At 67.5% G+C, this 56,620-nt stretch carries 54 protein-coding genes (2 of these 54 cut by a window edge); 29 read left to right on the forward strand and 25 right to left on the reverse strand.

What is annotated here, in order from left to right; translation table 11 throughout:
* A protein-coding gene (locus OU996_RS17985; RefSeq protein ID WP_267582963.1) for a leucyl aminopeptidase crosses the window boundary here: on the reverse strand, positions 1-1,090 show its 5' portion. Its footprint begins 419 nt before the window's first position; only the first 1,090 of its 1,509 coding nucleotides appear in the window; its start codon is at positions 1,088-1,090; the stop codon falls past the left edge of the window.
* Positions 1,091-1,316: 226 nt separating this feature from the next.
* On the opposite strand from OU996_RS17985, the gene lptF reads away from it, so the two are divergent.
* The 6 genes from lptF (at position 1,317) to rsmA (ending at position 9,158) form a co-directional block, all read left to right on the forward strand.
* Positions 1,317-2,474, forward strand: a complete 1,158-nt coding sequence (gene lptF / locus OU996_RS17990) for an LPS export ABC transporter permease LptF (protein WP_267582964.1) — start codon at positions 1,317-1,319, stop codon at positions 2,472-2,474.
* A gap of 40 nt (positions 2,475-2,514) precedes the next feature.
* Positions 2,515-3,600 (forward strand): LPS export ABC transporter permease LptG, encoded by a 1,086-nt coding sequence (gene lptG, locus OU996_RS17995; protein ID WP_267582965.1) that lies wholly within the window; start codon positions 2,515-2,517, stop codon positions 3,598-3,600.
* Positions 3,597-6,074: an LPS-assembly protein LptD gene (locus tag OU996_RS18000; protein WP_267582966.1), complete on the forward strand. Its 2,478-nt coding sequence runs from the start codon at positions 3,597-3,599 to the stop codon at positions 6,072-6,074. Before lptG ends, OU996_RS18000 begins: the two co-directional genes overlap by 4 nt.
* Before the next feature lie 141 nt (positions 6,075-6,215).
* On the forward strand, positions 6,216-7,229 hold the full coding sequence (locus tag OU996_RS18005) for a peptidylprolyl isomerase (RefSeq protein ID WP_267582967.1): 1,014 nt from the start codon (positions 6,216-6,218) through the stop codon (positions 7,227-7,229).
* A gap of 4 nt (positions 7,230-7,233) precedes the next feature.
* Positions 7,234-8,286, forward strand: a complete 1,053-nt coding sequence (gene pdxA, locus OU996_RS18010; protein WP_267582968.1) for a 4-hydroxythreonine-4-phosphate dehydrogenase PdxA — start codon at positions 7,234-7,236, stop codon at positions 8,284-8,286.
* Positions 8,283-9,158 carry a 16S rRNA (adenine(1518)-N(6)/adenine(1519)-N(6))-dimethyltransferase RsmA gene (gene rsmA / locus OU996_RS18015; RefSeq protein ID WP_267582969.1) on the forward strand — a complete coding sequence of 292 codons (876 nt, stop codon included), beginning with the start codon at positions 8,283-8,285 and terminating at the stop codon, positions 9,156-9,158. Before pdxA ends, rsmA begins: the two co-directional genes overlap by 4 nt.
* Before the next feature lie 145 nt (positions 9,159-9,303).
* On the opposite strand, the gene gmk is transcribed toward rsmA, so the two are convergent.
* The 7 genes from gmk to fabD all read right to left on the reverse strand — a co-directional run bounded on the left by gmk (position 9,304) and on the right by fabD (position 15,804).
* The gene (gmk, locus tag OU996_RS18020) at positions 9,304-9,957 is read right to left on the reverse strand and encodes a guanylate kinase (RefSeq protein WP_267582970.1); all 654 of its coding nucleotides are present in this window, start codon (positions 9,955-9,957) and stop codon (positions 9,304-9,306) included.
* A gap of 5 nt (positions 9,958-9,962) precedes the next feature.
* Positions 9,963-10,850 carry a YicC/YloC family endoribonuclease gene (locus tag OU996_RS18025; protein ID WP_267582971.1) on the reverse strand — a complete coding sequence of 296 codons (888 nt, stop codon included), beginning with the start codon at positions 10,848-10,850 and terminating at the stop codon, positions 9,963-9,965.
* Between the two features lie 105 nt (positions 10,851-10,955).
* Positions 10,956-12,158, reverse strand: coding sequence for an endolytic transglycosylase MltG (mltG, locus tag OU996_RS18030; protein ID WP_267582972.1), 1,203 nt, complete (start codon positions 12,156-12,158; stop codon positions 10,956-10,958).
* 124 nt (positions 12,159-12,282) lie between these two features.
* A complete protein-coding gene (fabF, locus tag OU996_RS18035) occupies positions 12,283-13,545 on the reverse strand; it encodes a beta-ketoacyl-ACP synthase II (protein WP_267582973.1) in 1,263 nt (420 codons plus the stop codon).
* A gap of 72 nt (positions 13,546-13,617) precedes the next feature.
* The gene (locus tag OU996_RS18040) at positions 13,618-13,854 is read right to left on the reverse strand and encodes an acyl carrier protein (protein ID WP_203191689.1); all 237 of its coding nucleotides are present in this window, start codon (positions 13,852-13,854) and stop codon (positions 13,618-13,620) included.
* 231 nt (positions 13,855-14,085) lie between these two features.
* A complete protein-coding gene (fabG, locus tag OU996_RS18045; protein ID WP_267582974.1) occupies positions 14,086-14,823 on the reverse strand; it encodes a 3-oxoacyl-[acyl-carrier-protein] reductase in 738 nt (245 codons plus the stop codon).
* Positions 14,824-14,853: 30 nt separating this feature from the next.
* Positions 14,854-15,804, reverse strand: a complete 951-nt coding sequence (gene fabD / locus OU996_RS18050; protein WP_267582975.1) for an ACP S-malonyltransferase — start codon at positions 15,802-15,804, stop codon at positions 14,854-14,856.
* A gap of 147 nt (positions 15,805-15,951) precedes the next feature.
* On the opposite strand from fabD, the gene OU996_RS18055 reads away from it, so the two are divergent.
* The 8 genes from OU996_RS18055 (at position 15,952) to alr (ending at position 23,851) form a co-directional block, all read left to right on the forward strand.
* Entirely contained in the window at positions 15,952-16,809 is an 858-nt protein-coding gene (locus OU996_RS18055; protein ID WP_267582976.1) for a GGDEF domain-containing protein, read from the forward strand.
* A 285-nt stretch (positions 16,810-17,094) separates the two neighbouring features.
* The gene (rpsF, locus tag OU996_RS18060) at positions 17,095-17,580 is read left to right on the forward strand and encodes a 30S ribosomal protein S6 (protein WP_267582977.1); all 486 of its coding nucleotides are present in this window, start codon (positions 17,095-17,097) and stop codon (positions 17,578-17,580) included.
* Complete coding sequence (gene rpsR / locus OU996_RS18065; protein ID WP_018390316.1) at positions 17,580-17,849, forward strand: 30S ribosomal protein S18; 270 nt, start codon at positions 17,580-17,582, stop codon at positions 17,847-17,849. The genes rpsF and rpsR overlap by 1 nt, the downstream gene beginning before the upstream one ends.
* A gap of 152 nt (positions 17,850-18,001) precedes the next feature.
* Complete coding sequence (locus tag OU996_RS18070) at positions 18,002-18,958, forward strand: DUF2232 domain-containing protein (protein WP_267582978.1); 957 nt, start codon at positions 18,002-18,004, stop codon at positions 18,956-18,958.
* Between the two features lie 53 nt (positions 18,959-19,011).
* Positions 19,012-19,578 (forward strand): 50S ribosomal protein L9, encoded by a 567-nt coding sequence (gene rplI, locus OU996_RS18075; RefSeq protein ID WP_267582979.1) that lies wholly within the window; start codon positions 19,012-19,014, stop codon positions 19,576-19,578.
* A gap of 219 nt (positions 19,579-19,797) precedes the next feature.
* Complete coding sequence (locus OU996_RS18080) at positions 19,798-21,057, forward strand: SAM-dependent methyltransferase (RefSeq protein ID WP_267582980.1); 1,260 nt, start codon at positions 19,798-19,800, stop codon at positions 21,055-21,057.
* A 165-nt stretch (positions 21,058-21,222) separates the two neighbouring features.
* Positions 21,223-22,707: a replicative DNA helicase gene (locus OU996_RS18085; RefSeq protein ID WP_267582981.1), complete on the forward strand. Its 1,485-nt coding sequence runs from the start codon at positions 21,223-21,225 to the stop codon at positions 22,705-22,707.
* Positions 22,708-22,735: 28 nt separating this feature from the next.
* A complete protein-coding gene (gene alr / locus OU996_RS18090; RefSeq protein WP_267582982.1) occupies positions 22,736-23,851 on the forward strand; it encodes an alanine racemase in 1,116 nt (371 codons plus the stop codon).
* Here the strand turns inward: alr and OU996_RS18095 are convergent.
* Positions 23,833-24,216, reverse strand: a complete 384-nt coding sequence (locus OU996_RS18095) for a hypothetical protein (protein ID WP_267582983.1) — start codon at positions 24,214-24,216, stop codon at positions 23,833-23,835. The two genes, alr and OU996_RS18095, sit on opposite strands and share 19 nt — an antisense overlap.
* A gap of 346 nt (positions 24,217-24,562) precedes the next feature.
* Between OU996_RS18095 and radA the strand changes: the two genes are divergently transcribed.
* The 5 genes from radA to OU996_RS18120 all read left to right on the forward strand — a co-directional run bounded on the left by radA (position 24,563) and on the right by OU996_RS18120 (position 29,553).
* Positions 24,563-26,053, forward strand: a complete 1,491-nt coding sequence (gene radA, locus OU996_RS18100) for a DNA repair protein RadA (RefSeq protein ID WP_267582984.1) — start codon at positions 24,563-24,565, stop codon at positions 26,051-26,053.
* Positions 26,054-26,161: 108 nt separating this feature from the next.
* The gene (locus tag OU996_RS18105) at positions 26,162-26,743 is read left to right on the forward strand and encodes a CvpA family protein (RefSeq protein WP_267582985.1); all 582 of its coding nucleotides are present in this window, start codon (positions 26,162-26,164) and stop codon (positions 26,741-26,743) included.
* Between the two features lie 104 nt (positions 26,744-26,847).
* A complete protein-coding gene (gene purF / locus OU996_RS18110; RefSeq protein ID WP_267582986.1) occupies positions 26,848-28,347 on the forward strand; it encodes an amidophosphoribosyltransferase in 1,500 nt (499 codons plus the stop codon).
* A 14-nt stretch (positions 28,348-28,361) separates the two neighbouring features.
* Positions 28,362-28,778: a VOC family protein gene (locus OU996_RS18115; protein WP_267582987.1), complete on the forward strand. Its 417-nt coding sequence runs from the start codon at positions 28,362-28,364 to the stop codon at positions 28,776-28,778.
* Between the two features lie 16 nt (positions 28,779-28,794).
* The gene (locus OU996_RS18120; protein ID WP_267582988.1) at positions 28,795-29,553 is read left to right on the forward strand and encodes an SDR family NAD(P)-dependent oxidoreductase; all 759 of its coding nucleotides are present in this window, start codon (positions 28,795-28,797) and stop codon (positions 29,551-29,553) included.
* Here OU996_RS18120 and OU996_RS18125 read toward each other — a convergent pair.
* A complete protein-coding gene (locus OU996_RS18125; RefSeq protein WP_267582989.1) occupies positions 29,528-30,466 on the reverse strand; it encodes a DMT family transporter in 939 nt (312 codons plus the stop codon). The two genes, OU996_RS18120 and OU996_RS18125, sit on opposite strands and share 26 nt — an antisense overlap.
* 384 nt (positions 30,467-30,850) lie before the next feature.
* On the opposite strand from OU996_RS18125, the gene OU996_RS18130 reads away from it, so the two are divergent.
* Positions 30,851-32,008, forward strand: a complete 1,158-nt coding sequence (locus tag OU996_RS18130) for a glycosyltransferase (protein WP_267582990.1) — start codon at positions 30,851-30,853, stop codon at positions 32,006-32,008.
* Here the strand turns inward: OU996_RS18130 and der are convergent.
* From der to OU996_RS18155, 5 genes are all read right to left on the reverse strand, one after another.
* Positions 31,990-33,351, reverse strand: a complete 1,362-nt coding sequence (gene der, locus OU996_RS18135) for a ribosome biogenesis GTPase Der (RefSeq protein ID WP_267582991.1) — start codon at positions 33,349-33,351, stop codon at positions 31,990-31,992. The genes OU996_RS18130 and der overlap by 19 nt on opposite strands.
* Positions 33,352-33,372: 21 nt before the next feature.
* Positions 33,373-33,648, reverse strand: coding sequence for a hypothetical protein (locus tag OU996_RS18140; RefSeq protein WP_267582992.1), 276 nt, complete (start codon positions 33,646-33,648; stop codon positions 33,373-33,375).
* A gap of 10 nt (positions 33,649-33,658) precedes the next feature.
* The gene (locus tag OU996_RS18145; protein WP_267582993.1) at positions 33,659-34,357 is read right to left on the reverse strand and encodes a tetratricopeptide repeat protein; all 699 of its coding nucleotides are present in this window, start codon (positions 34,355-34,357) and stop codon (positions 33,659-33,661) included.
* A 154-nt stretch (positions 34,358-34,511) separates the two neighbouring features.
* Entirely contained in the window at positions 34,512-35,333 is an 822-nt protein-coding gene (gene panB, locus OU996_RS18150; RefSeq protein WP_267582994.1) for a 3-methyl-2-oxobutanoate hydroxymethyltransferase, read from the reverse strand.
* A gap of 34 nt (positions 35,334-35,367) precedes the next feature.
* Entirely contained in the window at positions 35,368-35,937 is a 570-nt protein-coding gene (locus tag OU996_RS18155) for an NnrU family protein (protein ID WP_267582995.1), read from the reverse strand.
* A gap of 290 nt (positions 35,938-36,227) precedes the next feature.
* On the opposite strand from OU996_RS18155, the gene OU996_RS18160 reads away from it, so the two are divergent.
* Entirely contained in the window at positions 36,228-36,617 is a 390-nt protein-coding gene (locus OU996_RS18160; RefSeq protein WP_267585747.1) for a L,D-transpeptidase, read from the forward strand.
* A gap of 85 nt (positions 36,618-36,702) precedes the next feature.
* On the forward strand, positions 36,703-37,854 hold the full coding sequence (locus OU996_RS18165; protein WP_267582996.1) for a sensor domain-containing diguanylate cyclase: 1,152 nt from the start codon (positions 36,703-36,705) through the stop codon (positions 37,852-37,854).
* Positions 37,855-37,866: 12 nt separating this feature from the next.
* Here the strand turns inward: OU996_RS18165 and OU996_RS18170 are convergent, their stop codons facing one another.
* The 5 genes from OU996_RS18170 to OU996_RS18190 are packed head-to-tail and all read right to left on the reverse strand — an operon-like array spanning position 37,867 to position 41,697.
* Complete coding sequence (locus tag OU996_RS18170; RefSeq protein WP_267582997.1) at positions 37,867-39,474, reverse strand: peptide chain release factor 3; 1,608 nt, start codon at positions 39,472-39,474, stop codon at positions 37,867-37,869.
* Positions 39,475-39,533: 59 nt separating this feature from the next.
* Positions 39,534-39,881, reverse strand: coding sequence for an ArsC family reductase (locus tag OU996_RS18175; RefSeq protein ID WP_267582998.1), 348 nt, complete (start codon positions 39,879-39,881; stop codon positions 39,534-39,536).
* A gap of 18 nt (positions 39,882-39,899) precedes the next feature.
* Positions 39,900-40,706, reverse strand: coding sequence for an FAD binding domain-containing protein (locus OU996_RS18180; RefSeq protein WP_267582999.1), 807 nt, complete (start codon positions 40,704-40,706; stop codon positions 39,900-39,902).
* 6 nt (positions 40,707-40,712) lie between these two features.
* Entirely contained in the window at positions 40,713-41,201 is a 489-nt protein-coding gene (locus OU996_RS18185) for a (2Fe-2S)-binding protein (RefSeq protein WP_267583000.1), read from the reverse strand.
* Between the two features lie 31 nt (positions 41,202-41,232).
* Positions 41,233-41,697: an SRPBCC family protein gene (locus tag OU996_RS18190; protein WP_267583001.1), complete on the reverse strand. Its 465-nt coding sequence runs from the start codon at positions 41,695-41,697 to the stop codon at positions 41,233-41,235.
* A 510-nt stretch (positions 41,698-42,207) separates the two neighbouring features.
* On the opposite strand from OU996_RS18190, the gene OU996_RS18195 reads away from it, so the two are divergent.
* From OU996_RS18195 to OU996_RS18210, 4 genes are all read left to right on the forward strand, one after another.
* On the forward strand, positions 42,208-43,701 hold the full coding sequence (locus OU996_RS18195) for a pyridoxal-phosphate dependent enzyme (RefSeq protein ID WP_267583002.1): 1,494 nt from the start codon (positions 42,208-42,210) through the stop codon (positions 43,699-43,701).
* Complete coding sequence (locus OU996_RS18200; RefSeq protein WP_267583003.1) at positions 43,676-44,704, forward strand: CoA transferase subunit A; 1,029 nt, start codon at positions 43,676-43,678, stop codon at positions 44,702-44,704. The genes OU996_RS18195 and OU996_RS18200 overlap by 26 nt, the downstream gene beginning before the upstream one ends.
* Positions 44,694-45,497: a CoA-transferase subunit beta gene (locus OU996_RS18205; protein WP_267583004.1), complete on the forward strand. Its 804-nt coding sequence runs from the start codon at positions 44,694-44,696 to the stop codon at positions 45,495-45,497. The genes OU996_RS18200 and OU996_RS18205 overlap by 11 nt, the downstream gene beginning before the upstream one ends.
* Positions 45,498-45,632: 135 nt before the next feature.
* Positions 45,633-46,580: an LLM class flavin-dependent oxidoreductase gene (locus tag OU996_RS18210; RefSeq protein ID WP_267583005.1), complete on the forward strand. Its 948-nt coding sequence runs from the start codon at positions 45,633-45,635 to the stop codon at positions 46,578-46,580.
* 117 nt (positions 46,581-46,697) lie between these two features.
* Here the strand turns inward: OU996_RS18210 and cofH are convergent, their stop codons facing one another.
* Both cofH and OU996_RS18220 read right to left on the reverse strand, forming a co-directional pair.
* Positions 46,698-49,127 carry a 5-amino-6-(D-ribitylamino)uracil--L-tyrosine 4-hydroxyphenyl transferase CofH gene (gene cofH, locus OU996_RS18215; RefSeq protein ID WP_267583006.1) on the reverse strand — a complete coding sequence of 810 codons (2,430 nt, stop codon included), beginning with the start codon at positions 49,125-49,127 and terminating at the stop codon, positions 46,698-46,700.
* A 4-nt stretch (positions 49,128-49,131) separates the two neighbouring features.
* Complete coding sequence (locus OU996_RS18220; RefSeq protein ID WP_267583007.1) at positions 49,132-49,908, reverse strand: LamB/YcsF family protein; 777 nt, start codon at positions 49,906-49,908, stop codon at positions 49,132-49,134.
* A 112-nt stretch (positions 49,909-50,020) separates the two neighbouring features.
* On the opposite strand from OU996_RS18220, the gene pxpB reads away from it, so the two are divergent.
* From pxpB to OU996_RS18235, 3 genes are all read left to right on the forward strand, one after another.
* The gene (pxpB, locus tag OU996_RS18225) at positions 50,021-50,812 is read left to right on the forward strand and encodes a 5-oxoprolinase subunit PxpB (RefSeq protein ID WP_267583008.1); all 792 of its coding nucleotides are present in this window, start codon (positions 50,021-50,023) and stop codon (positions 50,810-50,812) included.
* Positions 50,809-51,846, forward strand: a complete 1,038-nt coding sequence (locus OU996_RS18230) for a biotin-dependent carboxyltransferase family protein (protein ID WP_267583009.1) — start codon at positions 50,809-50,811, stop codon at positions 51,844-51,846. Before pxpB ends, OU996_RS18230 begins: the two co-directional genes overlap by 4 nt.
* A 61-nt stretch (positions 51,847-51,907) precedes the next feature.
* Complete coding sequence (locus OU996_RS18235; RefSeq protein WP_267583010.1) at positions 51,908-52,705, forward strand: GntR family transcriptional regulator; 798 nt, start codon at positions 51,908-51,910, stop codon at positions 52,703-52,705.
* A 79-nt stretch (positions 52,706-52,784) separates the two neighbouring features.
* Here the strand turns inward: OU996_RS18235 and OU996_RS18240 are convergent, their stop codons facing one another.
* The 3 genes in view from OU996_RS18240 to OU996_RS18250 are tightly spaced (each overlapping or abutting the next) and all read right to left on the reverse strand, a layout consistent with a single transcriptional unit that may run on beyond the window.
* The gene (locus tag OU996_RS18240) at positions 52,785-53,990 is read right to left on the reverse strand and encodes a xanthine dehydrogenase family Fe-S subunit (RefSeq protein ID WP_267583011.1); all 1,206 of its coding nucleotides are present in this window, start codon (positions 53,988-53,990) and stop codon (positions 52,785-52,787) included.
* Positions 53,987-54,865, reverse strand: a complete 879-nt coding sequence (locus tag OU996_RS18245) for an FAD binding domain-containing protein (RefSeq protein WP_267583012.1) — start codon at positions 54,863-54,865, stop codon at positions 53,987-53,989. The genes OU996_RS18240 and OU996_RS18245 overlap by 4 nt, the downstream gene beginning before the upstream one ends.
* Positions 54,862-56,620 carry the 3' portion of a xanthine dehydrogenase family protein molybdopterin-binding subunit gene (locus OU996_RS18250; RefSeq protein WP_267585748.1) on the reverse strand. The gene runs 545 nt beyond the window's last position, so only the last 1,759 of its 2,304 coding nucleotides appear in the window; its start codon lies beyond the right edge, outside the window — the gene reads right to left on this strand; its stop codon occupies positions 54,862-54,864. Before OU996_RS18250 ends, OU996_RS18245 begins: the two co-directional genes overlap by 4 nt.

Consider the following 56,620-nt stretch of genomic DNA (forward strand, 5'->3'; position numbering starts at 1 on the left):
CGTACCAGAGCACATCGCCCAGCACGAGCCGGCCTTCCGCATCGGTGTTGATGATCTCGATGGTCTGGCCGGACATGGAGGTGACGATGTCACCCGGGCGCTGGGCGTTGCCGTCCGGCATGTTCTCCACGAGGCCGATCAGGCCCACTGCGTTGACCTTCGCCTTGCGGCTGGCCAGCGCGTGCATGAGGCCGACCACCGTGGCCGCGCCGCCCATGTCGCCCTTCATATCTTCCATGCCGGCGGCCTGCTTGATGGAGATGCCGCCCGTGTCGAACACCACGCCCTTGCCGACGAAGGCGAGCGGGGCCGAATCGTTCTTGGCGCCATTCCAGCGCATCACCACGACACGGCTCTCCTGCGAGGAGCCCTGGCCGACGCCGAGAAGCGCGCCCATGCCGAGCTTCTTCAGATCCTTCTCGCCGAGCACCTCGACGTCCACGCCGACCTTGGCGAGGTCGCCCGCGCGCTTGGCGAATTCGGTGGGGGTGAGGACGTTGGCCGGCTCGTTGACCAGGTCGCGGGCGATGATGACGCCCTCGCCCACGCCCTCGCGCTTCTTGAAGGCGCGCTTCGCCGCCGCATCGCACTCTATATAAAGAGTGACGCGCGGCTTCGCGGCGGCGTCATCGGACTTCTTCTTCGTCTTGTAGTGATCGAAGGAATAGGCGCGCAGCTTCATGCCGAGCGCGAACTCAGCCACCGCCTCGGGCGAGACTGGCCCGCCGGACAGCGCGAACACGATGCCGACCTCCTTGGCCGAGGCCGACAGGCGCCCCAGCGTGGCGCCGCCGAGCTTCAGCCAGTCGAGCGGCTTCAGCTCTTCCGGCTTGCCGACGCCGACGACGATCAGCCGGGTGGCCTCACTGCCGGCGGGGGCGAGAAGGTCGAGCGCCTTGCCGGACTTGGCGGTGAACCGCTCCGCCTGCGCGGCCCGCGTCACCGTGTCGGCGGCGGCGCCGAGTAGCGCGGAGACCTCCGGTGCGAGTACCAGCCCACCCGCTTCGCCGCCCTCCGCCGCAAGCACGACCACCACGCCCTCGAGCGCGGCCGGGATCTTGGCAAAACTGAATTTCACGGTATCGGACATCGGGGGCACCTTGGCTTGGATCGCACGCAGGCCTTCTGTTTAGCCGAATGTGCGTCCGCCGACGAGGCCCGCGCGACCGCATGGTGAACCGCCCCACCGGGCCGCTGCGTCACCCCGCTCACAAAGCCGCCCCATTTGCACGGCGCCGCGCGGGCGCTTATTGATGAGCCGCTGACGGTCGCCGGGGCGGCGGACGTTACGACGTTGCAACGGGAATCGCCGCTCGATGACTCGACTTGACCGTTACGTGTTCCGCGCGGCCGCCACGGCCTTCATCGGAACGCTGGTCGTCCTAGCCGGCATGATCTGGGTGACGCAGGCGCTGCGCGAACTCGACATCATGACCACGCAGGGCCAGACCATCCTGGCGTTCGTGTTCATCACCAGCCTGGCCTTGCCCGCGCTCATTCTCGGCCTCGCGCCGGCCGCGCTGTTCATCGGCGTCTCGCACACGCTCTTCCGCATGAACACCGATTCGGAAATCGTGGTGGCGAGCTCCGCCGGCATCTCGACGGCGCGCTTCCTGCGCCCTCTGATTGTCCTTGCCCTTATCGTCGCCGCGCTGTGCACCGCGCTGTCCATGGAGCTGGTGCCGGCCGCGCTACGGCAGTTCCGTTACGAGATCAGCCGCGTGCGGGCCGACGTGGTCGCCTTCATCGCCCAGCCCGGCCGTTTCACGCCACTGGCGGACGGCATGGTGTTCAATGTGCGCGAGCGCAATTCGAGCGGCGTGCTCGGCGGCATCTTCATCAACGATGCGCGCAACCCGAACGAGGTCAGCACCTATCTGGCCGATCGCGGCCAGGTGGTGGACAGCCCCGAGGGCACCTTCCTGATTCTCGAGGACGGCGCGATCCACCGCCGCACCACCGGCAAGCCGGACAGCAATGTGGTGGAATTCCAGCGCTACGCCTTCGACCTGTCGCCCTTCACCAGCGGGGCCGACAACACGATGTACCGTGCGCCGGAGCGCTCCTTCCGCGAATTGCTGAGCCCGGACCCGAACGACCCCGCCTATCAGCGCGATCCCGGCCGCTTCACCGAGGAAATCCACCGCCGCCTGTCGCTGCCGCTCTATGTGCTCGCCTTCTTCGGCATCGCGTGCGCCGCGCTCGCCGAGCCGCGGACGACACGCGAGGGGCGCGGGCTGGCGCTGGCGGGAACGGCGCCCTTCGTGATCGTGCTGCAGGTGACGAGCTTCGGGCTCATCAATCAGGTGCGCAACAACCCGGACCTCGTGCCCTTCGTGTATCTCGTGCCCGTGGTCTTCATCATCGGCTCCATCCTGTCGCTGAGCGGGCGCTTCAAGCCGCGCATGCCGCGCGCCGTGAGCCTGTATTTCGACCGCATGGCGCAGCGCGTCGTGCGCGCGACCGTGAACTGAGCGCGCCGATGATGATCGCGAATGAATGGGAAGGCGCCCCGTGATCGGCCGCACCCTCGGATTCTATTTCGGCCGCCGGTTCATGAGCTCCGTGCTCGGAATCTTCGTGAGCTGCGTCGTCCTCATCATGATGGTCGACTTCCTGGAGATGTCGCGCCGGGTGGGCGAGCGCGATGTGGATTCGCTCACCCTGCTGGTGCTCATCCTCTACCGGGCGCCCTTCTTCACCGAGCAGCTGTTGCCCTTCGCGGTGCTGTTCGGCGCCATCGGCACCTTCCTCACGCTATCCCGGCGGCTGGAGCTGGTGGTGGCGCGCGCGGCCGGCATCTCGGCCTGGCAGTTCCTCTTCCCGGCCTGCCTGCTGGCGGTGCTGCTGGGGGTGTTTTCCACAACCGTCTACAATCCAATGTCCGCCGAATTCAAAGAACGGGCGAACAAGATCGAGGCGGAGATTTTCAACCGTCAGACCGGCCTGTTCGCCTCGACCGGCGGCGGGTTCTGGATTCGCCAGCAGAGCGTCGACGGGCAGGCCATTATCCAGGCCGGCGCCAAGGTCGATGGCGGGCGGCAGCTCTCCGGCGTTAACGTTTTCTTGTTTGGTCCGGATGGCAAGCTGCAGGAGCGCATCGAAGCGCGCAACGCCACCCTCGAAGACGGAGCCTGGCGACTGAGCGAAGCCCGGGTCTTAACCCCCGGTCTAGGTTTACAGTCGTACGATACGTACATGGTCGCCACGAATCTCACGCCGAATCAGATCGAGGAAACGCTGCAGAGCGATACCGTCCCGTTCTGGAACCTGCCCGGCGCGATCGAGGCCGCACGCCGTGTCGGTTTCGGTGTGGAACGCTATCGGCTGCAGTATCAGGCGCTGCTCGCGCGGCCCATGCTGCTGCTGGCGATGGTGCTGATCGCGGCCTCCGTGAGCCTGCGCGTGTTCCGGTTCGGCGGGATCGGCCAGACGATTCTCGGTGGCGTGGCCGCCGGCTTTCTGCTTTATGTGTTCACCAAGCTCGCCGAGGATCTCGGGGAGGCTGGGATCGTGCATCCCATTATTGCAGCGTGGTTTCCAGCGGTCGTTGGGGCATTGATGGGCGTACTCATCCTGCTTCACCGGGAGGACGGATGAAGGTCGGCAACCCCTTGGCCGGCCAGGCGGACACGGTGGTCTCGCGGCATAAGCGCCGTCTGGTCACCTCCGCTTGTTGGCTGTTCTTCACGGTAGTCATTGGCTCGCTGGGCGTCGTTGCCTCGGCGCCGGATGCGTTCGCGCAGGCGCAGACCAACGCCAACTCGGCCGCCCGTGAAATGCTGGCCCAGCGCCAGCCTACCGACCCCGACGCCAAGATGCTCGTGACCGCCGATGAGCTGGTCTACGACTACAATCGCAATGAGGTCATCGCGGACGGCAACGTCCAGATCTATTACGACGGTGCCGTACTCGAGGCGAAGCGGGTGGTCTATGACCGCACTGGCCAGCGCCTGCGTGCGGAAGGCGGCGTGCGCCTCAAGGACAAGGACGGCAAGATCATCTCGGCCGAAAGCCTCGACCTGTCCCAGCAGTTCACCGACGGCTTCGTCAATTCGCTGCGGATCGACACGCCGGACAACATGCATTTTGCCGCCGCGCGGGCCGACCGCACGGGGGGCGACACCACGGTCATGACCAGCGGCGCCTACACGCCCTGCGAACCGTGCAAGACCGATCCGACCAAGCCGCCCATGTGGCAGATCAAGGCCGCCCGGATCATCCATAAGGAAAAGGAACAGACGATCTATTTCGAGAGCGCCCGCCTCGAATTCCTCGGCGTTCCGATTGCCTGGGTGCCCTATATGTCGGCGCCCGATCCGACGGTGAAGCGCAAGTCCGGTTTCCTGATCCCGCAGTTCATCAACACCAGCGAGATCGGCTACGGCGTCACGATTCCCTATTTCTGGAACATCGCGCCCAATATGGACGTGACGTTCTCGCCGATGTTCCTCACCAAGCAGGGCGTGCTGCTCGACGGCACCTTCCGGCATCGGCTTGAGACCGGCATCTACAGCATCCGCGCGGCGGGCATTGAGCAGGAAGACAAGGACGCCTTCCTCGGCGAGCCCGGCTATCGCGACCAGCGCGGCATGATCGAGACCCACGGCCGTTTCAATATCAACGAGCAGTGGTACTGGGGCTGGGATGGCTGGTTGACCTCCGACAAGACCTTCATGGAGGACTACAACCTCATCAATGACTCCAAGAAGGAAGTGACGTCGCAGCTCTACATCGTCGGCCAGGGCGACCGCAGCTATTTCGACGCGCGGCTGCAGTACTTCACCGGCCTGACATCCTATGACATCCAGGACCAGCAGCCGACGGTTGCGGTGATCGACTACAGCAAGACGCTGGACAAGTCGGTTTTCGGCGGCGAGTTCAGCTACGACTTCAACATGATCAGCCTGACGCGGAACGAGATCGATATCCGCGCGACCTCCTCGGAATATGCGGCGACGAATGTCACGCAGGGGCCGATCAACGAGTGCGACCTGTCGACGATGAGCGCGGACCCGGCAGTCCAGCGTGAGAACTGCCTGATGCGCGGCATGGCCGGCAGCTACACCCGCGTGTCGGGCGTGGCGAACTGGCGCCGCACCTTCATCGACACGGCCGGCCAGTCCTGGACGCCGTTCATGAATGTCCAGCTCGATGCCGCCCAGGTCGACCCGGAGCCGCAGGACTATCCCTGGCTGTCCTCCGACAGCGAGTCGCTGGTGCGCGCCATGCCGGCGGTGGGTCTGGAATACCGCTACCCGTTCATCGCCGTGCAGAACTGGGGCACGCAGACGCTGGAGCCGATCGCCCAGCTCATCGTGCGCCCCAACGAAACCGACATCGGCAAGTTCCCGAACGAAGACGCGCAGAGCCTGATCTTCGACGACACCAACCTGTTCGAGATCAACAAGTACTCGGGCTATGACCGGGTCGAGGGCGGCACCCGCGCCAATGTGGGCCTGCAGTACACCGCCAACATCCGCGGCGCCGGCCAGGTGAACGCGCTGTTCGGCCAGTCCTACCAGCTCGCCGGCCAGAACTCGTACGCCTATTACGATATGGCCAATACGGGCGCGGATTCGGGCCTGGAGGACGACGTCTCCGATTATGTCGCCCGCCTCTATTGGGCGCCGAACAAGAACTTCGCCCTGATCAATCGCTTCCGCTTCGACAATGACGATTGGGGCGTCGAGCGCTACGAGCTGGAAGGTCGCGCGACCATCAACAAACTCACGGTGTCGGCGACCTACGGCCTCTACGCCGCGCAGCCGGATCTCGGCTACTATGAGGAGCGTCAGGGCGTGCTCGGCACCGGCCAGCTCAAGCTCAACGAGAACTGGAGCCTGCTGGCAGCGTCGCGGTACAATCTGCATGAGAACGAGATCGACTACTCGCTCTTCGGTGTCTCCTATGCGGATGACTGCTTCGGTCTGACCCTGTCCTACAAGTCGGACTACACCGAGAGCGGCAACCGCGAGCGGGTGGACACGGTCCTGCTGACCATCAGCCTGCGCACGCTGGGCCAGGCGGGCTTCTCCTCCCAGGTTGGCTCCACCATGACCTCGGGTGAGTGAGAGCGTACAGCCGACGGTTCGGATCCGTGAACGTGGCGTCGTATTGACGCCACAACCGCTGGTCAGAAGAACCATACGGCCTTTGGCGACGCCGATGGCGGGTGCGGATCCTCGGATCAGCGAGAGGGGTATGAGGCGGACATGACCATGCGGAGCGTGCACAGCACCTCGAAGCGCGGAAACGGCGCGGGGAGCGGCAAGAGGCGCGGCAACGGGCGCGGCGCGGCGTTGCGCCTTCTCGCCCCCTTCCTGCTGTCGACCGCCCTTGGTTTCACCGCCCTGTCGCTGGCCCCGGCACCGGCCGCCGCCCAGCAGGTTCTGGTGCTGGTGCAGGGCCAGCCGATCACCAGCTTCGACGTCGGCCAGCGCATCAAGCTCGCCCAGCTCACCGAGCGCACCAACCTCAGCCAGAAGCAGGCGTTGGAAGACCTCATCGACGAGAAGCTGAAGATCGCCACCGCCCAGCGCTACGGCATCACCGCCGACACGGATGATGTGAACAAGCTGTTCAGCCAGATGGCGAGCCGCAGCGGGCGCAATGCCGAACAGCTCACCGACGCCCTCGCCTCATCCGGCCTCAGCGCCCAGACGCTGAAGGACAAGATGCGCGCCGACTATGTCTGGAACAGCTATGTGCGCGGGCGCTTCTCCTCTGTCACCACGGTGCGCGATTCCGACGTGTTCGCGGCGCTGGAGACGAAGGGCGAGGATCTGACCAAGGCCCAGCGCACCACCGAATACACCGTCCGGCAGATCGTGCTGGTCGTCTCGCGCACCGCGCCCGATGCCAGCCGCGCCCAGCGCATGGCGGAGGCCAATGCGCTGCGCAAGCGGTTCACCAATTGCGAAACCGGCGTCGTCGATGCCCGTGCGTTGAAGGAGACCGTGGTGCGCGATCCCGTCATCCGCACCTCCGCCGACATGAGCGCGCCGCTGCGCAAGGTGATGGACGAGATTCCAGTCGGCCAGACCACGGCGCCCGAGGTCACCCGCGCCGGCATCGAGATGGTCGCCATCTGCGCGCGCCGCGAGATCGTCGGCGAAAGCGCGCAGAAGCGCGAGGTCAAGCAGGAGCTGCAGACCAAGCAGTTCGACGCGCTCTCCCGCCGCCTGCTGGACGAGGCCCGCAAGCAGGCGATGATCCAGTACCGCTGACACCATGCCCGAGCGCCCCGCGCCCTCCCCCGCCCTCGCGCTGACGCTCGGCGAACCTGCCGGTATCGGACCCGACATCGCCCTGCTCGCCTGGGAACACCGGGCGGCGCTGGAGCTGCCGGCCTTTTTCGTCACCGGCGATCCCGCCTGCCTGCGCGCATGCGCGGACCGGCTCGGCGTGCCCGTCGTCATTCAACCTTGCACGCCGGAAGAGGCATCCCGCCTCTTTGCCGATGTGCTGCCGGTGGTGCCCGCCGGCCCCGTCGTCACCGCGCAGCCCGGCGCGCCGGATGCGACAAGCGGCCCGGCCGCCAAGGCGGCGATCGACGCGGCGGTGCGGCTGGTGCAGGCCGGCCGGGCGAGCGCCATCGTCACCAATCCCATCGCCAAATCGGTGCTCTACAGTGCCGGCTTCGCCTTTCCCGGCCATACCGAATATCTCGCGCACCTCGCCGGCGATGCCACGCTGCGGCCGGTGATGATGATCTGGTCGCCGGAACTGGCCGTCATCCCCGCCACCATCCACATTCCGGTCGCCGAAATCGCCTCCCGGCTGACGACGGAACTGCTGGTGGAGACCGGCCGCATCGCCGCGCGCGACCTGGAGCGCCGCTTCGGCATCGCCCGCCCGCGCCTCGCCTTTTGCGGGCTCAACCCGCATGCCGGCGAGCACGGCACGATCGGACGGGAGGATGAGGAGATCACCCGGCCGGCCGTCGCGGCTCTGCGGGTGGAGGGGATCGACGCGCGCGGCCCCTTCCCGGCCGACACGCTGTTCCACGCCAAGGCCCGCGCGGGCTATGACGTGGTGATCGGCGCCTATCACGATCAGGTTTTGGCGCCGGTGAAGACGCTGGCTTTCGACCGCGCGGTGAATGTGACGCTCGGCCTGCCGTTCATCCGCACCTCGCCGGACCATGGCACGGCCTTCGACATCGCCGGCACCGGGACAGCCGATCCGTCGAGCCTCATCGAGGCACTGCGCCTTGCCCGCCGGCTCGCCGATGTCGACCGCGCGGCCCTGGCCGCCGCCTCTGTCGAGCGCGTGCCGGCATGAGCGGGATCGACAATCTTCCGCCGCTGCGCGAGGTCATCCGCGAGCATGGCCTCTCGGCGCTGAAGTCGCTCGGCCAGAACTTCCTGCTCGACCTCAACCTCACCTCGAAGATCGCCCGCACCGCCGGCCGGCTCGACGGGGTGACGGTGATCGAGGTCGGACCCGGCCCAGGTGGGCTCACCCGCGCCATTCTCGCCCTCGGCCCGCAGAAGGTCGTTGCCATCGAGCGCGATTCCCGCTGCATCGCCGCGCTCACCGAAGTCGCCGCGCACTATCCCGGCAAGCTGGAGGTGGTGGAGGGCGACGCGCTGGAGGCCGACTACCGCGCTTTGGTGCCCGAGGGCGGGCGCGCCGTCATCATTGCCAACCTGCCCTATAATGTCGCGACGCCGCTGCTGATCGGCTGGCTCTCCGGGCCGTGGCCGGCCTGGTATGAGAGCCTGACGCTGATGTTCCAGCGCGAGGTGGCCGAGCGCATCGTCGCCGCGCCGGGCACCAATCATTATGGCCGTCTCGCCATCCTCACCGGCTGGCGGGCGACGGCGCGCATCGCCTTCGATGTGCCGGCCTCCGCCTTCGTACCGGCGCCCAAGGTCACGTCCTCGGTCGTTCACATCATCCCGCGCCCGGCGCCGCTCGCCTGCGATCTGAAGGCGCTGGAGCGGGTGACGGAGGCGGCCTTCGGCCAGCGCCGCAAGATGCTGCGCCAGTCGCTCAAGAGCCTCGGCGTCGACACCATGGCGCTGCTGGAAGCCGCCGGCCTGCCGCCCACCGAGCGCGCCGAGCAGATCCCGGTCGAGGGCTTCGTCGCGCTGGCCAATGCCTGGGTGGCGATGCGGGCAAATACGGGCCGCGACGGACAGACCTCTTAGGCCGTCATCCCGGACGGCCGCAGGCCGATCCGGGATCGTATCATGTTGCGGCGACCGGCCCGCGACCCCGGCTCTCCGCTACGCGGAGCCTGCCCTTGGCCTTGCCGACGGCAAGACCCGAGGGGCCGGGGGGGACGCCATGGCTTCAGTCCGTCAGCGTCGCCAGTTCCGAGTCCAGCCGCTCGATCACCGGCGCGAGGCCGACCTGACGCTCACGGCGCAGGCGCTCGGCCAGCAGGATGTTGCGCAGATTGGCGAAGGTGCTGTTCAGGTCTTCATTGACCAGCACGTAATTGTAGTCCTGCCAGTGCGCGATCTCGGTGCGGGCGTTCTTCAGCCGCTTCTCGATCACGCCGGAGGCATCCTCCGCCCGACGCTCCAGCCGCATCTTCAGCTCATGCGCCGAGGGCGGCAGGATGAACACGCCGACAATATCCTCGGGCATCCGGACGTAGAGCTGCTCGGCGCCTTGATAGTCGATGTCGAACAGCACATCGCGCCCGGCCGCCAGCGCCGCTTCCACCGGCTCGCGCGGCGTGCCGTAGAAATTGCCGTGAACCTCGGCATGTTCTAGCAGGTCGCCGGCATCGCGCATCTTCTCGAAGCGGTCGCGGGTGAGGAAGTGATAATGCACCCCCTCCACCTCGCTCGGCCGGCGCTCGCGCGTGGTGACGGAGACCGAGAGATAGATGTCCGGGTTCTGCTCCAGCAGGAGCCGGGCCAGCGTCGACTTGCCCGCGCCCGAGGGCGAGGACAGGATCAGCATGAGGCCCCGGCGGGCAACGTTGGAATGCTTCATGCGCCTCACTCGATGTTCTGAACCTGCTCGCGGAACTGCTCCACCACGCCCTTCAGCTCGAGGCCGATGGCGGTCAGCGACACATCGTTCGCCTTGGAGCAGAGCGTGTTGGTCTCGCGGTTGAATTCCTGGGCGAGGAAGTCGAGCTTGCGCCCGACCGCGCCGCCCTCTGTCAACATGGCGCGGGCGGCGGCGACATGGGCGACCAGTCGGTCGAGTTCCTCGCGCACATCCACCTTCGCCGCCAGCATCAGGGCTTCCTGATGCAGCCGATCGGGGTCGAAATTGGCGCCGGTGTCCAGCAGCGTGCGGATCTGCTCCGCGAGCTTGGCGCGGATCGCCTCCGGCCGGCGCGCGGGATTAGCCTCCGCGGCGGCGGTCAGACGCTCGATGCCGTCGAGCCGCTCATTGAGAACCAGCGCGAGCGCCGCGCCTTCCTTGGCGCGCATGGCGACCAGTTCGGATATGGCGCGCTCGAAGCCGTCCGTCACCGCCGCCTCGACGGCGCCGCGCTCGGCCTCGCTGTCCTGCGTCTCGCTCACCTCCAGCACGCCCTTGAGCGACAGCAGGCTTTCCAGCCGCACCGGCGGAGCGTCGAGATCGCGCGCGACGGTGGCGACGGAGGCGGCAACCGCCCGCAGCAGCGGCTCATTGACGGTGACGCTCACCGCCGAATCGGCGCGGGTCATGGAGAGGGTGGCGTTGACGTTGCCGCGGGCGAGGGCGCGCGAGGCGATCTGCTTCAGCGGGATATCCAGCCCGTCCCATCCGGTGGGCAGGCGCAGGCGCACATCCAGCCCCTTGCCGTTCACCGACTTCACTTCCCAGGTCCAGTGCCATGCGCCGGCCTGTCCCTGGGTGCGGGCAAAGCCCGTCATGCTGGCAAGCGCCATGCTGTCTCCCCTGCCGCGCACCGCCGCGGCGTGCCGCGCACCAATGCGGCGCGCGGACCATAACGGGGGTGCCCCGGCGCCTCAAGAAGAAGCGCCGCGTACCGGTTAGTTGATATCGGTGGTCGTCCCGGTGTTGCCCTGGGTGCCGGCGGGCTGGCTGGCCGGGTCGATCTTGCGGTCGCGCTCGATCTGCCGCCAGCGCGCAACGTTGCGGTTATGCTGGTCGAGCGTGTCGGCGAAGGCGTGGCCACCCGAGCCATCCGCCACGAAATAGAGCGCCTTGGATCTGGCAGGATTGGCGGTCGCCTCCAGCGAGGCGCGGCCGGGATTGCCGATCGGCCCCGGCGGCAGGGCCGGGATGGTGTAGGTGTTGAACGGCGTCGGCGTGGTGATGTCGGCCCGCGTGATCGGCCGGTCGAGCCGCCCCTTGCCGCGCACCAGCCCGTAGATGATCGTCGGGTCGGATTGCAGCTTCATCTTCTTGTTGAGGCGGTTGATGAACACCGCCGCGACCTCCGGCCGCTCCTGCGCCACGCCCGTCTCCTTCTCGACGATGGAGGCGAGGATGACGAGCTCCTCCGGCGATTTGAGCGGGATGGACGGGTCGCGCTTCTCCCAGATTTCCTTCAGCAGCGCATCCTGCGTGCGGGCCATGCGGCGCAGCACGTCCTCGCGCGAGGTGCCGCGCGTCACCTTGTAGGTGTCCGGCAACAGGCTGCCCTCACGGGGCACCTGGCGGATGGCGCCGGACAGTTCCTGGATCTCCAGCAGGCGCTGCACGATCTGGTCGGAAGTCAGCCCCTCGGGAAGGGTGACGTTGTATTCGATCACCTTGCCGGAAACGATGGTGTCCAGCACCTGCCGGATCGAGGCGCGTCCGGCGAATTCATACTCGCCCGCCTTCAGCTTGCCGGAGGAGCGCGTGCCCACGGCCGCGCCGACGAACACCCATTTGTCGTCGATCACGCCGCGCTTCACCAGAAGATCGGCAATGTCCATCAGGCCTGATTCGCCGGGAATGATGATCGCCGTGTCCTGCGGTAGCGGGCCCGGCGCGTCATAGCGCTTGAGGCCGATCCACAGCGCCCCGCCGCCGAGCAGGATCGCCATCAGCAGCAGGGTGAAGATCGCGCTGCCCGCCACCACCAGCGGATGGCCGGCGCGCTTGGAGGCGCGGTGGTTCTTGACCGGCTTGGCAGCGGGACTGGCGGCCGTCTCCGTGGCCGGCGCGGGCGCCGCCGCGCTCGACGCCGCGGGCGGCGTCTCGGCGGGAACGGGCGGCGGCGGGGGAGGAGTCTGGTCGGTCATCGGGTGCCTCGCCTGGCGTCCGCGGGCGGCGCAACGCACAGGCAGACTACCCTTGAATATGGCGAAAGCGGGAACCCGGCGCGGGGAAAAGCCCAGCTTTTCCCCTGCGTCCGCCCCGCTCCGCTCAGTTCGTGTAGCGCTTGAATACCAGCGACGCGTTGGTGCCGCCGAAGCCGAAGGAGTTCGACAGCGCGTAATCGATGGTGCGCGGACGCGGCGTGTGCGGCACGAGGTCGATGGGCGTCTCGACCGACGGGTTGTCGAGGTTCAGCGTCGCCGGGGCGATCTGGTCGCGGATGGCGAGCAGCGAGAAGATCGCCTCCACCGCGCCGGCCGCGCCGAGCAGATGGCCGATGGCCGACTTGGTCGACGACATCGACACCTTGGCGGCGGCGTTGCCCAGCAGGCGCTGCACCGCGCCGAGTTCGATCGTGTCGGCCATGGTCGAGGTGCCATGGGCGTTGATGTAGTCAAGGTCGCCCGCCGTGATGCCGGCGCGCTTCAGCGCCGCCTGCATGCAGCGATAGGCGCCGTCGCCATCCTCGGAGGGGGCGGTGATGTGGTAAGCGTCGCCGGACATGCCGTAGCCGACGACCTCGCCATAAATCTTCGCGCCGCGCGCCAGAGCGTGCTCCAGCGCCTCGACCACGACGACGCCGGCGCCCTCGCCCATAACAAAGCCGTCGCGGTCCGCGTCATAGGGGCGCGAGGCCTTGGTCGGCGTGTCGTTATAGCTGGTGGAGAGCGCGCGGCAGGCGGCGAAGCCCGCGAGCGCCAGCCGGTTGATCGGCGATTCGGTGCCGCCGGCGACCATCACATCCGCATCGCCAAAGGCGACGAGACGGGCCGCGTCGCCAATGGCGTGCGCGCCGGTCGAGCAGGCGGTGACGACGGCGTGATTCGGACCCTTGAGGCCGTGCGCGATCGACACATAGCCACCCGCGAGATTGATCAGGCGGCCGGGAATGAAGAAGGGGGACACGCGGCGCGGACCACGCTCCTGCAGCAGCAGGCTGGTCTCGGCGATGCCCTGAAGGCCGCCAATGCCGGAGCCGATGAGCACGCCGGAGGCGCACTGGTCCTCATAGGAGGTCGGATGCCAGTCGGCATCGTCCAGCGCCTGCGTGGCGGCGGCCATCGCGTAAACGATGAACTCGTCGACCTTGCGCTGTTCCTTCGGCTCCATCCACTGGTCGGGATTGTAGGTGCCGTCGGAACCATCGCCGCGCGGAATCTGGCACGCGATCTTGGCGGAAATGTCGGAAACATCGAAATTCTCGACGCGACCAGCACCGCTTTCGCCAGCCAGCAGCCGCTGCCAAGTCGCATCCACGCCGCACCCAAGCGGCGTTACCATGCCAAGGCCGGTAACGACGACACGCCTCATCCGATGTCTCCGGATAACGTCACATAAGAAAACGCTGCGACGGGGGAACCGCCGCAGCGTGCCGAACGGGCCTCAGGCCGCGTTCTTTTCCAGGAACTTGATGGCGTCGCCGACCGTCAGGATGGTCTCGGCGGCGTCGTCAGGGATCTCGCAGTTGAAGGCCTCTTCAAAGGCCATGACCAGCTCGACCGTATCGAGGCTGTCCGCGCCGAGATCGTCGATGAAGCTGGCATTCTCGGTGACCTTCTCGGCTTCGACGCCCAGGTGTTCGGCCACAATCTTCTTCACGCGCTCGGCAATATCGCTCATCGGTCCACCCTCGTCCGTATCCGGAGGTTGCTACGTTGTTCCAAATTGGCCCCCGCGTGGGCACGCGGTTTTGGCGGCCTGTTTTCTGCCCCGATTACAGGAAGTGCCCGGACGATCCCGCTGTTTCTCGCGGCGTCCACCCCTGTGAGCCGAGGCGGTCGTTAGCACACTTCATCTGGCAAAACCAGCGCCCAGGAAAGGGGCTGGAAGCGCCGGACGAGGCGCGCTTTGTCAGATCATGGCCATTCCGCCATTCACATGCAGGGTCTGGCCGGTGACATAACCGGCCTCGGCCGACGCCAGATAGACGGCGGCCGCCGCGATGTCCTCCGGCGTGCCGAGGCGCGCCGCCGGAACCGCGGAGAGAATCGCGTCCTTCTGCTTGTCGTTCAGCACATCGGTCATCGGCGTGGCGATGAAGCCCGGCGCGATGCAGTTGACCGTCACGCCGCGCGCCGCCACTTCCTTGGCCAGCGCCTTGGACATGCCGATCATGCCGGCCTTGGCGGCGGCATAGTTGCCCTGCCCGGCATTGCCGGTGACGCCGACGATCGAGGTGATGCCGATGATGCGGCCAGTGCGCCGGCGCATCATGGAGCGGGCCGCCGCGCGGGTCAGGCGGAAGCCGGCGGTGAGGTTCACCTGGATGACGGTGTCCCACATCTCGTCGGTCAGGCGCACGAACAGCCCGTCGCGGGTGATGCCGGCGTTGTTGACGAGAATATCGAGGACGCCCATGGCCTCCTCGGCCTGCGGCACCAGTGCCTCGACCTGCTCGGTGTTGGACAGGTCGCAGGGCAGCACATGGGTGCGCTCGCCGAGCTGGGCGGCCAGCGCCTCCAGCACCTCGCGGCGCGTGCCGGACAGCGCCACGGTGGCGCCGCGCGCGTGCAGCGCGGTGGCGATGGCGCCGCCAATGCCGCCGGTCGCGCCGGTGACGAGAGCGGTCTTTCCGGTCAGATCGAACACGGGGAAACTCCTGGGTTCAGGCCGTTGGGTTCAGGCCACCACCGGCGCGGCGGCGAAGGCCGCCACATCCTCGGGGGTGCCGATATTGGCGGAGGCGACCTCGCGGGCGATGCGCTTGGTGAGGCCGGAGAGCACCTTGCCGGTGCCGACCTCGACAAGCCGCGTCACGCCCGCGCCCGCCATGAAGGCGACGCTTTCGCGCCAGCGCACCGTGCTCGTTACCTGCTTCACCAGCAAAGAGCGAATCTCGGCCGGGTCGGTCACCGGGGCGGCGGTCACGTTGGCGACCAGCGGCACCTTCGGCGCGCGCATCTCGACGCCGGCGAGCGCCCCGGCCATGGCATCGGCCGCCGAGGCGATCAGGCTGCAATGGAACGGCGCGGAGACGGTGAGCAACACGGCGCGGGCCGCGCCCTCACGCTTGGCGATCTCGCAGGCGCGCGCCACGGCGGCGGCATGGCCGGAGACCACGACCTGGCCGGGCGCGTTGTCATTGGCGACATCGCAGACCTCGCCTTGCGCGGCTTCGGCGGCGACGGCGGCCACCTTGTCGAAGTCGAGACCGAGAATCGCCGCCATGGCGCCGGTGCCGACCGGGGTCGCCGCCTGCATGGCGGTGCCGCGCAGGCGCAGCAGCCGGGCGGTATCGGCGATGGAGAAGGTGCCGGCGGCGGCAAGCGCGGAATATTCGCCGAGCGAATGGCCGGCGACGAAGGCGGCGTCACGGGCGAGATCGAGGCCCGCCTCGCTCTCCAGCACCCGCAGCGCGGCGAGCGAGGCCGCCATCAGCGCCGGCTGGGTGTTGGCGGTGAGCGTCAGCGTCTCGATCGGGCCGTCCCACATGATGGCGGAGAGCTTCTCGCCCAGCGCCTCGTCCACTTCCTGGAAGATCACGCGGGCGGCGGCGAAGTTGTCGGCGAGGGCCTTGCCCATACCGACCGCCTGGCTGCCCTGACCGGGGAACACAAAGGCGCTGCTCATATCGTGACGCTGTCCATTCGCTGAGATTGGCCATTCGTTAAGAATGGGCGGGCGCAGGAACACCGCCCCGGCCCGGCTGTCAAGTTTCATGGGGGAAAAGCCCGTCCCCATGCCGGCCAGCTTCGAGCAAGCTGGCGGGTTTAGCCCATGAGCATGCTGGAAGCGTTGATCCTCTTTGGTAGCCTTGTCGCCGTCGCCATCGGGCTGGCCTCGGCGGTGCTCGTCATCTGGCTCGGCCGCGGGGCGCCACGGCGCATCCGCCGGGCCTGGCGCATCCTCGCCACGCTAATGGCCGGCACCTCCATACTCTATGCTTATCTGGCGCTGCATTATTTTCAGGAGCACAGCCGGTTCGAGCATGACGACATCGACATTCTCATGCCGGTGGTCAGCCTCTGCGGCAGCATCACCATGCTGGCGATGATCCTTCTCACGCGGGATTCGCTCGGCGACCCGCTGAAGGTCGCCGACCTCAAGAAGGCCGCCTTCACCGATACGCTGACCGGCCTGCCAAACCGGCGCAGCTTCGACATGGCGATGGCCGAGCGCATCGAGATCGCGCGGCGGCGCGACCAGCCGCTGGCGGTGATGCTGTTCGACATCGACCATTTCAAACGGATCAATGACGCGCATGGCCATGACTGGGGCGACGAGGCGCTGCGTCAGATCGGCAAGGCGCTGAGGCGCGGCCGGCGCGATACCGACATGGCCTTCCGCATTGGCGGCGAGGAGTTCACCGTGATCGCCCCCTCGACCCGCCTCGACCAGGCGGTGCAGGCGGCCGAGCGGCTGCGCCTGCTCGTCGCGGGGCTGCGCGTCTTCAAGGAGGGGAAACTCGTCTCGCTCACCATCAGCGTCGGGGTGGCGGAACTGCACGCGGACGACGATGCCGCCTCCCTGATCCAGCGCGCCGACACCGCGCTCTATGCCGCCAAGCGCGCCGGGCGCAACCGCGTGTGCATGGAAAGCTGCGCCGTGGTGCAGATCCTCGCCGCTCAGGGCTAGACGGGCACCCGTCGCTTCGCACGCATTGCCTTGCCCGCAAGCCCCGCGCGGGCGCCGCTCTTGATTTTGCAGCGATTGCGCGTATAAGCGCGCCACTGTCAGTCCCGGCCGGGGGCTGAACGGACGGCTACGCTTTGGCATTTTGCCGGTGTGGCAGGAATCACCCGATCTCCGCCGTCCCGTGTCCCCGCCTTCGAGATTGTTCGAGCCTTTCCCGAGGCTCGAAGGGCTCGGCGCCGGGATGATGGCCGCAATTGTGCGGAACCTATAGGAAAGGCACGAGACATGGCTCTTTATGAGCATGTGTTCCTCGCGCGCCAGGATGTCACGGCGCAGCAGGTCGAGGAACTCACCGCCCGCTTCAAGGGCGTTATCGAGGCGAATGGTGGTTCGGTCACCAAGACCGAATACTGGGGGGTGAAGACCCTCACCTACCGCGTTCGCAAGAATCGCAAGGCGCACTTCTCGCTGCTCAACATCGACGCCCCGGCTCCGGCCGTTGCCGAGATGGAGCGCCAGATGCGCATCGACGAAGACGTGCTCCGCTTCCTCACCATCCGCGTCGAGACGCTCGAGGAAGGCCAGTCGGTCATGCTGCAGAAGCGCGACCGTGACGACCGCGGCGACCGCGGCTTCGGTGATCGCGGCTTCGGCGGCGATCGTGGCTTTGGTGGCGGCGGCCGCAGCTTCGGTGGCGATCGCGGCGACCGTGGTGATCGCGGCCCGCGCCGCGAGCGTGAAGAGGCTCCGGCCAGCGTGGAGACTGAGTGATGGCATTCGGTGGTACTGGCGGCGCTGCCGCGAACACGTCGGGCGCTCGTCGTCCTTTCTTCCGTCGTCGCAAGACCTGCCCGTTCTCGGGCGCCAATGCGCCGAAGATCGACTACAAGGACGTGCGTCTGCTGCAGCGCTACATTTCCGAGCGCGGCAAGATCGTCCCGTCCCGCATCACGGCGGTGTCCGCCAAGAAGCAGCGTGAGCTGGCCCAGGCCATCAAGCGCGCCCGCTTCCTCGGCCTGCTGCCCTTCGTGATCCGCTGATCGCGTAACGCTTTCCATCCCCGGCTCCGGCCGGGGATGGTCTGCTGCCTTCGGGCAGTCTCATATCCGACAGGTCTTCGGGGTGGTCCCGCGGGCCTTGGCTGGGGTGGACGTGGATCCGCCTCTAACCGCCCAAGCGGGACAGCTCGTCGATGGTTCAGGTTTGGCTTATAGCGTTTGGCGCCGGTGCGGCGTCCGCCCTTCTGGTGGCCAGTGTGTCCACCGGAACCACGCTGGCTTTGCCCCTGTTCTATCTCGCTCCCCTGCCCATCCTCATCGTCGGCCTCGGCTGGTCGCAGATCGCCGCGCTGGTCGCGGGCTCGGCCGCCGCCGTGGCGCTCGGCCTCGGCTTCGGCCTTGAGCTGATGCTGGCCTATGTCGCCGGCGTCGGCCTTCCCGCCTATGTCCTCGCCTATCTCGCGCTGATGGCGCGGCAGGAGACGCCGGACGGGCCGCTGCTGTGGTTCCCGGTCGGGCGGATCGTGCTCGCCGCCGCCGTGCTGGGTTGCCTGGCGGTCGCCGCGCTGATCCCGCTGGTGGCCGGCAGCTTCGAGGACTATCAGGCGGCGCTGCGCTCGCTGTTCCAGACCATGCTGAGCGCCGATCCCGCCACCCCGGCGGATGCCGACACGGCGCGTCTGATCGACCTTCTGGTCACCGTCATGCCGCCGGCGGCCGCGCTGATCACCATGGTCACGCAGATAGTCAATCTGTGGATTGCCGCTCATGTGGCGCGCATGTCCGGGCGGCTGATGCGCCCCTGGCCGGACCTCGCCAGCATCAGCCTGCCGCAGGCGAGCGTCGCCCTGCTCGCCGGCGCGTTCCTCGGCTCGGCCCTCGCCTCCGGCTTCATCGGGCTGGTCTGCGAGTTGCTCGGCGCGACGCTGGTGATGGCGCTCGCCTTTGTCGGCCTCGCCACGCTGCACTGGATCACCCGCGGGGCCGGCGGCCGCACGCTGGTGCTCGGCACGGTGTGGATCGCCGCCCTCGTCCTTGGCTGGCCCTTCGCGCTGCTGGCGCTGCTGGGCGCGGTCGAGACCCTCTTCGGCATTCGGCGTCGCTTTCCGCGCGGTGGGCCCGGCGTACCGCCGGCCGCCAACGAAGCCTGAACGCCCGAACCCTACCGACTTATTCAAATCGAACGATCGAATGGAGAACTGAAATGGAAGTCATTCTGCTGGAGCGCGTGGCCAAGCTTGGCCAGATGGGCGAAGTGGTTCGCGTCAAGGACGGGTTCGCCCGCAACTTCCTGCTGCCCTCGGGCAAGGCGCTGCGCGCGACCAAGGAAAACAAGACCCGCTTCGACTCGATGAAGGCCCAGCTCGAGACCCGCAACCTCGAGCTCAAGAACGAGGCGGTGAAGGTCGGCGAGAAGCTGCGCGGCACCATCGTCGTGCTGGTGCGCCAGGCCGGCGAAACCGGCCAGCTCTACGGCTCGGTCTCGACCCGCGACATCGCCGACGCGCTGACCGCCGCCGGCTTCACCGTCGAGCGCCGCCAGGTCGCGCTGAACCAGCCGATCAAGACCATCGGCATGCACAGCGTGCCCGTGACGCTGCACCCCGAGGTCGAGGTGAACATCAGCGCCAACGTCGCCCGCAGCGCCGAGGAAGCCGAGCGTCAGTCGCGCGGCGAAGACCTCTCGGTCCGTCGCGATGACGACGAGGACGAGTACGAAGACGAGACCCCGGCTGAGGCCGAGGAAGAGGCCGAAGACGAGCAGGCCTGAAGTATTCCCTAGCGGAATACGCCAAATTGCGTAGCCCGGTCGCTTCGGCGGCCGGGCTTTTTTGCATGAGTGCAATCTGCGCGTGTTGCGAGGATGATATTGGTGTGATGCAATGATGGCCATCATCTAGACAAGCCCAATGAATGGGCAGGCAGTTACCGCCCGGATACTGGCCGCAATGGCTGGCCGCCGAAGGACTGCCTGTGGTCGGAGTGGACCATGGAAAGGGTGCTTCTGCAGGTCATCTCCCGCGTCGTGCGGCGCGGCAATCTTACCGTCACCTTCGCCTCCGGCCGTCGCGCCACCTTCGGCGATGGCAGCGGCCCGGCGCTCGCGATGCGCTTCACCTCACCGGAATGGCAGCGCCAGGTGGGTCTCGATCCCGAACTGAAACTCGGCGAGGCCTATATGGAAGGCGGCCTTGTCATCGAACAGGGCGATCTCGCCGAGGTGCTGGCCCTGCTCATGGCGCAGGTCGGCCTCGCGGTGCCCAGCGCCAGCGCAAAGTTCCTGATGAAGCTCCGCTTCCTGTTCCGGCGCCTCGCCCAGTTCAACCCGCGTGAACGCTCGCAGCAGAACGTCGCCCACCATTACGATCTCGACGGCCGGCTGTACTCGCTCTTCCTCGATGCCGACCGGCAATATTCCTGCGCCTATTTCGAGCGGCCGGACCAGTCGCTGGACGATGCGCAGCTCGCCAAGAAGCGCCACATCGCCGCCAAGCTGCTGTTCGACCGGCCGGACCTCACCGCGCTCGACATTGGCTGCGGCTGGGGCGGCATGGGGCTTTATCTGGCGGAGAATGCCGGCGCCCGCGTCACCGGCGTCACCCTCTCGCAGGAACAGCTCGGCGTCGCCCGCAACCGCGCGGTGGAGCGCGGCCTTGCCGGGCGGGCCGAGTTCCGCCTGCAGGATTACCGCGACACGCCGGGGCCGTTCGACCGCATCGTCTCGGTCGGCATGTTCGAGCATGTCGGCGTCGGCCATTACGATGAATATTTCGGCAAGGTGGCGAGCCTCCTCAAGGAGGACGGTGTCGCCCTCATCCACGCCATCGGCCGCTCGGAAGGGCCCGGCATCACCAACCCGTGGATCGCCAAATACATCTTCCCCGGCGGCTACATCCCGGCGCTGTCGGAGGTGCTGCCGGCCATCGAGCGGGCGGGCCTCTATGTCACCGATGTCGAGATCCTGCGCCTGCATTATGCCGAGACGCTGAAGGCCTGGCGCGAGCGCTTCCTCGCCCATCGCGAGGAGGTGGAGCGGCTCTATGATGCGCGCTTCGTGCGCATGTTCGAGTTCTACCTCGCCTCCTCCGAGATGGCGTTCCGCCATCAGGGCATGATGATCTTCCAGTTCCAGCTCGCCAAGCGCGAGGGGGTGGTGCCGATGACGCGCGGCTACATCGCCGAGGCCGAGGCGGCGCTCGCCCGGATGGAGAACCGCCACCGCCCCGGCCTGCGCCTCGCCGGCGAGTGAAGGGTCGGAGCCGGCTACCAGCCCTGCCGGAGCGGAATCGCGTCAAGCGGGATTCCGCTTTCCACAGGCGCTCCACAAGACAAAATAGGACGCACGCGATTCGCCCGGACTCGGTCGCCGGGGTGGCGTTAGCTGTAGCCCAGCCTCTGCACACCCGGATACGCCATGCTCGATTCCTCCGCCCGCCCCCCGGCGGCGCCCGACACGACTTACCGCACAGCGCCTCACAACATCGAGGCCGAGCAGGCGCTGCTGGGCGCCATCCTGGTCAATAACGAAGCCTTCTACCGCGTCTCGGACTTCCTGGAGCCGAAGCACTTCTTCGAGCCGCTGCACGTCACCATCTACGAGACCGCGAGCGCGCTGATCCGCGCCGGCAAGGTCGCCACCCCGGTGACGCTGAAGACCTTCCTGCCGGCGGAGTTCGATGTCGGCGGCATGACCGCCCCGCAATATCTCGCGCGCCTCGCGGCGGAAGCCACCACCATTATCAACGCCGAGGATTACGGGCGCACCATCTACGACCTCTCGGTGCGGCGCGACCTCATCGCCATCGGTGAGGAGATCGTCAACGAGGCCTATGACGCGGACATCGACGCGACGCCGCAGGACCAGATCGAGGACGCGGAAAAGCGCCTCTACGAGCTCGCCGAGACCGGGCGCTACGATGGCGGCTTCCTGCGCTTCAACGACGCGCTGAAGGAAGCCGTCGACATGGCCAGCCGCGCCTTCCAGCGCGAGGGCCATCTGTCGGGCACCGCCTCCGGCCTCGACGACCTCGACCAGATGATGGGCGGCCTCCAGCCCTCCGATCTCATCATCCTCGCCGGCCGCCCGGCCATGGGAAAGACCTCGCTCGCCACCAATATCGCATTCAACGTGGCGGCGGCCTACCGCTCCGAGACGCTGCCGGACGGTTCGATCAAGGCGCTCGATGGCGGCGTGGTCGGCTTCTTCTCGCTGGAAATGTCGGCCGAGCAGCTCGCCACCCGTATTCTGGCCGAGCAGGCCGAGATCGCCTCCTACAAGATCCGCCGCGGCGACATCACCGAGCACGAGTTCGACAAGCTCGCGAGCTGCGCGCAGATGATGCAGACCATCCCGCTCTATATCGACGACACCGGCGGCATCTCCATCGCCCAGCTGCGCGCCCGCGCCCGCCGCCTCAAGCGCCAGCGCGGCCTCGACTTCATGGTGGTGGACTATCTCCAGCTGCTCACCGGCTCGTCCAAGAGCTCGTCGCAGGGCCGCGTGCAGGAAATCACCGAGATCACCACCGGCCTCAAGGCGCTGGCCAAGGAACTGGGCGTGCCGATCATGGCGCTGTCCCAGCTCTCCCGTCAGGTCGAATCGCGCGACGACAAGCGCCCGCAGCTCTCGGACCTGCGTGAATCCGGCTCCATCGAGCAGGACGCCGACGTGGTCATGTTCGTGTTCCGCGAGGAGTATTATCTGAAGGGCAAGGAGCCGAAGGAAGGCACCGAGGAATGGTTCAAGTGGGACCAGGACATGAAGGCGGCGCAGGGCATTGCCGAGGTCATCATCGGCAAGCAGCGTCACGGCCCCACCGGCACCGTCAAGGTCTCCTTCGAGGCGCAGTTCACCCGCTTCTCCAACCTCGCCCAGAACGACCGCCTGCCGGAGCACTGAGCGGCCGGCCCCCAATCGAGTGCCCCGCGTGACCCAGAGCCATATCCCCCTCGCCGAAGCCGGCGGCCTGCTCACCATCGACCTCGGGGCGCTGCGCGCCAACTTCGCCGAGATCGTCCGCCGCGTCGCCCCGGCGGAAGTCGCCGCCGTGGTGAAGGGGGATGGCTACGGCATCGGACTGGTACAGGCGGGAACCGCGCTGTGGCAGGCCGGCGCGCGCCGCTTCTTCGTGGCGCTGCTCAGCGAGGCGCACACGCTGCGCACCGTGCTGCCGGAGGCCGAGATCTTCGTGCTCAACGGCCTGTTCGCCGGCACGGAGGGCGCCTACCGGGACTCGCGCCTCATTCCAGTGCTGGGCAGCCTGCCGGAGATCGCCCGCTGGCAGGGCTTCTGCACGGCGAGCGGCGCGGCCCTGCCGGCCGCCATCCATGTCGACACCGGCATGAACCGGCTCGGCCTCTCCCCCACCGAGGCGATCAACCTCGCGGAGGGACGCGGCGATCTGGGTTTTCCCCTCGCACTGCTGATGAGTCATCTCGCCTGCGCGGATGAGCCCGACCACCCGCTCACCGCCCGCCAGCTCGAGGATTTCCGCGCCGTGCGGGCTCTGTTCCCGGATGTGCCAGCCTCGCTCGCCAATTCCGCCGCCGCCATGGGCGACGCCGCGCTGCATTTCGACCTCGTGCGGCCGGGCATCGTGGTCTATGGCGGGCGCCCGCGCCGGGACATCGCGCCGCTCAAGCCGGTCGTGCGGCTCGACCTGCGCATCGCCCAGCTGCGCCACGTGCATGAAGGCGAGACGGTCGGTTATGGCGGGGCGCAGACCGCGCGGCGGCCGAGCCGCATCGCCATCCTGTCCGCCGGCTATGCCGACGGCCTTCCCCGTCTTGCCGGCGCGTCGGACGAACGGCCCGGCGCTGAGGCCGTGGTGGCCGGACAGCGCTGCCCGTTGATCGGGCGCATCTCGATGGATCTTCTGGCGGTCGACGTAACCGAGGTGCCCGAGGACGCGGTTCAGCCGGGCGACTGGGCGACGCTGATTGGCGAGGGGCTTGGCCTCGGCAATCTCGCCCACCCCTCACAGACCATCGATTATGAAATCCTGACCTCGCTCGGCCGGCGCTTTCACCGACGCTGGACGTAATGCGTCTTCAGCCGCGCCTCGGCCGGGAGCCCCTGGCGAACCTGCGCCCGCACGGCCTGCACGACTTCTTCGCCATTTTCCAGCCAACGCGGCAGGACGACGCCCCGCCCCTGGTCAAACAGCACATCGAGCCGCAGCACATTGTGGTCGACATGGCTGTAGCTCTTGCGGCTGAGAAGACCCGTAACGTCCTTCCACGGAACGAAACGCCCTGACCAAAGGTAAATCCCGCTCGGGTCCACCTTGTAAACGAAGGAGCGATGCCAGAACCACAGCGCTAAGCTACCGATGCCGAACGTCGTCGGCAGCAGTATCAATAACCACACCAGGAAACGGTGGTTTGGGCGGGCGATGATCTGTTCCATATCGGTCCACTATTCAACCCGGCCGGTCGCGTCCATCCCATGTTTCGGGTTTTCGCGGTAATAATGTATGGAAAGCAATTCCCGTACCGCCGCCCTGTCGACGGCGTCGCCACGGCAAGCCTTGGCGGCACAAGCGCGTGAACGCGCATGGCCGTTCTTAACATAATACCATCGCGACGCACCCTCCCTCTATCGTCGCCATGGGGCTTTCGGTTCGGGCGAAGGAACGCGCGCCCTCACATGTGACCCGCCATCGCATTCCCCTTGCCCTGCCTCGCTGACGTCTGCATGACGGTCTGGCATCACGCGATTCGCACAAGACACGCGGGAGACCCGCAGGAGACCCATGGCCAAGCGCGCGGCGAGCTTCATTTGTCAGGTCTGCGGAGCGGTTCACAGTCGCTGGCAGGGCCGCTGCGATTCCTGCGGAGCGTGGAACAGCATCGTGCAGGAGGAGGCCTCCGGCGGCTCGGTGCCCCCGGCCCAGCGCGCCAACCGCAAGGGCCGGCTGATCGCGCTGGAAAGCCTGTCCGGCACATCGGAGGACGCGCCGCGCGTCATCGTCGGCATCAGCGAGATGGACCGGGTGGCGGGCGGCGGGCTGGTGCCGGGCTCGGTACTGCTGATCGGCGGCGATCCCGGCATCGGCAAGTCGACGCTGCTGATCCAGGCCTCCGCCGCGCTCGCCAATGCCGGGCATCGCATCATCTATGTATCCGGCGAAGAGGCAGTGGCGCAGGTGCGCCTGCGCGCCGAGCGGCTGGGCCTTGCCGGCGCGGCGGTCGAGCTTGCCGCCGAGACCAATGTCGAGGACATCGTCGCCACCCTCTCGGAAGGCCGCAAGCCGGCGCTGGTGGTGATCGATTCGATCCAGACCATGTGGACCGACACGGTGGAATCCGCCCCCGGCACGGTCACGCAGGTCCGCTCCTCCGCGCAGATCCTCATCCGCTACGCCAAGCGCATGGGCGCCGCCGTCATTCTGGTTGGCCATGTCACCAAGGACGGCCAGATCGCCGGCCCACGCGTGGTCGAGCACATGGTGGATGCCGTGCTCTCCTTCGAGGGCGACGGCGCCCACCAGTTCCGCATCCTGCGCGCCCAGAAGAACCGCTTCGGGCCGACCGACGAGATCGGCGTGTTCGAGATGACCGGGCTTGGCCTGCGCGAGGTGGCGAACCCCTCCGAACTCTTCCTGTCGAACCGCGACCGTGGCGCGCCGGGCACCGCCGTCTATGCCGGGATGGAAGGCACGCGACCGGTGCTGGTGGAAATCCAGGCGCTGGTCGTGCCCACCAGCCTCGGCACGCCGCGCCGTGCCGTGGTGGGCTGGGATCCCAGCCGGCTTTCCATGGTGCTCGCCGTGCTGGAAGCCCGCTGCGGGGTGAAGCTCGGCGCGCATGACGTGCATCTCAACGTCGCGGGCGGCTTCCGCATCACCGAGCCGGCGGCGGACCTAGCTGTCGCGGCCGCGCTGGTCTCCTCGCTCTCGGGCGCGGTGCTGCCGCCAGACGCGGTGTATTTCGGCGAGGTCAGCCTCACCGGCGCCGTGCGCCCCGTGCCCCACACCCCTGCGCGGCTGAAGGAGGCGGCGAAGCTCGGCTTCAACCGCGCCGTCGCGCCGGAGGGTAAGAAGGAGCGCGAGAAGGGAGCGATGAACGACAAGACGACCGGCGACAAGGCAACCGGTGATAAGGCCGGCCGCGAGAGCGCCGATGCCGGGCTCGCCGTGGAAACCGTCGCCTCGCTCGGCGACATCGTCGCCAGCATCGCCTCCCGCGCCCCGCGCCGGGGCCGTCCGCAGGAGAGCGTGGAACGCGCGAGCGAAGAGGGATGACGGCCCGGCCGCGGCGCGCTATACCTCGCGCGGCTCCAATCGGGGCCCCACGCCTTTGAGATTCGCCGCTCCCCTACCGGGAGCCGCCACGGTCACGGTGCGCTCGTCTTGACGCTGCTCGACATCATCCTCATCGCCGTGATGGTGATTTCCGGCCTTCTGGCCATGGTGCGGGGACTGGTGCGCGAGGTTTTCGCCATCGCCTCCTGGGTCATCGCCGCCGGGGTCACGCTCTACGCCTACCCGCTCGTGCTGCCCTTCGCCAAGCAGTACATCACCAACGACACCTTCGCGATGGCGGCCAGCGTCGGCGGCGTGTTCCTGCTGACGCTGCTGATCGTCTCCATCATCACCGTGCGCATCTCCGACCTGGTGCTCGACAGCCGCATCGGCGCGCTCGACCGCACGCTCGGCTTCCTGTTCGGCCTCGCGCGCGGATTCCTGATAATGGTGGTGGCCTTCCTGTTCTTCAACTGGCTGGTCCAGAACGAACAGGGTCAGCCGCAGTGGATTCGCGACGCGCGCGCCAAGCTGGTCTTGCAAAGTGCGGGTGACTGGCTCATTTCCATACTGCCGGAAGATCCCGAGAGCCTGATACGCGACATTCGTAGCTCGAAGGACGCAGAGCCGACCGAGCCGCCGCCGGAGCCGTTCAACCCGGCCCCCGCGACGACACCGTCGGCGCCATAATTCGACCGCGCCTTCGGGGCACAGCGACCCGGACGACGTGCGTTGCAATTGAGCAGTTGAAAGCGGGCGCAGCCTTGAACTGCGCAGAGCGGAGCAATGGTCACATGGCCAAACTAGCCGTTGACGGTGGGGTGCCGAAACCCGTCGAAGCCAACGATTATTACGACGAGTACGGGGACACGCTGCGCGAGGAGTGCGGCGTGTTCGGCATTTACGGGCACCCCGATGCCGCCGCCATCACCGCCCTCGGCCTGCACGCGCTGCAGCACCGCGGCCAGGAAGCGGCCGGCATAACCACTTATGATGGCCAGCGTTTTCACTCCGAGCGCCGCCTCGGTCTGGTCTCCGACGCCTTCTCCGATGGCGAAGCGATCAAGCGTCTGCCGGGCCATATCGCGGTCGGCCATGTCCGCTACTCCACCACCGGCGAGACCATCCTGCGCAATGTGCAGCCGCTCTTCGCCGAGCTGGACGGCGGCGGCTTCGCCATCGCCCATAACGGCAACCTGACCAACGGCCTGACGCTGCGCCGCCAGATCGTGCGCGACGGCGCCATCTGCCAGTCGACCTCCGACACCGAGGTGATGCTGCACCTCGTCGCCCGCTCGAAGCGCGTGCGCTTCACCGAGCGCTTCGTCGATGCGCTGCGCGCCATCGAGGGCGCCTATGCCTTTGTCGGCCTCACCAACAAGAAGCTGGTGGGCGCCCGCGACCCGCTCGGCATCCGCCCGCTGGTGCTCGGCGAGCTCGACGGCCACCCGATCCTGACCTCCGAGACCTGCGCTCTCGACATAATCGGTGCGCGTCACGTGCGGGACATCGACCCCGGCGAGGTCATCGTTTTCTCCTCCGACAAGGTGGAAACGCTACGCCCCTTCGGCGCCGTGAAGCCCCGCCCCTGCATCTTCGAGTACATCTATTTCGCCCGGCCGGACTCGGTCGTCGGCGGGCGCTCGGTCTATCAGGTGCGCAAGAATATGGGCATGCACCTCGCCTCCGAGGCCCCGGCCGATGCCGACCTCGTGGTGCCGGTGCCGGATTCCGGCGTGCCCGCCGCCATCGGCTACTCGCAGGCCTCGGGCCTGCCCTATGAGCTCGGCATCATCCGCAACCACTATGTCGGCCGCACCTTCATCCAGCCGACCCAGTCGGTCCGCGACCAGGGCGTGCGCATGAAGCACTCGGCGAACCGCGCCGTGGTCGAGGGCAAGCGCATCGTGCTGATCGACGACAGCCTCGTGCGCGGCACGACCTCGGTCAAGATCGTCCGCATGATGCGCGAGGCAGGCGCCCGCGAGGTGCATTTCCGCATCTCCTCCCCGCCCATCACCCACCCGGACTATTACGGCATCGACACACCGGACCGCGACAAGCTGCTCGCCGCGACACATGACCTTGAGGGCATGCGCCGCTATATCGGCGCCGACAGCCTCGCCTTCCTCTCCATCGACGGCATCTACAAGTCGATGGGCTATGAGGGCCGTGACGCGGTGAGCCCGCAATTCACCGATCACTGCTTCACCGGCGAGTACCCGACCCCGCTCACCGATCGCGTCGGCGAGGTGGCCCCGCGCCAGCTCTCGCTGCTCGCCGAAGCGAGCTGACCGGACGGGCGGCCATGGTCGAGCTTTCCGAGTGGCATCGCGGACGGCTGATCGACCATGTCTCGCTCGTGGTCGCCGACTATGATGCGTGCCGCCGCTTCTATGCGGCGGTACTGGCGGTTCTGGGCGTGCCGCTGGTCGAGGGTGACGGCTATTTCTTCGCCGACGAGCTGTTCGTCTCGCCCGGCGAGCCCACCACCGGGCGCGCCCATCTCGCCTTCCAGGCGCGTGACGAAGACATGGTGCGCCGCTTCCACGCCGCGGCGCTCGCCGCCGGCGGGCGCGACAATGGCGCTCCGGGGCCCCGCAGCTACCACCCCGGCTATTATGCCGCCTTCGTGCTCGACCCCGAAGGCAATAACATCGAGGCCGTTACTCACGGTCCGCACCGGCGCTCCGCCCCTTCCGTTGTAATGAGCGACGCTGACTAGCTTTCGAGGAATCGCCATGTCCGACACTTCCGACGCGCGCCCGCTCGCCGGCCGCTACGCTCTCGTCACCGGCGCCACGCGCGGCATTGGCGAAGCGACCGCGCTGGCGCTCGCGACCGCGGGCGCGCATGTCATCGCCATCGGGCGGACCTCGGGCGCGCTGGAAGAACTGGACGACGCCATCGTCAAGGCTGGTTCCACAGCGACCCTGGTGCCGCTGGACATCAAGGACGGCGCGGCCATCGACCGGCTCGGCGGCGCGCTCTATGAGCGTTTCGGCAAGCTCGACATCTTCGTCGGCAATGCCGGCGTACTCGGCCCGATGACCCCCCTCGCCCAGGTCGAGCCCAAGGAATGGGACGACGCGCTGGCGGTGAACCTCACCGCGAACTGGCGCCTCATCCGCTCGCTCGATCCGCTGCTGCGCCTCTCCACCGCCGGCCGGGCCGTGCTGGTGTCCTCCGGTGCCGCCCACAAGGCGCGCGCCTTCTGGGGCACCTATGCCGTCACCAAGGCGGGGCTCGAAGTGCTCGCGCGCACCTGGGCGGCGGAGGTGATGAACATCGCCAATCTCAAGGTGAACCTCATCAATCCGGGCCCGATCCGCACGCGGATGCGGGCCAAGGCGTTCCCCGGCGAGGATCCCGAGACGCTGCCGGCGCCGGAGGAAGTGGCCGAGGCCATCTTGTCACTGTGCCTGCCGAGCTTCGAGGAAACCGGCGCGCTCTACGATTTCCCCACGCGCAGCCTCAAGGCGTTCCCGGTTCCGGCGTGATGATGCGGCGGCGGGCGAAGATCGCCACCGCCACCACGACGCCAACCAGTTGCAGCAGCCCGCCCACCGCCTCGGGGATGGTCGGCAGGCGCTGCTCGAACGCTAGGCCATAGGCGAGGCCGAACACCGTCTCGGCCACGATGAGCTGGGCCGAGAGCGCCATGGGCAGGCGCTCGGAAGCGACCACCCATCCATAGGTGCCGAACCAGGACGTGACCACGCCCATCATCAGCGCCCACAGGAAGAAATGCTGCGTCGCCGGGCTGGCGAGATCGAGAATCGCCGGGCCGCTGGAGACAAAGGGCAGCAGCAGGAAGGCCAGCAGGCCGCAGCCAATGCCCTGCACGCCGGTCCAGCGCAGCGCATCCGGGGCGTCGGGGGCGCGCATGACCACGGCATTGGCCATGCCATAGGCGATCCACATGAACAGGGCGAAGACCGAAAGTGCCACACCGATGAGCAGGCTGCCGACCTCGCCGGAGGGGGCCTCCTGAAGGCTGGCGATATTGACCACGCCAAGACCCGCCGCGATGAGCCCGAGCGGCAGCGCGAGGCGCCCCCAGGGCATCGACCGCTCGCGAAAATTCGCCGTGATCGCCAGCATCACCGGGGCCGTGCCGGTGATGAGCGGCGGCAGCACCGCGCCGGCCAGCAGCACGGCGTAGGAGATGGCGAGGAAATAGCCGAAGGTGCCGACCGCGCCGAGCAGCATGCCCATCAGCAGCATGCGCGGCGACAGGCCGGTGGGGCGGAACTGCGGGATGACCATGAGCCCGGCGCTCACCACCCCGAAGATCAGGTAGCGCACGACGGAGATATCGAGGGCGGTGAAGGGCTGCACCGCGCGCGGCGCGATGAAGGCCAGCCCCCACAGCGCCCCGGTCATGAGGCCCGCAAGAATGCCGATCAGCATGGGAGACGTCCGGAACGACAGCCGCGTCCGGGGACGCGCCCGCAAGAGCACGCCGTCAGCGCGGAATGAACGGGAGAGCGGTGCCGGGCGGCCCCGCGAGGATAGGGCGATTATAGAACCCGCTAGCCCCGGACGCGAAGGAAATTCGTTTCGCGTAGGGAAACAAACACCCGTGCAAATGCGTCCGCGCACCGGCCTGAAGCGGGGCGATCCAGCCGCGCCCCGCCCTCCGCTCCACGCGGGGCGAACCGCCGGGATAGGCACGGCCCGCGCATAAGGCATGCCCGACAGAGGGCGCTGGGCACATCAGGATGAAGCGTTCCGGCAATTCGGGTAAAGCGGGAGCGGTCTCCTGCGTCGCGTCTCCAGGACTGTTCGGTGCCGATGAAGATCCTTCTCGCCAATGCCTATCTCGTCACAATCGGCGGCTCCGAGCGGATCCTGCTGGAAATGGCCGAGCACTTCCGCGCCGGCGGGCACGACGTCACGGTCTTCGCCAGCGTGGCCGGCCCGCCCATCGCCGATCTCTTCCACACCCGGCTCGGCATCGCGATCGTCACCGATCCAGCCGCCATCGCCCCCTTCGCCTATGATCTCGTCTATCTCCAGCACCATGTCGCTGGCCTGTTCGACTACCGGCTCGATGCCGCCTCACGCGCGCGCACGGCGGTCGTGTTCGGCAAGCTCGGCCGGCGCACCTTCATGGAAAGCGGCGGCTGGCTCCACGACCGGATTCTGGCCGACGGCTATCTCGCGAATTCAGAACTGACGGCGGAGCGGCTCGTCGAGGTGGGCGTTACCGCCCCCGTCACCGTGTTCCACAACGCCGCCCCCGCCGCCTATTTCCGCCCGGACTGCACGGCGGGCGCCCGGCTGACGACCATCACCGCCGTCACCAACCACAGCGACCCGGCGCTGATGGGCGCTCTGGATATTCTGGAGCAGGACTACACGGTGCATCGCCTCGGCGCCTCGCAGGGCGGGCAGCGGCTGCTCACGCCCGAGATGGTCGCGGCCAGCGATGTCGTCATCAGCATCGGCAAGACCATTCCTTACGCGCTCGCCGCCCGCGTGCCGGTCTTCGTCTACGATCATTTCGGCGGGCCGGGCTATCTCAGCGCGGCGAACATCGCCCGCGCCGCGCGCTACAATTTCACCGGCCGCTGCTGCGAACGCCGGCTGGATGCCAGCGCGCTGGCGCACGAGATCGTCGAGGGTTACCCGGCCGGGCGGGCCTTCACGCAGACGCTCGGACCCACAGATCTGGATCGCTACCGGCTGGAGCCCTATCTGGACGCGCTGCTGGCGACAGCCGGAGGCGACAATGCCGCCCGCGCGGCACAGCTCGCCGCCGATCCGATGATCGCGCAGGAGCGGCTGCTGGCGACGCATCTGCACGAGCAATATCGCCGCAAGCCGCCGGAGCGTCGCTCCCAACGGCGGCTCCGCAGCGCCCTCACCTGCGCGCGCGGGCTGGTCCGCAGCCTCAAGCGAGCCTGCGTCCGGCCGCTCGCGCGGCTGCTTCATTCCTTCTCGGCGTAGGGATTGTCCTTCTCGCGCAGCGTCAGGCGGATCGGCACGCCCGGCAGGTCGAAGCTGGTGCGCAGATTGTTGACGAGATAGCGCAGATAGCTCTCCGGCAGCGCGTCAGCACGCGAGCAGAACAGCACGAAGCTCGGCGGGCGGGCCTTGGGCTGCGTCATGTAGCGCAGCTTGATGCGCCGGCCGGACACCGCCGGTGGCGGGTGGTCATTGGTCACCTCGCCCAGCCAGCGGTTGAGCGGGTTGGTGGCAACGCGGCGGTTCCACACCAGGTAGGTCTGCTGAATGGCCCGCACCAGACGGTCGAGCCCTTCGCCGGTGAGACCGGAGACCATCACCACCGGGGCGCCCTTCACCTGCGGCAGCCAATGGTCGGCCTCCTCGCGCATCCGCGTGGCCATGCCCGGCTGGTCCTTCACGAGATCGGACTTGGACAGCGCGATCACGACGGCCCGCCCCTCGCGCTCGGCAAGGTCGGCGATGCGCAGATCCTGCTCCTCGAAGGGGTGGGTGGCGTCGATCAGCACCACCACCACCTCGGCGAAACGCGCGGCGCGCAGGCCGTCGGCGACGGAGAGCTTTTCCAGCTTGTCCTCGATACGGGCGCGCTTGCGCATGCCCGCCGTGTCGAACAGCCGAAGGGCGACTCCGTGGTGCTCGACATCCACCGAAATCGAATCGCGGGTGATCCCGGCCTCGGGTCCGGTCAGCAGCCGGTCCTCGCCGAGGATGGCATTGATGAGGGTCGACTTGCCGGCATTGGGGCGGCCGAGAACCGCGACGCGGATCGGCCGGCGGGCGCGCTCCTCTTCGGTCTCATCGGCCTGATCGTCCACCTCATCGTCCTCATCGGCCACATAGACCGAGAGCGCGCGAAGCAGGTCCACCATGCCGTCGCCATGCTCGGCGGAGAGCTCCACGGGATCGCCCAGACCGAGCGAATAGGCCTCCAGCGAGCCCGCCATAGCCCCTTTCGCCTCAGCCTTGTTGGCGACGAGAATGGTGTTCTTGCCGGATTTGCGGGCGAGATCGGCAAAGGTGCGGTCGATCGGCGTGATGCCGGCCTTGGCGTCGATGAGGAACAGCAGCACGTCGGCGTCACTGATCGCCGCCTCGGTCTGCGCCCGCATCCGCCCTTCCAGCGACTCCGCCTTGGCCTCTTCCAGACCCGCCGTGTCGATGACGCGGAAGGAGAGATGGCCGAGCCGCGCATCTCCCTCCCGCCGGTCGCGAGTCACGCCCGGGCGGTCATCGACAAGCGCCAGCCGCTTTCCGACCAACCTGTTGAAAAGCGTGGATTTTCCGACATTCGGCCGGCCGACGATGGCGACGGTAATGGTCATGGAAAGGCGCCTCCAAGCGCCTTACTGCGTCGAAGCGGCCGGCGCGGGCGCCGCCGTCGGCGTGTCGTATTTCGCGGAATTGGCCGGCTGCGGCGGGGGCGCATTGTAGTCGACGCCCGGAACGCCCTCGGGGAACACGGGAGCGCGCGCGCCCGGCAGCGGCTTTTCCTTCTCATTGAAGGGGTTCATCTTGTCGAGCGTCTCGCAGCCGGAAACGGCCAGGGCGAGCCCGAGAACGGGCAGCAGGGCCAACGCGCGACGCAGCCGCGGCCTGCGCGGCGAAACGGGGTTCGTCATCGGGTTCTCCTCACTGAACAGCAGGCGCCGGGGCCGGCGTGCCCGCGGCCGCTGCGGCGGGCGCCACCTGCGTGCTGGCCAGCGTGCGCATCAGCTCGGCGCGGCGGCGAAGGCCGGGCGGGCTCTGGCCGTCATTCAGGATCGCCGTGAAGGTGTCCGTGGCGGCCTTGTAGTCGCCGGCCTTGTACTGAGCGAGGCCGATCAGCTCGCGGGCGGAATGACGGAAGGCGCCATCGGGCGTGTCCAAGGGCTTGACGCGGCTCTCGATTTCGCTGAGCGGCGCGGTATCGACCAAGAGCATGGCGGCGCGCACCTGCGCCACATCCTGCATCAGCCGGCCAACGCCCGCATCGGCCGCGAGCGCGTCGAACTCGGCGATCGCGGCCTTGGTGTCAGTCTTCGACAGCTCGATAGCGGCGCGGAAACGGGACAGCGTGCGGTAGCCGGCGGGGGCGTCCTTCTCGTGCGCGGCGAAGGCGGTCTCGGCCTCGGCGGTCTTGCCCTGAGCGGCAAGCTGCAACGCCGCCTCGAAACGCGCACCGGCCTGCTGCGCCTGCTGAAGGCGATACCACTCATAGCCGCGCCAGCCTGCGACCGCGAGAACGATCAGCACGGCAAGACCGATGAGATAGGCGCCATAGCGGCTCCAGAGCCGCGAAAAACGCTCGCGACGCAGATCCTCGTCGATCTCGTGGAAAATGTCGGCCATGTCGTGTCCGTGGGCAGGTCGTCAGAAGGGCACCGGCGGCAGAGGCTGCGCACCGGTCGCGAAAGGCCGCGTAAACTAGCGATGCGGCCTCAACAAGGCAAATCGCGGCGCGGTGCTACGGTAAAGCCGCGCAAATCCGCGCCGCGCCGGGGCTTCATGCCTTCTTTGGCGCGTAGACATGCTCCGGTCCGGGGAAGCTGCGGGCCCGCACTTCGCTCGCATAGGCCTCCACCGCCGAGCCAATGGCCGGCCCGATATCGGCGAACTTCTTGACGAAGCGCGGCACCCGGTCGGAGAGCCCAAGCATGTCCTCCAGCACGAGAATTTGGCCGTCGCAGGCGACAGAGCCGCCAATGCCAATGGTCGGCGGCGCCACTTCCTGCGTGATCTGCCGCGCCAGCGGCTCGGAGATAGCCTCGAGCACGATGGAAAAGGCGCCCGCCTCGGCAATGGAGCGCGCATCGTCCAGGATCAGCGCCGCGCTCGCCTCATCGCGCCCCAGCGCCTTGAACGAGCCGAGCGTGTTGATCGCCTGCGGGGTGAGGCCGACATGGCCCATCACCGGCACGCCGCGATCGGCGAGGAATCGCACGGTCTCCGCCATGCGACGCCCGCCCTCCAGCTTCACCGCTCCGGCGCCGGTCTCCTTCAGCACGCGCGACGCGGTGGCGAAGGCCTGCTGGGGCGACCCCTCATAGGAGCCGAACGGCAGATCGACGACCACCAGTGCGTGGGACGAGCCGCGCATCACCGCCTGCCCCTGCAGGATCATCATCTCGACGGTGACGGGCACCGTAGTCTCCATGCCGTGCATCACCATGCCCAGCGAATCGCCGACCAGCATGAAGTCGACATGCGGGTCGATGAGCCGGGCCGTGTGAGCGTGATAGGCCGTGAGCGAGACGATGGGCTCGCCGCCCTTCTTGGCGCGAATGTCCGGGGCGGTGAGGCGGCGAGCGGCGGACTGGACCGACATGTCGGAGCGTTTCCTCTTGTTCTTCTAGGGCTTGTCAGCCCATTACCGGCACCCCGATGATGTAGGGGTGGAGCCCGAAGGCGAGGACGGCATAAAGCACGACACCCCCCAGGATCGCAACGAGGTCGCCGCCCCAGCCCGCCGGCGCCACCGGCAGCGGCCGATTGCTGCGCTTGGCCATGATGCGCAGCACGACCGCCCAGGCGAGGATGACCACCGCCAACGTCACCGTCGCGGCATCGCCGTTAGAGATGAGGTGCGCCAGCGCCCAGGTCTTGATCGCCACGAGGAAGGGAAACTTCAGCCACGCCTTGATGTGGCTTGGCACCAGTGCCGCGACGGCGGCGATGCAGGCGATCAGCATGAGCAGAAGCGCGAGGTGGCGCAGCCCCACCGGCGGGTCATAGAGCTGGGTCGGCCCCTCGGCGCGCCACTGGCCGAAGCCATAGGCCATCATCAGCACGGCCGTGGCGGCAAGCACGCCATGCAGCACGCGATAGGTCGTCGTCCCCAGCATCGCGCCCGCGGCCGTCGCCATCTTGCGGCGCGCGGAAACGAGATGGATCGCAACAAACAGGGCGAGGCCGGCGAGCATCAGGATCATGGGGCGCTCCATTGGTGAAAGGCGCCGGAAGCTAGATCGTTTCCAGATCCCGCGCCATCCGACTTACCGCCGCGCAGGGTCGCCACGGACAAGCATTGGGCGCCCTTGGGTAAACCATGTTTGGCGAGCGCGCTCCCCGGCAATCGCAAGCCGTGTCAGACTGCACGCAATGATGGGAGAGGCTGGTGACGCGTACCCTTCTGGTCCTGCTGGCGACGCTGCTGCTGTGTGTTGCGCATGCCTCAAAAGGTAACGCGCAGCAATACGCGCCCCAGGTCGCGCTCACCGCGATGCCCGCGTCAATCTCCCCTACCGCCCCGCGCGAGGTGAAGGCTCACATCGACATCTCCACCCAGACCATGGAAGTGTGGGTCGATGGCTGGCGGCGCTACACGTGGCCGATCTCCTCGGCGCGCAAGGGGTATAGGACGCCCACCGGCAACTTTCAGCCTTACCGTATGCACCGCCGCTACTTCTCCCGGAAGTACGACAACGCGCCGATGCCCTACGCTATCTTCTTCAATGGCGGCTATGCCATTCATGGCACGAGCGACCTGCGCCGGCTCGGCCGACCCGCCTCCCATGGCTGCGTGCGGCTGCATCCGCAGAATGCCGCTACGTTCTTCGCGCTTGTCAGCGAGGTCGGACGGGTTAATACGGACATCGTCATCACGCGCTGACGGTGGCGAGAGCGGCGCGGAACGGTGAGGCTCGCTGCCGGGCCGCGATGGCCGCGCGGGATACGGAAGGCTCAGACCCTCAACGATGCTGCTCGACTACGTCACCCTTCTGGCCGCCGTGGGCATCTCCGCCGCCTGTCTCTCAGGAATGATCTTCATCAGCTGGCTGATGAACCCGAAGGACTCATTCCTGCTCACCTGTGCCGCGGGCGGAGCGCTATGCGGGGCGGGGCTGCTGCTCTATGGCTTCTATGTCGTCAGCCCGCATGAATTGATCGCGGTGCCGGCCTTCGGGACGGTGATGACCGGCCTCGCCGTGCTGGTGGGAGCCGGCTATCGCTTTCGCACCCACCGCTCGCCGCGCCGGCTGGTAATCATCACCGCCGTCCTCGCCAATCTGGTTGCGCTGCCAGCTTTGATGGCAGGCTATACCGGCCTCGGCTTCGTGCCGGTCAATTTCACGGCGGCGGCGCTGCTGTTTTTCATCGCCTGGCAATATGCCGGTGCCCGGAGCCACGCTCCGACCGCCATCAGTGGCCTGTGTGCGCTCTACGCAATCACAGGCGCCTCTTTTGCCCTGTGCGGCCTGATGGTGGCGATCGACGGTCGCCCAACCCTCGCAGCGGCCCCCAATGGCTGGGCCGAGGATCTGTCGCTGTTGGTGATGATCGCCTGCGTGCCCGGCATTGGCGCCGTCACTCTCACGCTCAACCAGACACGGCTCGCGAGCGAACTCCACCGTGCGGCCATGACCGATTCACTCACCGGCCTGATGAATCGCCGCGCCTTGTTTGATGCCCTTTCCGCCGCCCCCGTGGCACAGGAAACCGCGGTGATCGTGTTCGACATCGACCGCTTCAAGAGCATCAACGACACGCATGGCCATGCCGTCGGAGATCGCGTCATCGAGACCTTTGCGCAGGCCATGATGCGCGATGCTCCCACCGGCGCCCTGATGGCGCGGCTGGGCGGGGAGGAGTTCGCGCTAGTGACCTTCGCCGCCTCCGCCGATGAGGCGCTCCGGCTCGCCGAGCAAATCTGCCACGCCTTCACGCGGCGAGCCGCTGGCCTTGGCATGGCGGGGTTCCGTTCGACCGCAAGCGCCGGCTTCGCCTTCGGCGTGGCCCATGGCGCCACCTTCGAGCAGGTGCTCAGCGAGGCCGACAAGGCGCTTTATGCCGCCAAGCGCGGCGGGCGCAACCGGGTGATGTCCGCCGAGCCGCGCCTGTTCGGGTGAACAAAGGCAGCGTCATGCCGCCTTCTTCACGTCCTTCACATCGGTGAACACGATGCCCGGCCAGCGGTCGCCGGTATAGCCGATCATGAAGGCGGAAGGGCTCAGGAACACCAGGTCGCCGTCGAGATCCTCGGCGGTCGAGAGCCGGTTGCCGGCGGCGAACTCGTCCAGGCGCTTGGGATCGGCCGCAGAGACCCAGCGGGCGAGCTGGAACTCGGACATGTCGAAACCGACATCGAGCCCGTATTCTGCCTCCAGACGGTTCTTCAGCACGTCGAGCTGCAGCGGACCGACGACGCCCACAAGGGCGGGCGAGCCATCGGTCGGCCGGAAGACCTGGACGACGCCTTCTTCCGCCATTTCCTGTAGCGCCTGCTTGAGCTTCTTGGCCTTCATGGCGTCCGACAGCTTCACCCGGCGCAGGATTTCCGGCGCGAAGCTCGGCACGCCGACGAAATTGATCTCCTCGCCCTCGGTGAGGGTGTCGCCGATGCGCAGATTGCCGTGGTTGGGAATGCCCACCACGTCCCCGGCATACGCCTCCTCGGCAAGCTGGCGGTCCTGCGCGAAGAAGAACTGCGGCGTGGCGAGACTCATCGGCTTGCCCGTCCGCACGAGCTTGGCCTTCATGCCGCGCTGGAGCTTGCCGGAGCACAGCCGCGCGAAGGCGATGCGGTCCCGGTGGTTCGGGTCCATATTCGCCTGAATCTTGAAGACGAAGGCCGTCATGCGCGGCTCTTCCGCCTCGACGCGGCGCTTGTCGGCGTCCTGCGCGCGCGGCGGCGGGGCGTACTTGCCGAGGCCTTCCAGCAGGTCGCCGACGCCGAAATTGCGCAGCGCCGAGCCGAAATAGACCGGCGTGAGATGGCCCTCGAGAAAGGACTCGAGGTCGAAGGGATTGCAGCCCTCGCGCACCAGACCGAGTTCCTCGGTGAGCGCCGCTTCGTCGAGCGTGACGTTGAGGGCGGCGATCTCGGCCATGCTCATGCTGCGCAGCGGCCCGGTCTTGCCCTCATCGCCGTCCAGCAGGCGCATGCCGCCGGTCGCGACATCCATCGTGCCGACGAAGTCGCGCCCGCGCCCGACCGGCCAGGTCATCGGCGAGGTGTCGAGCGCCAGCGTCTTCTCGATCTCGTCAAGGATCTCGAAGGGATCGCGGCTCTCGCGGTCCATCTTGTTGATGAAGGTGATGATCGGAATGTCGCGCAGGCGGCAGACTTCCAAGAGCTTGCGCGTACGGGCCTCGATACCCTTGGCCGCGTCGATCACCATCACCGCCGCGTCGACGGCGGTCAGCGTGCGGTAGGTGTCCTCCGAGAAGTCCTCATGGCCCGGCGTGTCCAGCAGGTTGAACACATGGCCGGCGAACTCGAAGGTCATCACCGACGTCGCGACCGAGATGCCGCGCTCACGCTCGATCGCCATCCAGTCCGAGCGGGTGGAGCGCCGGTCCTTCTTCGCGCGCACCTGCCCGGCGAGCTGGATCGCGCCCCCGAACAGCAGCAGCTTTTCGGTGAGCGTGGTCTTGCCCGCATCCGGGTGCGAGATGATCGCGAAGGTGCGGCGGCGCGCCACTTCGAGCGCGATCGGCGAGGCGGCGGAATTGGAAAGCGCGTTCATGGGCGGGAAATGGCAGGGAAGCCGCCGCGGATCAAGAGGCGGCAGGAATTCCGCCGCGCTCAGCCGAACTGCTTCGCATAGGTCTCCGGCTTGAATCCGACCAGCAGCGCCCCGTCCGCCTCCAGCACCGGCCGCTTGATCAGCGAGGGCTGGGCCTGCATCAGCGTGAGCGCCTTGGCCTCGTCAATCCCCGCCTTGTCGGCCTCGTCGAGCTTGCGGAACGTTGTGCCGGCGCGGTTCAGCAACGTCTCCCAGCCGACCTTTCCCGCCCAAGCGGCAAGGTGGGCGGCGTCGATGCCGGACGTCTTGTAGTCATGGAAGGCATAGGCAACGCCCTGCGCGTCGAGCCAGGCCCGCGCCTTCTTCATCGTGTCGCAGTTCTTGATGCCGTAGATCGTGACCGCCATGTCGTCCTCCGCCCGCCTTCAGCCCTGGGCGGCGAGCCGCGCCACGGCACGGCGCGTCATAACGCCGGCGAGATGCGCGCGATAGGCGCCGGTGCCATGAATGTCGCTGATCATGGCGTCGCCATCGAGGGTCAGCCCCTCCAAGGCGGCGAGGCTGAACGTCTCCGTCAGCGCCCTCTCAGCCTCCTCCCAGCGGAACACACCCGCTTGACCGGCGCCGGTGATGGCGACACGCACGCCCGCTTCCCCGCGCCAAACAAAGGCGCCGGCCATGGCGTAGCGCGAGGCGGGATTGGGGAATTTCTCATACGCCCCGGCGCCGCCGAGCGGAAAGACGACGCGCAGGATGATTTCGCCCGACTCCAGAGCGGTCTCGAACAAATCGCGGAAGAACGCCGTCGCAGCCAACTCCCGGCGATCCGTCACGATCGTCGCGTCGAGCGCCAGGCACGCCGCGGGGTAGTCGGCGGAGGGGTCATTATTGGCGATGGAGCCGCCGATCGTGCCGCGATTGCGCACCGCCGGATCGCCGATCAGGCCTGCCAGTTCGGCGAGCGGCGGCAATGCCTCGTGGATCAGGGGGGAGGCGTGAACCTGCGCATGCGGGGTCATGGCGCCGATGACCAGCGTATCGCCCTCGCGATGGATGCCGGCGAGCCCGGGCACGGCGCCGAGGTCGACGAGATCGCTCGGGCTCGCCAGGCGCTGCTTCAAGGTCGCGATAAGGGTTTGCCCACCCGCCAGCAGCTTTGCCTCCTCCTGGGCGGCGATGAGCGCCTGGACGGCAGCGAGGTCGGCGGGGCGGTGATAAAGGAAAGGGAACATGCGGGCTCACTCCGCCGCGACAGGAATGGCCGCCATGGCCCGGGCGCCCGCCATGATCGCCAGCACGATATTGTGGTAGCCGGTGCAGCGGCAGATGTTGCCCTCCAGCTCAGCCCGCACCGTCGGCTCGTCCAGTGACGGGCCATGACGGCGGACCATGTCGAGCCCGGCCATGATCATGCCAGGCGTGCAGAAGCCGCATTGCAGGCCGTGATGCTCGCGAAACGCGGCCTGCATGGCATGCAGGTGCTCCGCCGTGCCGATGCCCTCGATGGTGGTGACGATGGCTCCATCCGCCTGCACGGCGAGGATCGCGCAGGACTTCACCGCCTCGCCATCGACATGCACGGTACAGGCGCCGCACTGGCTGGTGTCGCAGCCGACATGGGTGCCGGTCAGCGCCAGCATGTCACGCAGCACCTGAACCAGCAGCGTTCGAGAGTCGACCGTCAGGGTGACGGGCGCGCCGTTGACGGTAAGGGTGATGGTTTGCATCGGCTTGCTCCCGGTCGCCTATGCGAAAAAGTCAGCTTGGCTCGGCCGGCGCCACCGCCGGTGAGAGCGTTTGTGCGAAGGCGCTGAAGAACTCGCCGGCGAGCTTCTTCGACGTGCCCTCGATCAGGCGCGCGCCCAATTGGGCTATCTTGCCGCCCACCTTCGCCTGTGCCTCGTAGTGGAGCACGGTCACCTCGCCCTCTTCCACCAGCCAGACGCGTGCGCCGCCCTTGGCAAAGCCGGCGACACCGCCCTGGCCCTCGCCGTCGATGCGGTACGCCGTAGGTGGATCGAGGTCAGACAGAGTCACCGCGCCGGCAAAGCTGGCCTTCACCGGCCCGACCTTCAGCACGACCTTGGCGGTGAATTCGGTCGCCGACACCTGCAGCAATTCCTGACATCCGGGGATGCACTGGCGCAGCACCTGCGCATCGTTGAGCGCCCGCCACACTTCCGCGCGGGGAGCCTCGATGCGATGCCATCCCGTCAACTCCATGAGACACCCACTTCCCCAAACACCAAATCCTGCACCCGACCATTGGGCGACTTCAACCAGTTCGCGGCGCGCCGCCCTTCCCCGGACAGACGACACGCCCTGCGCCATCACAGCAACCGATGTGCCAACCCGCGCAGTCTGGGGATTCCCGGCCGGAAGCCGGAATCTCCACGGCTTGGCTGCCCGCAGAGAAGGCGCCGGCTGCATAAAATTAGCTCAAGCCTAAGTTCCAATGTGTATTGAGCAAATCGGGATGATTGGTATGGTCAATTAGCACACCATACCTCAAAGGAAAACGGATCACCCTCGACCCTTCGCCTCCCGCATATCGCCTGCCCCACCAAGACGGGCCGCCGGACGCTGCGCCGAAGCGTGGGGTAGAGGGTGACCGATCTCCGCCTACGAATTTAAGTTGATACCTTGGAATGATAATTTGCATCAGTGGTACTATGATTAGTATCATCCTGACCTGTGGCGCGTGACGCCTAACCGGAACTGCGATTGAGCCGCATGAACCCGTTCGAGCTACCCTCTCGCGTCGTCGATGACGGCATCTATGCCCGCACCGTCGCGCATCTGCGCGGCCGCGGCATTGTTCTGCCGCGCTTCTCCGAGCTCGCGGCACCGGAGACCATGTCCCCTACGGCCCGCGAGCACGCGGCGCGGGCGGATCGCGGGGCGCCGGATGGGCGCAATCTTTTCGGGGTGCATTGGTTCAATCAGGCGGACAGTGTGGACGGTGTGTCCGTCCCGTCCTTCCTTGAACTGCCCTCGGCCGTCACCGGCGTCGCCGCCCGCATCGTGGTCATGCAGGGCCGGCATTTTCCGATGATCCGGGCGCACAAGGTGCTGGCGGCCTATGCCTGCCTCGCGCCGCGCCTCGTCTCCGGCATGTTCGACCCGACGCATCACCGCGCCGTGTGGCCTTCCACCGGTAATTATTGCCGGGGCGGCGTCGCCATTTCGCGCATTCTAGGCTGCCATGGCGTTGCCGTGCTGCCGGGCGGGATGAGCGCGGAGCGGTTCAACTGGCTGGAGCAGTGGGTCACCGATCCCGCCGACATCGTGCGTACGCCGGGCACGGAGTCGAATGTGAAGGAGATCTACGACGCTTGCGGCGAGATGGAGAAGGACGAAGGTAATTTCATCCTCAACCAGTTCTCCGAATTCCCCAACTACCTCGCCCATTACGCCATGACCGGCACCGCCGCCGGCCGGCTGTTCGAGGCGCTGAACGCCTCCGGCACGCTGAACCTCGCCGCCTTCGTGGCCGGCACCGGCTCGGCCGGCACGCTGGGGACGGGCGACTATCTGAAAGAGACCTATGGCGCGCGCATCGTCGCCATGGAGCCGGTGGAATGCCCGACGCTGCTCTATAACGGCTTCGGCGAGCACAACATTCAGGGCATCGGCGACAAGCATGTGCCGCTGATCCACAACGTCACCAACACCGACCTGATCGCCGGCGTCTCCGACCATGCGACGGACGACCTCGCGCTGCTGTTCGGCTCGCCCGCCGGCCGCGCCTATCTCGCCGAGCGGCGCGGCATCGACGCGGCGACGCTGGACTGCCTGGCGGAGCTTGGTTTCTCCGGCATCGGCAATGTGCTGGCGGCGATCAAGACCGCGCGGCGCCTCGATCTCAGCGAAAACGATGTCATCATCACCGTGGCGACGGACGGAGCCGAGCTTTATCCCAGCGAACTCGCGGCCCATCTCGCCCGCCGGGGCGGGACGTTCGACCAGATCGACGCGGCCGAGACCTTCGGCCAGCACCTGCTCGGCGGGGATGCCGACCATGTGCTGGAGCTCGACCACCGCGAGCGCCAGCGCGTGTTCAACCTCGGCTATTACACCTGGGTCGAGCAGCAGGGCATTTCGGTCGAGGATTTCGACCGCCGCCGCCACCAGAGCTTCTGGAAGGGGCTGCGGGACTATCTCCCGATCTTCGACGAGATGATCGACCGCATGAACCGCGATGTCGGCATCGCTGAAGCGGCATGAGGAGCATGTGAGCGTGGCGCCCCTCTCCTATTCCGATCTCCGGCAGCGTACCCGAGAGCGCGACCGCAGCCTGCGCGACAAGGTGACGACGCTGGAGGACGCCGTGCGGCTGGTCCAGAACGGCGACCACCTCGCCGTCGGCGGCTGCACGGCGTCGCGCACCCCCTTCGCGCTGATCTGGGCGCTGGTGCGGGCGCAGAAGCAGGATCTTACCGTCTCGCGCTCGATCACCTCGACCGAAGGCGACATCTTCTACGCCTCCGGCCTCTCGCGGCACATCATCACCAGCTGGTTCAGCCAGGGCATCGTCTGGGGCGTGTCCAAGGTCATGCGCGCCTATACGGAATCGAAGCGCGCGCGCTTCGAGGAGTGGAGCCACATGGCGATGGGCCTGCGCTACCGTGCGGGCGCCATGGGCGTGCCCTTCATGCCCATGCGCTCCATGCTCGGCTCGGATGTGCTGGGACGGGTGAGCGGCGATACTGGCCCCGCCGACCCGGCCTTTGCCGCCGCCAAGACCATGGAATGCCCGTTCACCGGCGAGACGCTGCTGCTGGTGCCCGCGCTCAATCCCGATGTGGCGATCATCCATGTCCAGCGCTGCGACGCCTATGGCAATGCCCAGCTCGACGGGCTGACCTTCATGGACATCGACATCGCCATGGCGGCGAACCGGGTAATCCTCACCACCGAGCGCGTCGTCTCGAACGAGCAGATCCGCCGCCACCCGGACCAGACCAGGATCGGCTTCTTCACCGTGGATGCGGTGGTCGAGGTGCCCTTCGGCTGCGCACCGCATGAGTGCTACGGGCTCTATGAGCCGTTCTACAGCCACATGGATCTCTACGCGCAGATGACCGCACGCGACCCGGAAGCTGGCGCGGCCGCCTATCTCGATCGCTACTATCACGAGCCGAAGGACTGGGCGGACTATCTCAGCCGCATCGGCATGGCCGAGTTGCTGGATGCCCAGCGTCGCGGGAGTGGCATCTATGACGACTGAACGCGCCCGCGCCGGCCACGCTCTCGCGCCCGTCCCCTGCTATACCGGCTCGGAGTTGCTCGCGGTAATGAGCGCCCGCCTCTTGAAGGACGGGCAGACCGTCTTTGCCGGTGTCGGTATACCCCTTCTCGCCGCCATCCTCGCCCAGAAGACCCATGCGCCGGGCCTCACCATCCTGTTCGAGGGCGGGGTCATCGGCCCCTTTGTCGAGGCCGGTAAATTACCACCATCGACCAATGAGCAGCGCTGCACCCGCCGCGCCAACATGCTGGTGTCGATCACCGAGGTGCTGCTGATGCTGCAGCGCGGCTATGTCGATGTCGGCTTCATGGGCGGCGCGCAGATCGACCGCTTCGGCAACCTCAATTCCTCCTTCATCGGCGACGCGGCGGACCCGAAAATCCGCCTGCCGGGCACCGGCGGAGGCAACGACATCGCTTCGCTCGCCGACATGATCGTCGCCATGAAGCATGAGAAGCGGCGTTTCGTGGAAAAGGTGGACTTCATCACCAGCCCCGGCTTCCTCGATGGCGGCACGACCCGCGCCGAGCGCGGCCTGCCGGCGGGCGGCATGTTCCGCGTCGTCACCGATCTCGGCATTCTCGGCTTCGACCCGGACAGCCGGGCGATGACGGTGGTGGCGCTGCATCCGGGCGTCTCGGCGGCGGATATCAAGGCCAATACCGGCTTCGAGCTGCCGGTACCGGCGGACGTGCCAACCACAGAGGCGCCGACACCGCAGGAACTGGCCATTCTGCGCGAGCTCGATCCCGCGCAGCTTTATACGGCCTGAATTCGATATCCGCCGCCGTCATCCCGGCCGGAGGTGGAGCCGTAGAGCCGGGATCGCTCTCCCGTGTCCAGCGATCCCGGATCGGCCTTTGGCCGTCCGGGATGACGGCCTGAAGTCGACCGAAAAGGAAAGCCCATGCCCGCCCCCGTCTCCTTCGGCATTGCGATGCGCAACTTCACCCGCTTCCCGGAGCTGCCGGATGCCAGGGCGCTGATCGACTATGGCGTGCGGATGGAGGAGCTGGGCTTCGAGTCGCTCTGGGTGTGGGACCACATCCTGCTCGGCACCGACCCGCATTTCCCGATCATCGACTCGCTCTCGCTGCTCACGGCGGTGGCGGCGCGCACCAAGACGATCAAGGTCGGCACGGGCGTGCTGGTGCTGCCGCTGCGCAACCCGGTGATCCTTGCCAAGCAGCTCTCTTCGCTCGACCTCATCTCCAATGGACGCCTGATGCTTGGCGCCGCGGTCGGCTGGTACAAGCGCGAATTCGACGCCGTCGGCATTCCCTATGAGCGGCGTGGCAAGATCATGGACCGCAATCTGGAGATCCTGAAGCGGCTCTGGACGGAAGATTCCGTGTCCGGCCAATGGGATGAGCTGAACCTGCGCAATGCGGTGATGTTCCCCAAGCCGGTGCAGAAGCCACACCCGCCCATCCTGATCGGCGGCTATGTCGACGTCGTGCTGAAGCGCGCGGCCACCAAGGGCGACGGCTGGCTCACCTACTTCTATACGTCTGAGGCGTATAACGAATCCTGGGCGAAGATCACCGCCTATGCCGAGGAAGCCGGCCGCGATCCGGCCGAGCTCTACAGCCTCAACCAGCTGCCGATCTATGTCGGCCCGCGCGAGGTCGGCATGGCCAAGATGACCGAATGGCTGCACGCCGAATGGGATCTGTCCAAGGGCTCGCTCTCGACCTTCGACAGCGCCATTGTCGGCACGCCGGCCGAATGCGCCGAGCAGATCGCCGCCCATATCGCCACCGGCGTGAAGAAGATCGTCTTCGTGCCCTGGCGCTACGAGAAAGAGCAGATCGACCTGCTCGCTCACGAGGTTCTGCCGCTGCTGCGCAAATAGCCGGCTCGGCTCACCGATCCCTCCGGATGGAGGGTAGCCCGGATAGACGGGCTGGTGAGGGGCGCGCATGACCCCCTCAAAGCGCCCCTCACCCTTTTCCTCACTGTGACAGCAGGATCAGCCCTGACGAGCGGCAAGGCTGCCGACCCGCGCGAAGCGGCCAGCGGCCGGCTCGATCCGGGGCGCGAGCGCATCGGCGGCGTAGGAGCGCTGCTTCTGGCGCGAGGGCGCCTCGCCATAGAGCGTCGTGCGCTGGCGGGCGATACGGCCCGCCATTCGAATGGCGGCTTCCATGCGGTCCGGCGGGAACTCCTGCCCATGCATGCCGCCGGCGGCGCGGCTGATCGATTCATCCATCAAGGTGCCGCCAATATCGTTCGCCCCCGCCTTCAGTGCCGCGACGATGCCGCCCTCGCCGAGCTTCACCCAGGAGGCCTGGATGTTGGGAATGAGCGGATGAAGCGCGAGCCGCCCGACCGCGTGCATCAGCAGCGCCTCGCGGCGGCTGGGGCCGGCGCGGGTGCCGCCCTTGAGGTATAAAGGTGCCTCCATATGCAGGAAGGGCAGCGGCACGAATTCGGTGATGCCGCCGGTCTCCGCCTGAAGCCGGCGCAGGCGCAGCAGATGGCGGGCCCAATGACGGTAGCCGTCGACATGGCCGAACATGATGGTGGAGGTGGTGCGCAGGCCGACGCGATGGGCGGCACCGACGGTCTCCAGCCACTCGTCCGTCGTCAGCTTGTCCGGGCAGATGATGGCGCGCACCTCGTCGTCGAGAATCTCCGCCGCCGTGCCCGGCAGCGAGCCGAGGCCCGCCTCCTTCAGCATGAGCAGGAACTCCGGCACGGGCACGCCGAGCGTCGCCGCGCCGTGGCGCACTTCGAGCGCGGAGAAGGCGTGGACGTGCATCTGCGGCACCGCCGCCTTCACCGCGCGCAGGATCGCCAGATAGGTCTCGCCGGAAAAGTCCGGGTGAATGCCGCCCTGCATGCACACCTCGCTCGCCCCGCGCTCCCATGCCTCACGGGTGCGGCGTTGGATCTCGCCGAGGTCGAGCTCATAGGCGCGGCCGCGCAGATGGGCGTGCTGGCGCCCTTTGGAGAAGGCGCAAAAGCCGCAGCGATAGGCGCAGACATTGGTGTAGTTGATGTTGCGGGTGACGACATAGGAGACGGTCTCGCCCACCGTCTCGCGCCGCAGCGCGTCCGCCGCCTCGAACACGCGCTGCGCCCGCGCCCCACGCGCGTCGAACAGGGTGGCGATGTCGGCTTCCGCCAGTTCCCGCCCGGCGAAGGCCGTGTCGAGAATGGCGTCGAGCGTGGCATCCTCGCCCGCCAGCACCGGCGCGGCGGGCCAGTCAACGAGGCGGGTCCGCTCCTCTTCGCCCACGCGCCAGGCGCTCTCATGGGCGAGCCCGGCACCGTCGGCGCGGCGCAGCACATGGGGCGCGACATCGCAGTCGAGCCAGGTGGCGCGGTCATCGAGATAGCGCGGATAGACCGCAAGGCGCGGCGCCAGCACCTTGCCGGCGCGGGCGGTGGCCACCCCGAGCGACGCCAGTGCGGGCCAGGGCGCTTCGGGGTTCACATGATCAGGCGTGACCGGCGAGACGCCGCCCCAATCATTGATGCCGGCGTCGATCAGCGCCTTCAGCCCCTCGGGCTGGAGATTGGGCGGCGCCTGAATGGACATGGCCGGCCCGAGGATCAGCCGGGCGACCGCGACGGTCCACAGATGGTCCTCCAGCGAAGGCTCCGGCGCGCCGGCCATCTTGGTGCCGGGCTTGGCGCGGAAATTCTGGATGATGACTTCCTGCACATGGCCGTGCCGGGCGTGGCTGTCGCGGATCGCCAGCAGCGCCTCGATGCGCTCGCGCCGGCTCTCGCCAATGCCGATGAGAAGGCCGGTGGTGAAGGGCACGCGGGCGCGTCCGGCCGCCTCCAGCGTCGCGAGCCGCACCGCAGGCCGCTTGTCCGGCGAACCGAAATGCGGGCCGCCGCGCGCGGAGAGACGCTCAGCCGTGGTCTCGATCATCAGTCCCTGCGAGGCCGAAACCTCGCGCAGTCCGAGGAGGTCTTCCTCGCCCATCACGCCAGCATTGATGTGCGGCAGCAGGCCGGTTTCCTTGAGCACCAGCCCCGCCATCTCCTTGAGATAGCTCAGTGTTGTCGCATGGCCGAGGGCGGCGAGTTCCTCGCGGACGACCGCGTAGCGCAGCTCCGGCTTGTCGCCGAGGGTGAACAGCGCCTCGTCGCAGCCGACGCGGGCGCCGGCGCGGGCGATCTCCAGCACCTCATCGGGTGTGAGAAAGGCGCGCTGGCCCTTCTTCGGCGGGTGCGCGAAGGTACAATAATGACACACGTCGCGGCAGAGCTGGGTCAGCGGGATGAACACCTTGCGCGACACAGTGACGGTCGCGCCGAAGCCCGCATCGCGCACCCGCGCGGCGGCCATCATGAGCGCGGCAAGGTCGCCCTCCTCCCCGAGGGCCAGCGCCTCCTTGGCGTCCAGCTCCGCCCCTGCCCGCCAGCCCTCGCGCGCTGCCATCGGCTCAGGCCTTCATCATCTCGGGAAGCGTGACGAGTTCGACCCCGGCGGCCTTCAGCGCGTCGCGGCAGGCGCTGGCGACGGCGATCGCGGTCGGCTCGTCGCCATGCACGCAGAGCGAGTCGAAGGCGGTCGGCATTTTCTTACCGTTGATGGAGATGATCTCCTTCTCCAGCACCATGCGCACCACACGCTCGGCCGCCACCGCCGGATCCTTGATGACGGAAGCCGGATTGGTGCGCGAGCACAGATTGCCCTCGTCATCGTAAAGCCGATCAATGAAGGCCTCGCGCGCCAGCGGCACGCCGAGCTCCAGCGCCGCCGTCTCCATCTGCGAGCCCGACAAAGCGAGGTAGTAGAGCGAGGGATCCACCGTGCGGATGGCGCGGCCGATGGCGAGCGCATAGTCGCGGTCGACCGCCGCCATGTTGTTGAGCGCGCCATGCGGCTTCACATGGGTGACCTTGGCGCCGGCATAGGCGGCCATGCCGATGAGCGCGGCGATCTGGTAGGCGACGAGATATTCGAGGTCATCCGCGCTCATGCGGATCTGGCGCCGGCCGAAACCCCAGATATCGTTGAAGCCGGGATGGGCGCCGATCGACACGCCATTGGCCTCAGCCTTGATGCAGACATCGCGCATCACCGTGGCATCGCCCGCATGCAGGCCACAGGCGACGTTCACGCTCTGGACGATCCGCAGGATCTCCGCGTCATTGCCGATCTGATAGTGACCGTAGCCCTCGCCCATATCGGCGTTGATGTTGATGCGATGCGCCACGGGGAGCCTCCTGCCAGTGCTGAACGTGCGCTCATTAACACATTAGATAATAATGGATTTCAAGCGCAAACATACTATGAATAGGATGATTGCCGTAGCGGCGTGGGGACAGATGCAGCGCGAGGACGGTCAGGCGGGGACAGGCGGCGACGGCGCAACGCGCCGGCTGGGCGGCCTTGCGCGCTTTCTGCCCGTCGGCGACACGGCCTTCGCCGTGGAGTTCGGCAGCGTGATCGCGCCGGAAATCAACGCGCTCGTGCATCGCACCGCCGCCCTGCTGGCGCTCGCGCCACCCGCCGGCCTCGTCGAAACCGTGCCAACCTTCCGCTCGCTTCTGGTGCATTACGACCCGTTGGTGACCTCGGCGGAAGCGCTGCAGGCGACGCTGGCCGCGCTCGATCTCGGCGAGACCGCGGGCGCGGCGCCCGCCCGGCTCTGGCATCTTCCGGTGTTCTATGGCGGCGAGGCGGGGCCGGACCTTGATGAGGTGGCGCGCGCCACCGGACTTTCCGTGCCGGAGGTGATCGCGCAGCATTCCGGCACCACTTACCGCGTCTATGTGCAGGGCTTCCTCCCCGGTTTCGCCTATCTCGGCGACCTGCCGGCGGCGCTCGAGCTGCCACGCCTCAGCGTGCCGCGCGTGCGGGTGCCGGCGGGCTCGGTCGCCATCGCGCAGCGCATGACTGGGGTCTATCCCCTTGAATCGCCAGGAGGATGGCGGCTGATCGGCAACACGCCGCTTCGCTTCTTCGACCCCACGCTCACCCCGCCGACGCTGTTCGCGCCGGGGGATGGCGTGCGCTTCGTGCCGGTCGATGCCACTGAGCATGAACGCGTGCGAGTGGCGGTGGCGGATGGTGTTTTTATACCTCCTCATGAAATTCTGGCGGGGGAGCGCGTATGAGCACGCTGCGCATCCTCCAGCCCGGCCCGCAAACCAGCGTGCAGGATCTCGGGCGGCGCGGCTTCCAGGCTTTCGGCGTGCCCGTCTGCGGCGCGCTGGACCCGGTGGCGCTGCGGCTCGCCAATGCGCTGGTTGGCAATGCGGCGACAGATGCCGCGCTCGAATTACGCCTTGCGGGGCCTCACTTTGGGGTGGAGGGCGGCCCCGCGCGGATCGCCCTCGCCGGGGCCTCCACCCGCATCGAGGTGATCGCCGACGGCGAGACGCGCCCCTATCCGAGCTGGCGGGCCATCGACGTGCCGGAAGGGGCCACGGTGCGCATCGGGGCGCTCACGGCGAGTGGCTGCGCCATTCTGGCGGTGGCCGGCGGCATGGATGTGCCGGTGGTGATGGGCTCGCGCGCGACCGATCTCAAAGGGCGCTTTGGCGGTGTAGCAGGGCGGGCGCTCATCTCCGGTGACATGATACCTGTGGGCAATGCCGATCCTTCAGGCCCCTGTCTCGAACTTCCCAACCCGCCGATGCTGGCCTTTGGCGGCACGCTGCGGGTCGTGCTCGGCCCGCAGGCGGAAGCCTTTACCGAGGCCGCGCGGACCACCTTCCTCACCGCCACGTACCGTGTCTCCCGCGAGGCGGACCGCATGGGCATGCGGCTCGACGGGCCGCCGCTCGGCTTTGTCACCAGCGCCGACATCGTGTCCGACGGCATCGCCACCGGCTCCATTCAAGTGCCCGGCTCGGGCCTGCCGATCCTGCTGCTGGCGGATCACCAAACCATTGGCGGCTATGCCAAAATAGCCACGGTGATCTCCGCCGACGTGCCCGCCGCCGGTCGGCTTCTGCCGGGCGCCGAGCTGCGCTTCGCGGCGGTGAGCGTCGCGGAGGCGGAAGCGGCGCGGCGGGCGCAGGAGCAGGCGGTCGCCCGGCTCATCGCCAGCCTCTGCCCCGTAAGGACAGCGGCGCACGTCGATACCGCTGCTCTTTGGCGTGCGAATCTGATCTCCGGCGTTGTCAACGCGTATGAAACCGAGTAGCGGCGCGGGGCGGCGGATAGGATTACATGATACTGAAGATAGGTAGACCGCCGATTCCACTATGAAGCGACGCCGCGCCGCGGCCGACATCGGAACCAGCCTGCCCATGCTCAAGGACCACGCGGCCTCCCTCAGCAGTCCCGACTACCGCCGAAGCCCCGTGCCCCGCTATCTCCAGATCGCCGGCGTCATTCGCCGGCGGATCGAGGACGGCGTGTGGAAGCCGAACGAGAAAATCTCGACGCTGCAAGAACTTGAAGCCGAGTTCCGGGTCGCTCGCGTCACCGTCCGCCAGGCGGTCGAGGTGCTGCAGAGCGAAGGGCTGGTCCGGCGCATCCAGGGCAAGGGCACCTTCGTCTCCGGCAATGTCGAGGAAAAACGCTGGCTGAAGCTCGACCTGAAATGGCATTCGCTGGCAGGGACGATCGGCGCCAACGTGCCGCGCTTCCTGCCACTCAGCGCCAACCCGCCGGCACCGCTGATCCGGCCGGAAGATGGCGAAGAGGCACCATCCTACCGCTACCTTGAAAGCGTGCAGTCGCGGCGCGGGCAGCCCTATTCCTATGCCCGCGTGCATTTCGACGAGCGCCTGTACGAGCTCGCGCCGGAACGCTTCGACCGCGAGCCGACCATCGCGGTGGTGGCGACGCTGGAGGGGCTGGCGGTGGCGAAGGCCCGGCAGTCCTTCATCGTCGGTACGGTGGAACCGCGGGTGGCGAACCTGCTGGCGACCGGCATCGGCTTCCCGACGGTGGAGGCGCATCTCGTCATCACTGACGCGAATAACGTGGTGATCTATGTCGCCGACATCATCTATCGCGGCGACTGCGTGCAGCTCGACGTCGATCTCCTCGGATAATATCTATTATTTTCAATGAGTTGGAAGAGCGGGCGGGAATGCTGATTCACCCGCTTCGCTCCCATGTTGAAACACCGATTCAAGCCCCGCCGCGCCCGAAGAGCCGGGCGAGCCAGCCCTTGAGCATGGCGAGGAACAGCCCGCCGGCATCAAGCGGCGCTGCCTCGGCCGCGATCTCCCCGCCCTTCAGCGCCCGGTCGAGATTGGCCGCGAAGGTCGCGGTCAGGCGGGCAGCAAGGTCGCGGGCGATGGCGCCCCGGCTCATCTGCGCCAGCGGGCCCTGCAGCACATAGGCGACCTCGACCCGCACGCGGGTGAGATTTTCGCCTTGTTCCTCAAGGCGATAGACGAGCCGCGCCTGCACCCGCGTGGCGCTCTTCTCATCCACGCCGCGCCCATGGATTGTACCGGACCAGGCGGCGGGATCGGCGACGATAACGCCGAGGCCGCCAAAGGCCGCCTGCATCGGGCCGAGCTTCACCACCATCCTTGCCCGGATCATGTTACCGTCGGACGGCTCGGTGAGCTGCGCGCCGGGCAGGCACGCGATGACGCGGGCGGGATCCTGGAACAGCGCCCAGACCGTGGCGCGCGGCGCGGCCACATCGAATTCCTCAGTGATTTCAACGGGATTTCGCAGAAGCTCGGGAACTGGCGGTGCCGCCTCACTATCGTCGACCGGCGCAATGACGGCGGGCGAGATGGCCATGGCCGGCGCAACGGCGCGGCTGGGAGCCACCGGCAAGGTGAGCGGCGAGGCGTAGGACGGCGGCGGTGCCAGGGCACCGCGCGTCACGACCGGCGCCTCCTGCGCACGCGCGGCGGCAACCTGTTGAATCGCCGAGACAATTCCCGCATAGCCGGTGCAGCGGCACAGATTGCCGGCGAGCTCGTGCCGGATCGCCGCCGCGTCGAGGCCGGGCCGGCGCAGCACGATATCGCGCGCCATGACCAGCATGCCCGGCGTGCAGAATCCGCACTGGAGAGCATGCTCGCGGGTGAAGGCGGCGCGCAGTTCCACCATCACGGGATCGTCGATAAGTCCTTCTATTGTCGTGATTTTTGACCCTTCCAGCATCACCGGAAAGGCGATGCAGGAGCGGGCCGGGGCGCCGTCGACCAGCACGGTGCAGGCGCCGCAGACGCCGTGCTCGCAGCCCAGATGCGTGCCGGTGAGCAGCAAGTCCTCGCGCAGGAAGTCGGCCAGGCTCTGGCGCGGCTCGACCTCGGCCTCGATGGGGCGGCCATTGACCTCGATGGACAGGGCATGTGTCACGGCATTCATGCGGAAAGGCTCTCGGGCTCAAGCGCGGCGATGGCCTGACGGATCACCGCGCGGCGCAGGCGAAAGCTCGCGGGGTTGTCGGCAAGCCCGGCCTCGTGCAGGACTTCGTCAATCTTCTCAATATCTTGCAGAATGAAGCGAGCATCCTGAATCACCAGCTGCCGGGCCTCGGTGGCGCCGATGGCGAGGCGGAAGACGCCGCGCGCGGGATCATAGAGCACCGCGCACATCGCCTCGGCGAACTCCCCGACCTTGCGACAGGACTTGCGATAGCCGAAGCGGGCGGTGTCATGACACCGCGGAACGATCACGCCGGTGACGACTTCCCCCTCCCCCAGCGCCGTCTCGAAAGCGCCGGTGATGAAGTCCTCGACCGGGATTTCACGCGGTTCGATGAGTGCAGTGAGGTGACCAGTCAGGCCAGTGTGTCCGGCCTGATGGCCAGTGTGTGCAGCCACGCGCGCCAGCCTCACCCGCGCGCCGAGCGCGGCGAGCGTGGTCGGCCAGTCGGCGGCCGGGTCGGCATGGGCGAGACTGCCGCCCATGGTGCCGCGATTGCGTACCGCGCGGTACGCGATTCCTCCCGCGATGCGGGCGAGGAAGCCGGGCGTCGCGTCCGGCACCACGCCGTCCTCAAACTCGGCATGGGTGATCGCCGCGCCATAGAAGATCGCATCGGGCCCCTCCTCCACCGCGCGCAGCTCGGGCAGCGCCCCGACATGGACGAGCAGCGAGGGCCGGGCGAGGCGCAGATTCAGCATCGGGCCGAGGCTCTGCCCGCCCGACACTGGCTTGGCGCCCGCGTCGTCCCGCAGCGCCGTCAGCGCGGCGGGGAGATCGGCAGGGCGCAGATAATCGAAACGGGCGGGCTTCACGCGGCGCCCTCCCCGGCTTCACGTCGCGCGCGGGCGGCGAGCACGGCCTCGCGCACCCGGCGCGGCGTCATCGGCGAGACGGTGAGCTCGACGCCGAGATCGGCCAGCGCGTCATTGATGGCATTGCCGATGGCGGCGGGCGGGGCGATGGCGCCGCCCTCGCCGATGCCCTTCTGCCCGAAGCGGGTGTTGGGCGAGGGCGTCTCCATATGCTGGATCCTCACCGGCGGCATCTCATTGGCGCCGGGGAGGAGATAATCGGCGAAGGTCGAGGCGAGCGGCTGGCCGTTCTCGTCATAGACCATCTCCTCATAGAGCGCCGTGCCGATGCCCTGCGCGGTGCCGCCATAGATCTGGCCGTCGACCACCATCGGGTTCAGCAGCACGCCGCCATCCTCGACGATGACATAGTCGAGGATTTCCACCTCGCCGGTCTCCGGCTCCACCGCGATGACGCAGGCATGGGTGGCGTAGGAGAAGGTGCCGGTATCGACCACCGGCCGGTAGCCGGCGACGAGGTCGAGCCCGTCCGGGTCGGCATCGACAGGCAGGTTCTGCGGCGCGCGATAGAAGGTGTGGGCGATTTCGCGGAAGGTGACGGAGCCGGCGGGGCCGACGACGCGGGCATCCTCGATCCGCACGGCATCCAGCGGGGCCTGCAGGAGATGCGCGCCGATGCGCTTGATGCGCTCGCCCAGCTTGTCGCAGGCGCTCGCCACCGCGCCGCCCGCCATCACGCCGGAGCGCGAGCCCCAGGTTCCCGTGGAATAGGGCGTCATCGCCGTGTCGCCATGCACGACATTGACCAGCTCCGGGTCGATGCCCAGCACCTCGCAGGCGATCTGCGCCAGCGTGGTCTCCATGGACTGGCCGTGGCTCTGATTGCCGACGCGCACCTCCAGCGTGCCGTCCGGGGTGAGCCGCGCGCCGCATTGCTCGAAGCCGGGCACCATGGGGATGCCCCAGCCGTGATAGACCGAGGTGCCGTGGGCGCCCTGCTCGCAATAGACGGCATAGCCGAGGCCGATCCGGCGACCATCCGCCTCGCCCTGCTGCTGGCGGGCGCGCACGGCGTCATGACCGATCATGGCGTGGGCGCGGCGCAGGCTGTCGGGATAGTCGCCCATGTCGAATTCCTTGCCGGTGATGGACCGGAAGGGCATCTGGTCGGGTCGCACGAGATTGCGCAGCCGCACCTCATAGGGCTCGATCCCGGCGGCGCGGGCCACCGCGTCGATCATCAGCTCCATTGCCGTGCACACGCCGGTGCGGGCGACGCCGCGATAGGGCACGATGGGCGGCTTGTTGGAGCACACCGACAAGGCGCGGGCGCGGTAGGCCGGGAGGTTGTAAGGCCCCGGCAGGTTGGAGACGACCTGCGCGCCCTCCAGACAGGCCGAGAACGGGTAGACCGAATAGGCGCCGGCATCGACATGGGCGGAGGCCTCGAAGCCGAGCAAATGGCCGTCCGCATCCGCATAGGCGGTCATGATGTAATGGTGCTCGCGGCAATTGGCGGCGGCGATCAGGTGCTCGCGCCGGTCCTCCAGCCATTTGATCGGCCGGTCGAGCTTGAGCGCCGCCCAGGCGCAGCACACTTCCTCCGGCTGAAGCAGACCCTTCCAGCCGAAGCCGCCGCCGACATCGGGGGCGACGACGCGGATCTTGCGCTCGTCCAGCCCGAGGCACTCGGCAAGGCCGGAGCGGACGATGTGCGGCATCTGGGTCGAGGTCCACAGATGAAGCTGCTCGGTG

This window comes from Ancylobacter sp. SL191, from assembly GCF_026625645.1.
Classification (GTDB): Bacteria; Pseudomonadota; Alphaproteobacteria; order Rhizobiales; family Xanthobacteraceae; genus Ancylobacter.

Bases quoted from the DNA above. Each gene is read 5' to 3' on its own strand.
- OU996_RS18125 (WP_267582989.1), bottom strand. From the start codon at position 30,466: ATGCTGATCGGCATTCTTGCGGGCCTCATGACCGGGGCGCTGTGGGGG.
- gmk (WP_267582970.1), bottom strand. From the start codon at position 9,957: ATGAAGCATTCCAACGTTGCCCGCCGGGGCCTCATGCTGATCCTGTCC.
- radA (WP_267582984.1), top strand. From the start codon at position 24,563: ATGGCCAAGCGCGCGGCGAGCTTCATTTGTCAGGTCTGCGGAGCGGTT.
- OU996_RS18120 (WP_267582988.1), top strand. From the start codon at position 28,795: ATGTCCGACACTTCCGACGCGCGCCCGCTCGCCGGCCGCTACGCTCTC.
- pdxA (WP_267582968.1), top strand. From the start codon at position 7,234: ATGCCCGAGCGCCCCGCGCCCTCCCCCGCCCTCGCGCTGACGCTCGGC.
- OU996_RS18205 (WP_267583004.1), top strand. From the start codon at position 44,694: ATGACGACTGAACGCGCCCGCGCCGGCCACGCTCTCGCGCCCGTCCCC.
- OU996_RS18200 (WP_267583003.1), top strand. From the start codon at position 43,676: ATGTCGGCATCGCTGAAGCGGCATGAGGAGCATGTGAGCGTGGCGCCC.
- OU996_RS18240 (WP_267583011.1), bottom strand. From the start codon at position 53,990: ATGAATGCCGTGACACATGCCCTGTCCATCGAGGTCAATGGCCGCCCC.
- OU996_RS18170 (WP_267582997.1), bottom strand. From the start codon at position 39,474: ATGAACGCGCTTTCCAATTCCGCCGCCTCGCCGATCGCGCTCGAAGTG.
- OU996_RS18005 (WP_267582967.1), top strand. From the start codon at position 6,216: ATGACCATGCGGAGCGTGCACAGCACCTCGAAGCGCGGAAACGGCGCG.
- OU996_RS18095 (WP_267582983.1), bottom strand. From the start codon at position 24,216: ATGGAACAGATCATCGCCCGCCCAAACCACCGTTTCCTGGTGTGGTTA.
- OU996_RS18185 (WP_267583000.1), bottom strand. From the start codon at position 41,201: ATGCAAACCATCACCCTTACCGTCAACGGCGCGCCCGTCACCCTGACG.
- rplI (WP_267582979.1), top strand. From the start codon at position 19,012: ATGGAAGTCATTCTGCTGGAGCGCGTGGCCAAGCTTGGCCAGATGGGC.
- OU996_RS18180 (WP_267582999.1), bottom strand. From the start codon at position 40,706: ATGTTCCCTTTCCTTTATCACCGCCCCGCCGACCTCGCTGCCGTCCAG.
- OU996_RS18130 (WP_267582990.1), top strand. From the start codon at position 30,851: ATGAAGATCCTTCTCGCCAATGCCTATCTCGTCACAATCGGCGGCTCC.
- OU996_RS18040 (WP_203191689.1), bottom strand. From the start codon at position 13,854: ATGAGCGATATTGCCGAGCGCGTGAAGAAGATTGTGGCCGAACACCTG.
- OU996_RS18140 (WP_267582992.1), bottom strand. From the start codon at position 33,648: ATGACGAACCCCGTTTCGCCGCGCAGGCCGCGGCTGCGTCGCGCGTTG.
- OU996_RS18025 (WP_267582971.1), bottom strand. From the start codon at position 10,850: ATGGCGCTTGCCAGCATGACGGGCTTTGCCCGCACCCAGGGACAGGCC.
- OU996_RS18190 (WP_267583001.1), bottom strand. From the start codon at position 41,697: ATGGAGTTGACGGGATGGCATCGCATCGAGGCTCCCCGCGCGGAAGTG.
- fabF (WP_267582973.1), bottom strand. From the start codon at position 13,545: ATGAGGCGTGTCGTCGTTACCGGCCTTGGCATGGTAACGCCGCTTGGG.
- OU996_RS18070 (WP_267582978.1), top strand. From the start codon at position 18,002: ATGGTTCAGGTTTGGCTTATAGCGTTTGGCGCCGGTGCGGCGTCCGCC.
- rpsR (WP_018390316.1), top strand. From the start codon at position 17,580: ATGGCATTCGGTGGTACTGGCGGCGCTGCCGCGAACACGTCGGGCGCT.
- OU996_RS18145 (WP_267582993.1), bottom strand. From the start codon at position 34,357: ATGGCCGACATTTTCCACGAGATCGACGAGGATCTGCGTCGCGAGCGT.
- OU996_RS18235 (WP_267583010.1), top strand. From the start codon at position 51,908: ATGAAGCGACGCCGCGCCGCGGCCGACATCGGAACCAGCCTGCCCATG.
- purF (WP_267582986.1), top strand. From the start codon at position 26,848: ATGGCCAAACTAGCCGTTGACGGTGGGGTGCCGAAACCCGTCGAAGCC.
- rpsF (WP_267582977.1), top strand. From the start codon at position 17,095: ATGGCTCTTTATGAGCATGTGTTCCTCGCGCGCCAGGATGTCACGGCG.
- pxpB (WP_267583008.1), top strand. From the start codon at position 50,021: ATGCAGCGCGAGGACGGTCAGGCGGGGACAGGCGGCGACGGCGCAACG.
- cofH (WP_267583006.1), bottom strand. From the start codon at position 49,127: ATGGCAGCGCGCGAGGGCTGGCGGGCAGGGGCGGAGCTGGACGCCAAG.
- OU996_RS18210 (WP_267583005.1), top strand. From the start codon at position 45,633: ATGCCCGCCCCCGTCTCCTTCGGCATTGCGATGCGCAACTTCACCCGC.
- OU996_RS18085 (WP_267582981.1), top strand. From the start codon at position 21,223: ATGCTCGATTCCTCCGCCCGCCCCCCGGCGGCGCCCGACACGACTTAC.
- der (WP_267582991.1), bottom strand. From the start codon at position 33,351: ATGACCATTACCGTCGCCATCGTCGGCCGGCCGAATGTCGGAAAATCC.
- OU996_RS18175 (WP_267582998.1), bottom strand. From the start codon at position 39,881: ATGGCGGTCACGATCTACGGCATCAAGAACTGCGACACGATGAAGAAG.
- mltG (WP_267582972.1), bottom strand. From the start codon at position 12,158: ATGACCGACCAGACTCCTCCCCCGCCGCCGCCCGTTCCCGCCGAGACG.
- fabD (WP_267582975.1), bottom strand. From the start codon at position 15,804: ATGAGCAGCGCCTTTGTGTTCCCCGGTCAGGGCAGCCAGGCGGTCGGT.
- OU996_RS18195 (WP_267583002.1), top strand. From the start codon at position 42,208: ATGAACCCGTTCGAGCTACCCTCTCGCGTCGTCGATGACGGCATCTAT.
- OU996_RS18230 (WP_267583009.1), top strand. From the start codon at position 50,809: ATGAGCACGCTGCGCATCCTCCAGCCCGGCCCGCAAACCAGCGTGCAG.
- OU996_RS18055 (WP_267582976.1), top strand. From the start codon at position 15,952: ATGAGCATGCTGGAAGCGTTGATCCTCTTTGGTAGCCTTGTCGCCGTC.
- OU996_RS18160 (WP_267585747.1), top strand. From the start codon at position 36,228: ATGCCCGCGTCAATCTCCCCTACCGCCCCGCGCGAGGTGAAGGCTCAC.
- lptF (WP_267582964.1), top strand. From the start codon at position 1,317: ATGACTCGACTTGACCGTTACGTGTTCCGCGCGGCCGCCACGGCCTTC.
- OU996_RS18000 (WP_267582966.1), top strand. From the start codon at position 3,597: ATGAAGGTCGGCAACCCCTTGGCCGGCCAGGCGGACACGGTGGTCTCG.
- OU996_RS18155 (WP_267582995.1), bottom strand. From the start codon at position 35,937: ATGATCCTGATGCTCGCCGGCCTCGCCCTGTTTGTTGCGATCCATCTC.
- OU996_RS18165 (WP_267582996.1), top strand. From the start codon at position 36,703: ATGCTGCTCGACTACGTCACCCTTCTGGCCGCCGTGGGCATCTCCGCC.
- OU996_RS18080 (WP_267582980.1), top strand. From the start codon at position 19,798: ATGGAAAGGGTGCTTCTGCAGGTCATCTCCCGCGTCGTGCGGCGCGGC.
- rsmA (WP_267582969.1), top strand. From the start codon at position 8,283: ATGAGCGGGATCGACAATCTTCCGCCGCTGCGCGAGGTCATCCGCGAG.
- OU996_RS18115 (WP_267582987.1), top strand. From the start codon at position 28,362: ATGGTCGAGCTTTCCGAGTGGCATCGCGGACGGCTGATCGACCATGTC.
- panB (WP_267582994.1), bottom strand. From the start codon at position 35,333: ATGTCGGTCCAGTCCGCCGCTCGCCGCCTCACCGCCCCGGACATTCGC.